Genomic DNA, 56,907 nt, shown 5'->3' with positions numbered 1-56,907 from the left:
ACAATAGCGTTATCTCTAGCTCTGACTCTAAAGGGATTGATGCTTGGGAAGCTGGCGCATTCTATGAAAATAGCGGTATCTTCTTCGGCGGTGCTTACCAGTATCGTGACCAAGGTAAAGGTTCTACCGAGTTGATGGGTGGCTCTACTGGTTACAAGAACGACACCTTCAAAGTTGGCTTGGGTTACGAACACGAATCCAGTGCCGATAGCTACTACAACCTGGCTGGTGAATACTACCTCGGTAACAACACTTTCCGCGCTGGCTTCGGCTATGACGATGGCAAAGGTAAGAACGATTGGTATGAATATGCCCTTGGTTACCAATACAACCTCAGCCCGCGTACCTACACTTGGGTTGAAGGTTCTTACTATGATCCGCGTCAAAAAGGTAAAGACGATAACTACGAAGTTGTTGTTGGCGTTCGCCACGACTTCTAATCGGTATCCTCTACCGCAAAAAGCGAACCTTCGGGTTCGCTTTTTTATTGCCCATAGAACGCTTCCGTTTTGTGCATCAAGAACACAGAGTCATCACGCCTGGCAGCGGCGTTTCCGTTACACACGCAAAACAGTGGCATGGGCAGATTTTGTTTATAATGCGAACCCCACGATTTAACACAGATTTTTGCGAGTATGATGAAAAAAATGCTTTCTCTTGCATTTGCCGCTTTGTTGTTGCAAGGCTGTGGCATGATGCTTGTTGGCGGTGCAGCAACGACAGCCGGCATGGTGCATGATCGGCGCTCGGCAGGTACCATCATTGACGATAATGCCTTGGAATTAAAAGTGCTGAACACCATCCGCCAGGCAAAGACACTTGCCGATAACAGCCACGTCAGCGCCACCGGCTATAACGGTATGATCCTGCTCACCGGCGAGGCTTATAACGAAAACATTCGTCAACATATCACTGTTGCGGTGGAGCAGGTTCCTGGCGTCAGACAAGTGCGTAACCAGCTGGTTATCGGGCGTCGCAGTACTTTCATGGAGCGCGCCTACGATTCCAAGCAGACGGCAAAAGTTAAATCAGCACTGCTGGACGTAAAAATCGCCGGATTCGACCCGACCCGCGTCAAAGTCGTCACCGAGCATGGTTACACCTATTTACTCGGCATTGTCAGCGAAGAAGAAGCGCAGGCTGCGGTAGATATTGCGCGCCGCGTCTCCGGCGTGAAAGAAATCGTCAGCATGTTTGAAATCGTCAACAATCCGGCGGCAACTACCCTCGGTGGCAATATCTAACTCCACTCTTCCATAAAGTCGACCGCCTGCGGTCGGCTTTATTGTTTCTATTCCCAGCAAAAAACAGGCAACCATCATGACAAAGGCAATCCCTCTCCGTTCCCAAACCTCCACCGCCGGACGCAACATGGCCGGTGCCCGCGCTCTGTGGCGTGCTACCGGCATGAAAGATGAAGACTTCCACAAACCCATCATCGCCGTAGTCAACAGCTTCACCCAGTTCGTCCCCGGCCATGTGCACCTCAAAGACATGGGGCAACTGGTCGCGCGCGAAATCGAAGCGGCGGGGGCGGTCGCCAAAGAATTTAATACCATCGCCGTGGATGACGGCATCGCCATGGGGCATGACGGTATGCTCTATTCGCTGCCAAGCCGCGACATCATTGCCGATTCCGTCGAATACATGGTGAACGCGCACTGCGCTGATGCCATGATCTGCATCTCCAACTGCGACAAAATTACCCCTGGCATGCTAATGGCGGCGATGCGCCTCAATATTCCCGCCGTTTTCGTCTCCGGCGGACCGATGGAAGCGGGCAAAACCGCACTTGCCAAGCACAAACTCGACCTGGTTGATGCCATCGTCTATGCCGTTGACCCGCAAATCGATGATGCGACCGTTGATGATTACGAAAAAAACGCCTGCCCGACCTGTGGTTCCTGCTCCGGTATGTACACCGCCAATTCCATGAACTGCCTGACCGAAGCGCTGGGTCTGTCGCTGCCCGGTAACGGCACCACCCTCGCTACCCATGCTGACCGCAAACAGCTCTTCCTGAATGCTGCGCGCACCATTGTCGCCATCACCGAGCGTTACTACCACGAGGGCGACAGCAGCGTCCTGCCGCGTTCTATTGCTAACTTCGATGCCTTCCAGAACGCCATGACCCTCGACATCGCCATGGGCGGCTCGACCAACACCATCTTGCACCTGCTCGCCACCGCGCAAGAAGCGCAGGTCCCCTATACCATGAAAGACATTGATGCCCTGTCGCGTCGCATCCCGCAGCTGTGCAAAGTCGCGCCGAACGAGCCCAAATACCACATCGAAGACGTGCACCGCGCCGGCGGCATCATGAACATCCTCGCCGAACTCGCGCGCGCAGGCCTCATCCGTACCGACATGCCGACCGTGCACAGCGCGACCCTGCAAGAGGCCATTGACCGCTATGACCTGACCCGCGACCCTGCCCCGGAAATCCGCGAATTCTACCAAGCAGGCCCGGCCGGACTGCGCAGCCAGACCGCCTTCTCGCAAAACTGTCGTTACGACAGCGTGGATGATGATCGCGCGGGCGGCTGCATCCGCGATCTTGCCCACGCCTACTCGCAAGACGGCGGCCTTGCTGTCCTCTACGGCAACATTGCCGAAGATGGCTGCGTCGTCAAAACCGCCGGGGTGGATGCAAGCATTCACACATTCAGCGGCAAAGCTATCGTTTACGAAAGCCAGGACGCCGCCGTGAACGGTATTCTCAAACGCGAAGTCAAAGCGGGCGATGTTGTCGTCATCCGCTACGAAGGGCCGAAAGGCGGGCCGGGTATGCAGGAAATGCTCTATCCGACCAGCTACCTCAAATCCATGGGACTTGGCGCCCAATGCGCGCTGCTCACCGATGGCCGCTTCTCCGGCGGCACCTCCGGTCTTTCCATCGGTCATGCCTCGCCGGAAGCAGCATCAGGCGGCGCCATCGGTCTCGTGCGCGATGGCGACATCATCCACATCGACATTCCCGCGCGCCGTATCCACCTCGACATCAGCGATGAAGAAATGACACGCCGCCGTGCCGAACAGGACGCAAAAGGCTGGAAACCCGCCGAACCACGCGCGCGCCAAGTCTCCGCCGCGCTGAAAGCCTACGCGCTGCTCGCCACCAGCGCCGACAAAGGGGCGGTGCGCGATCTCAGCAAGCTGGATTGAACTTTCTCGCATAAAAAAACGGGCCGCAAGGCCCGTTTTTTTATCGCTGTCCGCTTGAAAGGGCAGGGCAACTCAAACCCCCGGACCCGTCTGCGGCAGTGTGGCGTTCAACTTCGCTTCCAGCGCAGCGATGCGCGCTTCTGCCTGCGCCAGCAGATATTCCTGCGCCTCAAATTCACTGCGTGGCACCCAGTCGAATTTTGCCAACCGCTCATCCATCATCGCGCGGGCGGCAGCGCGAATTTCCGCCGGCATCGGGCGCAGCGAGCCGGGCAATTTCTGTTCCAGTTGATCCAGGAAAAAGGAAAAAGGGTTGTTTTTCATTGCAAACTCCACGGCATGACATAATGGCGGTGCAGTGTAACACAGAGGGCATTATGAAAAATTCCATCATTATTATGGTTGTATGCTTCGCCGCTCACGTCGCTATCGGTGCTGAAAGCGGTGATGCGGCACGTGGCAAGGCGTTGAGCGGCGCCTGCGTCGGCTGCCACCAGGAGGACGGCAATGGTCGTGACAATGCCAATGGGGAAGCCTGGCCGCGTCTGGCCGGACTTAATGCCGAGTACCTCGCCGCCCAGCTCGCTGCCTATAAAAGCGGCGAACGCAAGTCTGCCTCGATGAAGACGTTTTCCAGGATGATGGACGAGCAGAAAATGGCGGATATCGCCGCTTATTACGCGACGCTGCCGCCCGCACCCGTTACTGCTGCCGCAGCGCCTCCTGAGGAAGCGCTACTTGCGCGCGGCAAGGTATTGGCGGAGCAGGGCGATTCAGAACGTAACATCCAGCCTTGCACGCAGTGTCACGGGGCGGGCAATCGCGGCGACGGCAAAATCCCCGCCATTACCGCCCAGCCTGCGTCGTATCTGCGCGCGCAAATCATCGCCTGGCAACGTGGCGACCGCCCCAATGACAGCGCCGACGATAAGGGAATGTTCCCGAACGCGAGTCACTTGAATAAAGAAGATAGCGCCGCTGTCGCCGCCTGGCTCTCGACGCAGGAGCCGTGACGGCGAGCATGGATGCCGCTTGGCGGGCGTGGGATGGGCTTTAGCCCATCAAGCAGACGCAGCCTGCTTCTTGCGTTCCGGACAAATGCAACCGCCAAGTGGGGAAACTGCCCATTTTTGATTCTGATACGTTGCAGGCAACGTCTCTACGAAACCCAGTAACCACGCCGCCTGGCGGGCCCAGTGTTTATGCCGCTTGGCGGCATTTGGGATGGCACGGTAGCGCGACGGCAGAAGGAGCAATGTAGAGACGTTGCTTGCAACGTCTCTACGAAATCCAGCAACTACGCCGCTTGGTAGGCCCAGTATTTACGCCGCTTGGCAGCATTTGGGATGGCACGGTAGCGCTACGGCAGAAGGAGCAATGTCGAGACGTTGCCTGCAACGTCTCCAGCAAAACCCCTCGCCAACCGACGCAAACCCAGTAATCGCAACGCTTGGTACCATCCGGCATCCTTCTCCGCGTGCCGCAGGTACAATGCCGCTTTCCCGCTTTAATCCAGGAACACCCTCATGAACACCGTCGTCGTTATTCCCGCCCGCTTTGCCTCCACCCGCCTGCCCGGCAAGCCGCTGCGTCTGATTGCCGGGCTGCCGATGGTGGTGCGCACGGCGCGGCAGGCGGTGCAGGGCGGATTCCCGGTATGGGTTGCGCATGATGACGCGCGCATTGCCGCCGCGCTTGCCGGTGAACCGGTGCAGGTGGTGGCGACGCGCAGCGATCATGCCAATGGCACGGAGCGGCTGTGCGAGGTTGCCGATAAGGAAGGCTGGGCGGATGACACCATCGTCGTCAATGTGCAGGGCGACGAGCCGCTGTTGCCGCCGGTGCTGATTCGCGAGGTGGCAGCGACACTGGCCGCGCATCCGGAGGCGGCGGTGGCGACGCTGGCTACGCCGTTTTCCGCTGCGGATGACCCGACAGCGGCGACGGCGGTGAAGGTGGTGCGCGATCAACAGGGGCTGGCGCTGTATTTCAGCCGCGCGCTGATCCCGTTTGTGCGTGATGCAGGCGGGTTTGATGCGGCGTTTCCGTATCTGCGCCATATCGGCATTTATGCCTATCGCGTCGCGGCGCTGAAGCGCTATCCGCTGTTGGCGGCAACACCGCTGGAAGAGGCGGAGAAACTGGAGCAGCTGCGCTTTTTGGAACACGGGCTGCGCGTCGCGGTCGGCGTGGTGAGCGAGGCGCCACCGCCAGGGGTGGACTGCGAGGAAGATGTGCGGCGCGTTGAGGCGGTGTTGGGCGGGTTATGAACATAGGGGCCCCTGTCTCTCAGTCATGGAAAATTCTTTTCGAGACAAGGGACAATCCCCCCTCCTGCTTGCGGGAGGAGGGCAGGAAATGGCCATCTGCCCACTGGGTGTGGTTCGTCCTGCGGACGAGTGCCCCCACCCCTGCCCCTTTCTCGCTACGCGAACTGTTCCAGTCCCGCAAGCGGGCGAGGGGGGATTCCCTTCTTCCCTGTGTGTATTGAGGTATAGGTACCTATGGCTATGAGCGAGGCCAGCCAGCGCCGCTTCGACCCGAAGACGTTCCTCAGCCATGTCGCCACCCTGCCTGGTGTCTACCAGATGCGCGACAGCGACGGCACGGTACTCTATGTCGGCAAGGCGAAGAATCTGCGCAGCCGCTTATCAAGCTATTTCCGCGAGAGTGGCATGAGCGTGAAGACGCGGGCGCTGATGCGGCAGGTGGTGGATATTGATACGACGATTACGCACAGCGAGACCGAGGCGCTGATTCTTGAGAATAATCTGATCAAGACGCACCTGCCGAAGTACAACATTCTGCTGCGCGACGACAAGAGCTATCCCTATATCCACCTCAGCGCGCACGCCTTCCCTCGCCTGGCGCTGCATCGCGGCGCACGCAAGGGCGGCGAGTATTTCGGGCCGTATCCGAATGTGCAGGCGGCGCGTTATGCGCTGGAAATCCTTGCCAAGGTGTTCCGCGTGCGCCAGTGTGAGGACAGCTATTTCGCCAGCCGCAGCCGTCCCTGTTTGCAGTATCAGATTGAGCGCTGCTACGCGCCCTGCGTTGACTATATCGACCGCGCCGCCTATGCGGAAACCGTCGCGCATACCCGCGATTTTCTGAACGGCAAGAGCGACATGCTGTTGCAGGAACTCACCACCAAGATGGAAGCGGCGGCAGAAAATCGCGCTTACGAGCAGGCAGCGCTGCTGCGTGACCAGCTGATTCAGTTGCGCAAGACCACCGAGAAGCAGCACATGGTGGCGGGCGAGGCCGATGCAGACGTACTGGCGGTGGCGACCGCTTACGGCGAGGCCTGCGTACAGGTGTTGTTTTACCGCGACGGGCACAACGTCACCTCGCAGGCCTATTACCCGAAGCTGCCGGAAGAGACGCCGGAAGCGGACATCCTCGCCGCCTTCATCACCCAGTATTACCACGAGCGCCACGCACCGCCGCAGTTGATTCTGAACCATGAACTGGCCGATGCCGGCACCATCTCCGCCTGGCTCAGCGAGAAAAACGGGCGCAAGACCATGCTGAACAGCCACCCGCGCGACATGCGGCGCAAATGGCTGGAACTCGCCGAAGAGAACGCGAAACTCAGCCTCAGCCTGCGCCTGACCGGCAAACTCACCATGCAGCAGCGTTTTGCCGCGCTCGCCGAAGCCTTCGCCTGGCCGGACATCCCTGAACGCCTCGAATGCATTGACATCAGCCATACCCAGGGCGAGGCAACCGTCGCTTCCTGCGTCGTCTTCGACCATCGCGGCGCATTGAAAAGCGATTACCGCCGCTACAACATCCGAGATGTGGCGGCAGGTGACGACTACGCCGCCATCCGCCAGACCGTCAGCCGCCGCTTCGAGCGTATCCGGAAAGAAGACGGCGTCCTGCCGGATGTGCTCTTCATTGACGGCGGCAAAGGACAGTTGCGTCAGGCGGTGGAAGTATTCAACGAACTCGGCATCAGCGGCGTGCATCTCGTCGGCGTCGCCAAAGGGCAGGGGCGCAAGGCCGGACTCGAACAATTCTGGTTCCCGCACGAAGAAACCGCGCGCTACCTGCCACCGGACAGCCAGGCGATGCAGCTCATCGTGCAAATCCGCGACGAAGCACACCGCTTCGCCATCACCGGCCACCGCGCCGGACGCGCCAAAAACAGCAAGCGATCTGTGCTCGAACAAATCCCCGGCGTAGGTGCCAAACGTCGGCAAGCGCTGCTAAAATATTTTGGCGGACTGGCACAAATCCGGCTTGCCGGCGTCGAAGAACTCGCACGCGTTCCCGGCGTTAGCGAAACCCTGGCCAAAGAAATCTACGCCACCCTTCATGAACAAGGCTGACCCATGACACCAACACCCCCCAAACACTTCCTCAGCGGCTGGGCGATGAAACTCACCATCCTGCGCATGGTGCTCATTCCCCTCTTCATCCTCACCTACTACTGCCATCCGCACAGTTGGGGCCAGTGGCTCTCGCTCGGCGTCTATACCATCGCCTGCCTCAGCGACTTCTTCGACGGCTGGCTGGCGCGCCACCTCAAAGAAGAAAGCGCCTTCGGCGCCTTCCTTGATCCCGTTGCCGACAAACTCATGGTCGCCGCCGTCCTCATCGTCCTCATCAAAGAAAACCCCAGCATCTGGCTCATGCTCTGCGCCCTTATCATCATCGGCCGGGAAATCTGGATCTCGGCGTTGCGCGAATGGATGAGCGGCATCGGCCATCGCGGCGTCGTCGCCGTCGCCAAAATCGGCAAATGGAAAACCACCGTGCAAATGTTCTCGATGGGCTTCCTCATCTACCGCGAAGACTGGCTGGGCCTGCCCATCTGGCGCATCGGCCAGGTGCTCATCCTCATCGCCTCCGTCCTCACTATCCTCTCCATGTGGCAATACACCGCTGCCGCCTACAACTACTTCCGCGCTGCCATGCAAGAAAAAACCTGAGCCGCGCCATTGGAACCACACATGCCCCAAACCCTCATCAGCCAGCGCTTTCGCGGCTTCCTGCCGGTCGTCATTGACGTCGAAACCGGCGGCTTTGACGCGAAAAAAGACGCGTTGCTTGAAGTGGCCGCAGTGCTCGTCAACTTCGACGACGACAACCACCTCACCCGCAGCCACACCATCCACTACCACATCCACCCCTTCGCTGGCGCCAACATTGACCCCGAAGCCCTGAAAATCACCGGTATTGACCCTTTTCACCCGCTGCGTCCCGCCTATCACGAAGACAAAGCGGCCGAACGCTTCTTTGACGAAATCCGCGCCTACCAAAAACAACAAGAATGCAGCCGCAGCATCCTCGTCGGGCACAACGCCACCTTCGACCTCGGTTTCATCAACGCCTTTGCCGAACGTACCGGCTACAAACGCAACCCCTTTCACCCCTTCAGCGTCCTTGATACCGTCACTCTCGGTGCACTCGCCTACGGACAAACCGTGCTGGCGCGGGTCGCCAAACAGGGCGGCTTCGACTACGACAGCCAAAAAGCCCACGGTGCCAAATACGACGCCGAACTCACCGCCGATATCTTCTGCCACATCATCAACACCTGGGCCGATAAAATCGGCTATAACTGGCCGACAGCCGAGGAAACCCCATGACCGACATCGCCACCCTAACCCCGCCCAAAGGCTGGAAAGTCCTGAACCGCACCGAACAGCAGACCTTCATCCGCGAACACCTCGGCGACACCAGCGACATCATCGCCATCGCCCTGCCAAACGGCGGCGATGGCAGCGTCTTTGCCCAGCTGAGCTACAACCCGGTCGGCTATGTGGACGACAACATCCCGATAGACCCGGCCCGCGTCCGCCAGGGCATCAGCGAAGACCTTGACATCCTGAACCAGGAAAGCGGCCTCTCCGGCAAAGACGCCGTGCGCTGGAAAACCTTCGCCCCCGCGCCTAAATACGACCCCGCGAGCCGCTGCGTCGAATACGGCGTCGAACTGAGCGTCAGCGGCGACCCGGCGCTGAACCTCTACAAAATGTGCCTGGTACGCAATGGTGCTCTCATCCTGACCCTCGTCGGCACCCCGGAAGACGGCCTCGAACTCAGCCACTGGCACATCAAAGTCCAGGACAGCCTGTGCTACGAACGCTTCGACCCGAAAAGCGATCGGCGCGCCGAGGGCAACCTTATCAACCTGCTGTTGATGAATCGCTTTATCTGAGCGAGCAAAATCACGCAAAAAACGGCGGGCATGACCCGCCGTTTTTTATAACCGTTTCCTGCATACACGACAAAAACACCCCCAACGGATTGCTTAGTGGACCCAGTAATGACGTAGCTTGACGAGCCCGGTATTGACGCCACTCGGCACGAAAAGCCCTTCCCCCGTGGGGAATGTATGGACCGGAGACATGGGTAATACATGTGCGAAGAGATGGGTAACACTTACCCCGTCCCAACCGACGGAGGACCCCATGCCTTGGAGAACCCAAACCGTGAAAGAACAACGCATAGAACTCGTTACCCTCGCCCGCAAGCCCGGCGCCAACATCAGCGAGCTTGCCCGCCGCTTCGGCGTCAGCCGTAAAACCATCTACAAATGGCTCAACCGCGACGATATGGACGACCGATCCCGCCGTCCGAAGAACAGCCCCAAGCGCACTCCGCAGGCCCAGGAAGCCCGTATCCTCGCCACGCGCGATGACCATCCCGCCTGGGGCGCGCGCAAAATTGCCCACGTCCTCTCGCGCGACAGCGGCATCGTCCTTGCGTCCAGCACGGTCAACAGCATCCTGCGCCGCAATGGCCGCATCAGCCCTGAGGCCAGCTGTGCCGCGACTCCGTGGCAGCGTTTCGAGCATCCGTTTCCTAACGACCTGTGGCAGATGGATTTCAAAGGCTACTTCAGCACAAGCCACGAGGGGCGCTGCCACCCGCTGACCATCCTTGACGACCATTCACGCTACAACCTCTGCCTTGACGCGCAGGGCAACGAACGCCACGAGAGCGTGCAGGTGGCGCTCTTACGGGTGTTCGGGCGCTATGGCCTGCCGAAGTGCATCAACACTGATAACGGCTCGCCCTGGGGCAACGGTGGGCAAGGCCCGCTAACCAAGCTTGGCGTGTGGCTCATCCGCCTGGGTATTCACGTTAGCCATAGCCGTCCTCACCATCCGCAGACGAACGGCAAGGACGAGCGTTTCCACCGCACACTCAAGGCAGAACTGATTGATCGCTATGACTTTATTGATTTACTTGATGTGCAAAGACGTTTTGATTCCTGGCGGCACATCTACAACCACGAACGTCCGCATCAAGCGCTGGGCATGGCGACTCCGTCGGAGTGCTACCAGCCCAGCACACGTAGCCTGCCGACGCAATTGCCGCCGGTGGAGTATCCGGGAGATGACTTTGTGCGCAAGGTGCAACAGGGCGGCTGGGTGAGTTTTCAGGGTAAGGCCCTACGCACCAGCAAGGCATTGGCAGGCCAGCCGGTAGCCCTGCGTCCGGTCGTTGGAGAGGATGGTGTTTTTGCCCTGTATTTTTGTCATCAATTTGTGGAGGAGTTTGATTTGAGAAACGCCTGATAGACTATCCCCGGACTGTTACCTATGTCCTCGCACGTTGTTACCTATGTATCCGGTCTATACAGGGGAAGGGTTGGGATGGGGGCAGCAAAACTAATCGTAAAGCAGCGAACCCGGCAACCACTCCGCTTGGTGGAGCATCGGTACTCGCTGCGGTGGTAAGTGGCGGTTTTTGTCGTGTGCAGCGGTTTCCATAAAAAACGGCGGACTGTTGTCCGCCGTAAATGATGGGTAAAGGGGTTTATAGATTGACTTTGGCAGCGGCTTTTTCTGCCTCTGTTTTGGGAGCGTTTTTTTGTGCTGCGTTGATAGCGGTTTCGTCTATAAGCATACGGATAATGGTGGCTTTACTTCCTTTAATATCAAGCCCAATAAGGAGCGCCTTTTCTTTAGCGTCCAATTCACTCTTGTTGGATCCTGAACTGCGTGTTTTACACCCTCCCCAACACAACGCATGTTGAACTGTCTCGCCTGCTTGACCATTCAGCATGATGGTTACATTGTCTGCTTCCAATATGGGCTTGCCATATTTCTGTATGGCCTTCTCTTGTACAGCGAGTTGCCAGTTTTTAATAAAATCTTTGTCGTTAATATTATCTAAATTAATTTCCTGCTCTGTGCCAACTAATACTGTATTTGAATCTAGTGAAAAAGCAGCAAAATCATTTAAGCTACATATAGAAGCATTAAAATTTATTTCATTTAGAGGCATAGGGAGTTCTTCATATTTTCCATCTTTTTCCTTCTCACAATACGCTTTCACAATAGCTGCGGATTCTTTTTCATTCATCCCTAATTTAATCCCTTCAATATCTACTGAAGCGATATCAAGGGCGGCGAAAGCGGGGAGGGCAGTAGCCGCAAGCAGGGTAAGGCAGTTTTTTTCATGGGTTTTCTCCGTGGGTTGTGGTGTTTTTGCCGCCGCTGATGGTAGCACGGCGGTGGTTGGGGGCGGTTATTCCCCCGCCGTTGCGCGGTTTTCGGGGTTCTTTGTCTGTAAAGTCTCTTTCTAACAGTATGTTAGGGAAAGTTGATTTCCGCTACTGTCTTTTCCCGCTCTTTTAACGGCCTGATTTGCCAATTACTTACAAGCGCTTATCAAATCGCATGGCACTATATATTGCGTTATGTATATGTCAGACATACTATATCTTGCGTTTACACCCCGTAAAGAACAGGAGAACCTTCAACCATGCTGCGCTATGTGCACGAAGACATCGTATGGCAGGAAGTGCCGGGCGAAGTCTCGCTGGCCTACACCATCGCCGGCTGTCCGTTGCGCTGCCCCGGCTGCCACAGCACCTACACCTGGAATGCCGACCAGGGCGACGAGCTCACCCCCGCCCGTCTGCAACGCCGCATTGAGGATTACGCCGGAATGCTGTCCTGCGTCCTCTTCTTTGGCGGCGAATGGCAGGGCGAAGCGCTGCTGGCTTGCCTGCGCACGGCGCGCGCCGCCGGGTTGAAAACCTGTCTTTACACCGGACTCGATGACGTTCCCCCCGCTATCCGGGCGGAACTCACCTTTTTGAAAACCGGCGCCTGGCGGCGTGAGCGGGGTGGTCTGGACGACCCCGCCACCAACCAGCGCTTTATCCGTACCGCCGACGGCGCGGTGCTCAATCAACTCTTTTGGAGGAACTGACATGCTGCGGCTGACCCCCGAACAGATTCAATTGAAACTGGACTTTATGGATGATTATGTGCGCGCGCACAACGCTGCCGACGGCTCGAAACTCGACGCCAATGCCAACGTCACCCAGAAAAACATCGCCACGCTGGAAAGCGAGCTGATGAAAGATCTGATGGTGCAGGTGAACCGCGCGCAGGTCAGCCGCAAAATCCGCGAAATCTTTGGTGACGCGGATGCCGCCGAATATATCCGTCAGATTGAGGCGCACGAAATCTACATCCACGACGAAACCAGCCTCAAACCCTACTGCGTTTCCATTTCCATGTACCCCTTCCTGCGCGACGGCCTGAGCAAACTCGGCGGAGAATCGAAAGCGCCGCAGCATCTCGCTTCCTTCTGCGGCTCGTTCATCAACCTCGTCTTTGCCATCAGCTCGCAGTTTGCCGGCGCGGTGGCGACCGTCGAATTCCTCACCTACTTTGACCACTTCGCGCGCAAAGACTTCGGCGACGACTACCTGACGACGCACGAGCGCGACATCGCCAACTGCCTGCAACAAGTGGTGTACAGCATCAACCAGCCCGCTGCCGCGCGCGGCTACCAGAGCGCCTTTTGGAACATCTCCATCTACGACCAGTACTACTTTGATGCCATGTTCGGCGACTTCGTTTTCCCCGACTTCAGCAAACCCAACTGGGAAAGCGTCGCCAAATTGCAAAACTACTTCCTGCAATGGTTCAACGCCGAGCGCAAACGCGCCATCCTCACCTTCCCGGTTGTGACTGTCGCCATGCTCACCGAAAACCGCCGCTGCAAAGACCAGGCGTTTGCCGACCACATCGCCGCCGAACTTGCCGCCGGTAACGCCTTCTTCGTGTACCAGTCCGACAACCCCGACTCGCTGGCCTCCTGCTGCCGCCTGCGCAACGCCATTGAAGACCGCACCTTCAGCTATACCCTCGGTGCAGGCGGCGTGGCGACCGGCTCCATCAACGTCATCACCATCAACATGAACCGCCTCGTGCAGGATGGGCGCGACCTCCTGAGCGAAGTCGAAAAAATCCACCGCTACCAGTACGCCTACCGCAAACTGATGGAAGAATACCTCGCCGCCGGCATGCTCACCGTCTATGACGCGGGCTTCATCACCCTCGACAAACAATACCTCACCATCGGCATCAACGGCATGGCGGAAGCGGCCGAATCCCAGGGCATCACCGTCGGCAACAACCCCGCCTACATCGCTTTCGTGCAGGAAAAATTGAAAACCATCTACCACGCCAACCAACGCGCGAACAAAGCCTATGGCGTCCGCTACAACACCGAGTTTGTGCCGGCGGAAAACCTCGGCGTGAAAAACGCTACCTGGGACAAACGCGACGGCTACAAAGTGGCGCGCGACTGCTACAACTCCTACTTCTATCTCGTCGAAGACAACCACAAAACGAACGCGCTGGACAAATTCATCCTGCACGGCCGCGAGCTGATCGACTGGCTGGACGGCGGTTCGGCGCTGCACCTCAACCTCGACGAAGCCCTCACCCAAGCAGGCTACCGCAAACTGCTCGACATCGCTGCGCACACCGGCTGCAACTACTTCTGCGTCAACGTGCGTATCACCATCTGCAACGACTGCAACCACATCGACAAACGCACCCTGACCACGTGCAGCGCCTGCGGTTCGCATGACATTGATTACGGTACGCGCGTCATCGGCTACCTGAAACGCGTCTCCGCCTTCAGTGCGGGACGCCGCGCCGAACACGCCCTGCGCCACTACCACCGCGAGCGCCAGGAACAGGAACAGCAGGAAGTGGCAGAGAACGCCGCCTGACGATTTATATAAAAGGGAAAGAGCGGGGCCATGCCCCGCTTTTTGCTGGGGAGCCCAGTGTTTATCCCGCTTGGTGGGGCCAGTGTTTACGCCGCTTGGCGGGGCCAGTAATGACGCCGCTTGGCGGGGCCAGCCATGCCGCCGCTTCTTTCAGTCCTGTTTGAAACGACTATCATGGCGACCCTGTACGCTTAACCTCCGGAACCGTTTATGACCCCCGCCGACTACCTCGCTCCCTACCTGCCGCCCCGTCTTGAACCCGTCGAAGCCGCCACTGCCTATGCGCCCGCTAATATCGCGCTCGCCAAATACTGGGGCAAGAGTGACCGCGTGCTGAATTTGCCGGCGAATGGCAGCCTATCCATCTCGCTTGGCAGCCACGGCAGCCGTACCACCATTCGTGCGGCAGATGCCGACAGCATCACCCTGAACGGCGTCCTTGCTGGCGAAGACAGTCCCCTGCACCGCCGCACCTTCGTCTTCATCGAACACATCCGCCGGGGCGCACCGCAGCCGCTGGCTATCACCAGCGAAAACACCATTCCCACCGCTGCCGGTCTCGCTTCCAGCGCTTCCGGTTTTGCCGCACTCACCCGCGCGCTCAATGCGTACTGGCAGCTTGACTTGCCTGATGCCGTCCTCTCCGCCCTGGCCCGTATCGGTAGCGGCAGCGCGGCGCGCTCGCTCTGGCACGGTTTCGTCAAATGGGACAAAGGTGAACAGGTGGACGGCAGCGACAGCATCGCTGCGCCCATCGTCAGTGACTGGCAGGATTTGCGCATTGCTCTCCTGCCCATCGACAGCGGCGCAAAGAAAACCACGAGCGGCGATGGTATGAACCACACCACCGCTACCAGTCCGCTCTATGCCGCCTGGCCGGCGACCGCCGCCCGCGATCTCGCCACGATTGAGACAGCGATTCATACCCACGATTTCACCACGCTTGGCGCGACGGCGGAGGCGAACGCCCTCGCCATGCACGCCACCATGCTCGCCGCCCGTCCCGCCTTGTGTTACTTGCACGGCGCGAGCCTTGATGCCCTGCACCGCCTCTGGCAGCAGCGTGCCGACGGTCTTGAAATTTACGCCACCATCGATGCCGGGCCGAACATCAAAATCCTCTATCAGCGGTGCGATGAAGCGGCGGTGCGCGCCGCTTACCCGCAGGCAGTGTTCATCAACCCTTTTGTTCTTGCCGGTTAGCGCCCCCGCAGCCGCACGACCAGCGCCGCGATCTGCGCGTTGCTGTCTTCCACGCCGTGAAAGAGGCGGTCAAGGATGTCGGGGTCCTGATATTCCAGCAGGGAGGCGAAAGCTTGCTGTTCGGCAGGCGGCGCATCTGCGTAGTCATCCTGCAAATAACTTTGCAGCACAATATCCAGTTCCTTGATACCGCGACGCGACAGCCAGGCCAGTCTTGGATTCATAATGTTTCCTTATCGACATAAAGAGAGTTTTTAAGTATATCGCCCGGGGCTATAATACAGTGACAAAAACGCCACAAAAAACCACAGGAAAAACACCATGATTGACGATTCCCTCATTTTGAAAGTGCACGGCATCTCGGCGGGGAGCTTCCTGCAAGAACAACTGAATGGCGATCTGGATGCCTTGGCGCAAGGGCACTGGACATACGCCACCTGCTGTAATGAAGAAGGAAAAGTGCTGGCTTTTCTTTGGGTTTTCCCGTGGGCGGACGGCATCTTGCTGCGTCTGCCGCGTTCAACCGTCCCCACCTTCCTCGCCCATATCGAGCGACGTATTGATAACCGCGACGTTCACTTCACCGCCACCGCCCTGCATTTTGGCGCCTTGGTCAACGACAGCTCCGGTGCCGACCCCGTCCTTTACACCACCGAGGCCAACATCACCCTGGTCAGTGGTGTTCCCGGCGTCATCCCCTGCATCAGTGAATACCCCGTCGCAGAAGTGCTTAGCACAGAAGCCTGGTATGCTGCGCGTATCCGGGCAGGGATTCCCGAAATCTACGCCGATACCGCCAATCGCTTCTTGCCGCAAATGCTCAATTCCGGCCTCATGCACCGGCACTATAGCCATGGCGATCACCACCTCAGCAAATGCGCGCAGCACCGCCACCTCGCTTACGCCATCGTTTCCACCTACAAGACCGGGTGTCGCGCCCTCTACCACAAACACTCGCCGGCAGGCACCATTCTTGATTACGGCCGCGATGACCATACCAGCATCGTCCAGGCCGTCGTGGAAGATCGCTTCATCGGCAAAAAGCTCACCACACGCGACTGCGATCAAACCCTGATCTTTCAGCGGGTTGCTGCCAATTAAACTTTTTATTCATAGGAGCACACATGACCCCATCTGTCCTCGTTGCCGCCGCGCTCGGCTTTTTCATCGGCGCCGTTCTCGTTTGGATCATCAAAAGCACCAACCAGAGCAACGAACAGCACGCGGCAGAAGAAACCGAAAACCTGCGCAAAGAACGCGATGCCCTGAAACAATCCTATGCCCGCTTCCGCAGCAGCGTGAACGATCACTTTGCACGCACCGCCGACGCTGTGGATCAGCTGACCGACAGCTACAAAAACGTCTTCAACCAACTGAGCAGCGGCGCGCAAGACCTGATGGATAAAGACGCGCTGAAGCAACAACTGGAAAAACGGCGCGGCAAGACCGTCACCCTCTCTTATCTCGCACAAGAACACGAAGAGTCGCCCAACGCGGTCAAATCTGCCGACAACAATCCTGCTCCTGTATCAGCGGCCAAACCAGCTATTGCAGCACCTGCACCGACAGAAGCTGTCACGAACGACAGAAACGAGACCCCGCAGGAAGCCGTAAAACGCCACATTCACAACAACCGGGAGAAAACCCTATGAAAAGCAAAAAAATCCTCCTCGCCTGTGTCCCCCTCTTGCTCGGCGCCTGCCAGGGCGGAGGCATGGATAGCTACGACCCGACCGTCGATACCAGTGGCGGCATGCAAGGGCAGTGGGTGCTCGAATCAGGACAAGCCGACGGCAAAGCGCTTAATACTGCCGCCGGCAAAATTACCCTGAATACAGCAAATAAAGACGCCTTCACCGGCACTGCGGCCATCAACCAATACAATGCCCCGGTGAAAATACGCGGCAACACCATTGAACACACTGGTGAAACCACCACCACCCTGATGGCGGGTGATATGGAGGTAATGCGTCTCGAAAGCGACTACATCAAAGCGCTGAATGCGACCAAAACCATTCGTCGCGACGGCGATACCCTCACCCTGAGCGGCGATGGGATAGAGCTGCGCTACCGCCCCGGTCCCTAAACCTACCGCCAATGGACGCCGCGTCAGCGGCGTTTTTTAACCCCGAACCCCATGACGATCAGCGAAAAATACCAGCGCAGCTTGCACGCCCACATCAGTCTCGGCACTACCTCGGACGACCGCTTCATGCCCACCGGCTACGTACGCAGCTTTGCGCAAAAGCCCGCACTCGTTCTTACTGAAAAACTCGACGGTCAAAACAACTGCTTTAACCGCTACGGCGTCTTCGCTCGCTCACACGCTGCACCCAGCCAGCACCCGTGGGACAAACCCTTGCGCGAACGCTGGCAGCATATCCACCACGACCTCGGTGACCTCGAACTCTTCGGCGAAAACCTCTACGGCATCCATTCCATCGCTTACCACGCTCTCGAATCCTATTACTACCTCTTTGCCGTGCGCGAAGGCGGGCGCTGGCTTGGTTGGGAAGAAGTGCAGTATTACGCCGCTCTCTTCGACTTCCCGACCGTCCCTGAAATTCCCATCACCACACCGCTTTCCGCCCTCTACAACGACAAACGCGACGAAAACCGCATCCTTGCTGACTGGCTCACCGCCAACCTCGGTATGCCGTGGACAGACGCCGTCGGAACCGCTGGCGCGCTTGGCGGCTACGACCCGGCAAGCGGTGCTCCCTGCTGCGAAGGTTTTGTCATCCGCAACCGCGACGGCTACCTCACCAACAACGGCGACCTGCCCGTTGCCGTGAACGAATTCGACAACCTGTGCAAACTCGTGCGCGCCAAACACGTCAAAACCGACACCCACTGGAGCAAAACCTGGCAGCCCGCCCGCCTCATGGACTATCAGAAATACGGCTGGGACGCCTACGCTTACCGGAGTAACTGAACATGTGGACCTTCCCGCACTACCACCCCGGCCACGACCCCGACTGGTCGAACCTCACCGTCGCCTACTTGTGGCTGGCAGACATGGCCGACGTGCCGCAAGACCCCGAATGGCACGGCGAAGGCGATGTCCTCACCCATACCAAAATGGCTGTCGCCGCGTTGCTTGAGCAAGCGGACAGCGGACTACCAGGCGCTGGACGAAGAAGCGCAGCATATCCTCTTTGCCGCTGCACTCATGCACGACATCGAAAAACGCAGCACGACGACCCGCGAAACCATCAATGGCAAAACCCGCATCACCTCGCCGCGCCATGCCAAAAAAGGAGAATACAGTGCGCGCCGCATTTTCTACACCGATATTCCCACGCCCTTTACCGTGCGCGAAAGTATCGCCAAACTCGTGCGCTGGCACGGCCTGCCGCTGTGGGCCATTGACAAAACCCACCCCGCGCACCGCGTTATCGCCGCCAGCCTGCAAGTAAACACCCACTGGCTGACACTGCTTGCCCGTGCCGATATCCAAGGCCGCATCTGCCAGGATGCCGACACCCTGCTCACCTGCATAGACCTTTTCGCCGAACTCTGCCGCGAAAACGGCTGCTATGGCCAGCCGCGCCCTTTCGCGAGCGCACTTGCCCGCTACCACTACCTCAACCACCCGACAGTTATCCAGACTACATTCCCTACGACGACCTGAAAAGCGACATGTATATCTTGAGTGCCCTGCCGGGCAGCGGCAAAGACGCCCATATCCGCATGCATTACCGCAATTTGCCCATCCTCTCGCTTGATGATATCCGTCGTGCCGCCGGTATTGATCCTACCGCTTCGTACACGACAAAAAAACCTTCATCCCACATCCTCCTTGACCGCCAGTAAATCTATCACCTCACCGCCTAATACCTCCAATAGCCTCATCCCCCTGAATAACACAGAAACCAGTCGGTCCAACCCCGCCCGGAATAAACTTTGCGCAGGCCTGCCATGCTTCTTCACCTTGACCGGTCGCCGTTTATCTTCTGCTTCCCCCGCGCGGCAGGACAGCACAAAGCCTGTCGCCAGCACTGACATCAACCTGTCTATCTTCGCCGGTGCGGTCATATGTGTGTCTTCCAGATTGAACCCTTTGCTTTTCAGGCTGCCAAACAGCGTCTCTATAGTCGAATCGCTAATAAAGAGTAACGAGAGTAAAGAACCAAAACAATAGGGCATTCACATCAGCCAACCGCCATTGCTTCCTCAACCGTTTGATCCATGCCCATGTCTTCTCTCTCGGGTTGAAATCCGGGCTATAGGGCGGAAGCCACAGCACCGTATGTCCCTCAGTCTGTAACGCATCCAGCGTGTCCTGCCGTTTGTGGAAGGAGGCGTTGTCCATCACGATCACGCTGCACGCGGGCAGTTCCAGCAGCAGTATTTCTGTCGCCCATGTATGAAAAACATCACTGTCTATGCTGCAATCAAAGGCAGTGAAAGCAAATGGCACAGTGCCGCACAGGGCGCCGATAACGTTGGTTTGAGCCTTGCTCCACCCGGATACGCCTGCGCATTTTTGCCCGCGTAGTGCATAACCGTAAGGACGGGAAATGTCTTTTCTGAAGCCGCTTTCATCGATATAAACGAATGGATGCAGGCGTGCTTCATAGACACTTTTTACTTCGAGGAATTCACGGCGTTTTTCTTCGTCTGCCTTGCGGTGGCGGAAGTCTTTTTTTAACGGTGAAGCGATAGCGTTTGAGCGCCTTGCAGATGCCGTTTTGTGAGCAGCCCAAACGTGCAGCCCTTTCCCATTGATAGTCATCAGGGTGCTCGGCCATGTCTTGCCGGATGACTTCGATTCTGTGAGAAGGCGAGGCGTAGAACGGCGGCTACCTTTGGGTTGTGGCTGTTTCTTCCAGGTAGCAAGGGTGTTGGGGCTGATGCGGTGTCTGGCTGCTACTTCGCGATAGGTGCTATCTTCGAGTTCTGCAAGGATTTTTTTACGGATATGGGCTGGATAGGTCATAATTTTGATGGTTACTGTTTTTTTTTTGCTATTTAACAGTGCTACCCGTCAGCGTCAGCGTCAGCGCCCGCAACTCGCGTGCCGCCTCACTTTTTGGCTTTTTGCTCAGGTAGCGGACGATGATCTTGATCTGGTGAAACTGGCACATCTGCACCAAAATGCCGGGGAAGGCTTGCAGCAGCCCGCTGCGTCCGTCGTAGATGATGCTTTGTATCACAACGTCTCTTTCTTGCAGCGCTGCGACCTCTTGTCGGTAGCGCTCAATCGTCTCGTTCTTGACTTCGAGCACTGATAGCGCCCGCTTGCTGATCGCGTCATACAGCACCATGACGCCCCATTTCCGCCCGAAGTAGGTAGTTATCCACAATGAGGTTAACTGCCGCCTGCGGGGTCACGCAGGGCGCTTTCGTGACTGCTTTGGCAAGATAGCGGCGGATAGTTTTGAAGCTGCATCCATGCTGCTCTGCAAGCTGTGCGGCGCTCTGCTTGCCGTCACTGTAAAGCTGCCAGAGGGTGTCAGGGTCAAGTCTGTTGCCGCCGCTGAAACGCTTGTTGCAGGCGGTGCATTTGTAGCGCTGTTGCCATCACGGGTACCGTTCTTCTTGACCTGTTTTGAGCCGCAGAAAAGGCATTTTTTGTGTTCAAAGGCTTTCAACTCCCGAAAGCCTTACAGCGTAAGGGTTGCGGCGTTTTTTAGCACCCGTTTTGTCCATTACGCCAAAATTTCCTTTGTTTTCACTGTTGGGAAAGTCTGTCAAATCTGCTCGAATTCTAAGCAGCATACATTTCAAGCCACCACCTATACCTGAATCTTCGTTACCCACCCGCGCTGGCTGGGAGCAGAAAACAGCCACCAAGCGGGGTAGACACTGAGTTTGCCGATGACAAAATTAGCATATTCTCCATGTCAGCAACTGCTTCTTGCATATAGTCTGTTTTCCCAGAATTGGAAATTTAAGAGACCAAGAAAAGGAGAAGCCTATTGATGAGTTTATCTCATATTTATACTGAATTGTCGCATCAATACGTAAAAGCAAGCATCATAATGTACTGATTTCTCAAAAAATGAATTAATAAACAATAAGATACTACTGTTTCAAATAACTTATAATAGAAAAACCGGTTGCCTTTATTTATAGTCTAAAATTTCCATTCCCATAAGCATCGTTATAATTCGATTTGTAATATCCGGAAGACAGGATATTACTTGAATATCCTAAGTTCTCCTTTAATAAAGAGGTAATCAAGTTATGAAAAAAATAATCGCTTATATGATTTTCGCCATGAGCATAACAAATCATGCACAAGCTCAAGATGCTATGGCAGAGAATACTATGGCCAAAGATGAAATGAAGCATCATGATTCCATGAAAAAAGACAAAATGATGGATGACAAGATGGCTAAAGATGACATGAAAGACCATGACACCATGAAAAAAGACAGAATGATGGATGACAAGATGGCTAAAGATGACATGAAAGACCATGACGCCATGAAAAAAGACAGAATGATGGATGACAAGATGGTCAAAGATGACATGAAAGACCATGACGCCATGAAAAAAGACAAAATGATGAATGATAAGATGGCCAAAGATGATATGAAACACCATGATTTTATGGTAGAAGACAAAAAACATGAACACATGAAAAAAGGACACAAAGACAAGAAGTAAAAGATTAGATTTATTTAATTTAGAGAATATTAAGCAGAACAGATATTTCTATCTGCTCTACTGTCCCATTGTTTTGGACTAAGTAAGTATGAAAAAAAATATAATTTCTTTTATGTTAATAACAGCGGCTATGTCCGCTTATGGCGGGAATATGGATGCCAGCCTGTGGACTGCACAAGATAGCACTATTACTTTCTTAAGCAGTAAGATCAATAAGCAGTTAAACAGTATTACTGAGCAATCCAGTTTCACTGCCAACAAATCACAATTGGATGCAGAAGGAAATTTCACTATGAATATTGATCTTTCCAGTGTGAAAACCAATATTGACTTACGCGATCAACGGCTGAAAGACTGGGTATTTGAGACTGGACAATTTGCCAATGCAGAAATCTCTGGCAAAGTAGAAATGTCTGCCATTAACAAATTGCAGGAAGGTGAAACTATATCGTTGCAGCAACCGCTACTAATCAATATTCATGGCAAAAAGATCAATTTTAATGCTGATCTGTCCATTCAACGTAATATGAATAACAAGATTACTGTTTCAACCCGCGCTCCCGTCATTCTTGATATCAAACAAATGGGCATGACGGAAGGCGTTGCCCGTATGGTAGAAGTTATGGGACTATCTTCTATCGTTGAACAAGTTCCTGTTTCTTTCAATGGAATATTTACCCGAAATTCTTAACATTTTTCTCGCTATAGTCAAGACCGCCCGCTTGGGCGGTTTTGTTCTTTCATGTTGCACGTAAATACCCATATATTTCCATTTTATTCCAACAGCTATGCAGCCTCTTTTATAGTTGTTTTAAATGGGAGTGAGACAAAATGGCGAACCAACACCGTATCAGTTCTATTTGAAAAACTATATCTCTAGGGTCTGTTGACAAGTGTTCTCCAAGCCATATCATATGATTATGAAAGAAAGATTATGAAAGAAAGATTGATACTAACCGATGCCCAATGGGCAAAAATTGAGCCCCTGTGTACAGGTAGGGCTAATGATCGCGGACCAACCGCCGATAACCGCATGTTTATAGAAGCCGTGCTGTAGATAGCCCGCACCGGCAGCCCGTGGCGGGATTTGCTCAAGGGATTTGGCAAATGGAACAGCGTGTTCCAGCGTTACCGCCGCTGGGGCAAAGTAGGGCACTTTACCAGAATCTTTGAGGAAATCAGCGGTGAGGCGGATATGGAATATGCCGTGATTGATGGCAGCATCGTCAAAGTTCACCGCCACGGTCAGGGGGGCAAAAGGGGGACCCTGAATCAGGCTATAGGTAAATCCAAAGGCGGCATAACCACCAAAATACTGACTCTGGTGGATGCCTTGGGAAATCTGGTGGGATTCCGCCTGCTACCCGGGCAACGTCATGACATTTGCGGGGTTGAACCTTTGATTAGGGACAGGGAATTTGGGGCACTGCTGGCGGATAAGGCGTTTGATGCGGATTGGTGGGTTAAGGATTTGACAGAATGGGGCAGTAAAGTGGTTATCCCGCCGCGCAGTAACCGTAAGGCGACGCGTGAGTATGACAAGGAGATGTATAAGTGGCGGCATCTGGTTGAAAATTTCTTCTGTAGATTGAGAGAGTTCAAGAAGGTTGCCATGCGGGCAGAGAAGACGGATACATCCTTTTCCGCCAACATTTATCTGGCTGCTACCGTTATCGCCTTGCGATAATGTCAACAGCCCCTAGTCTTCTTTCCATAATCAACTAAATATATAGTTAAATAGCAAAAAAACAGTAACCATCAAAATCATGACCTATCCAGCCCATATCCGTAAAAAAATCCTTGCAGAACTCGAAGATAGCACCTATCGCGAAGTGGCAGCCGGACACCGCATCAGCCCCAACACCCTTGCTACCTGGAAGAAACAGCCACAACCCAAAGGCAGCCGCCGTTCTACGCCCCGCCTTCTCACAGAAGAAGTCATCCGGCAAGACGTGGCCGATCACCCTGATGACTATACAATGGGAAAGGGCTGCACGTCTGGGCTGCTCGCAAAACGGCATCTGCAAAGCGCTCAAGCGCTATCGCTTCACCGTTAAAAACAAAGACTTCCGCCACCGCAAGGCAGACGAAGAAAAACGCCGTGAATTCCTCGAAGTAAAAAGTGTCTACGAAGAACGCCTGCATCCATTTGTTTATATCGATGAAAGCGGCTTCAGAAAAGACATCTCCCGTCCTTACGGTTATGCACCACGCGGGCAAAAATGCGCAGGCGTATCCGGATGGAGCAAGGCTCAAACCAACGTTATAGGCGCCCTGTGCGGCACCGTGCCATTTGCTTTCACTGCCTTTGATTGCAGCATAGACAGCGATGTTTTTCATACATGGGCGACAGAAATACTGCTGCCGGAACTGCCCGCCTGCAGCGTGATCGTGATGGACAACGCCTCCTTCCACAAACGGCAGGACACGCCGGATGCGTTACAGGCTGAGGGACATACGGTGCTGTGGCTTCCGCCCTATAGCCCGGATTTCAACCCGATAGAGAAGACGTGGGCATGGATCAAACGGTTGAGGAAACAATGGCGGTTGGCTGATGTGAATGCCCTGCTGTTTTGGTTCTTTACTCTCGTTACTCTTTATTAGCGATTCGACTATATGGCCAGCCGCGCCCTTTCGCGAGCGCACTTGCCCGCTACCACTACCTCAACCACCCGGACAGTTATCCAGACTACATTCCCTACGACGACCTGAAAAGCGACATGTATATCTTGAGTGCCCTGCCGGGCAGCGGCAAAGACGCCCATATCCGTATGCATTACCGCAATTTGCCCATCCTCTCACTTGATGACATCCGTCGTGCCGCCGGTATTGATCCTACCGACAAGAAAAAGGTAACGGTCGCGTCATCCAGCAGGCGAAAGAACAGGCGCGTATAGTTAAACATCTAAAAAATCGTAACGGCGTTGCGCCGCCTTGCCGTACTATCTGTACTGTCTACGGCGGCGCGCCTTGTTACGCTTTTTTATCTATTCAACTATAGCTACCTGCGCGCCGGCCAGCCCTTCATTTTCAATGCCACCAACATCAGCCGCGATATCCGCGACAAATGGACGGGGCTTTTCGCCGATTACCACGCCCGTATTCACCTGCACTACCTCGAAGTACCCTACACACAACTGCTGCAACAAAACCGCAACCGCGAACATCCTGTGCCGGAAACGGTTATCAGCCACCTGCTCGACAAACTGGACATCCCCGAGTACAGCGAAGCGCACGACGTGCAGCATCTCGTTGACGGTAACTGATACCCATCCCTTCACGCGTACTGCCTAGCAGGCCCAATAACTACGCCGCTTGAAGAGCCCAATATTTACGCTGCTTAACGGGCTCAGTATTTATGCCGCTTGACGTCACCCCCGTAACCACGCCGCTTGAACACGACTCAGCAATTACGCCCCACTTTTCGTCATAATGTTTTCAGGCATTTGCGAATAACGTGCACAAAAAAATCCGCGACTTTTTGAGTCGCGGATGCATATAAAGTGGCGGAGAGAGGGGGATTCGAACCCCCGATACGCTATTAACGTATACACACTTTCCAGGCGTGCGCATTCGACCGCTCTGCCATCTCTCCGGGGGTTGTATGGGTGAAAACGGGCGCGGATTATAGCGAATTTTTTGCCTCTTTGATAGAAAGTCGTACACGCCCCTGCCGGTCAATTTCTAGCAGTTTGACTTTGACTTCTTGGCCGACGCTCAATTCGTCTTCAACGTTGGTTACGCGATAATCAGCGATTTGCGAGACATGCACCAAGCCTTCTTTACCGGGCAGGAAGGCAACAAAGGCACCGAAATCGGTAATTTTCACGACTTTGGCGTCGTAAACGCGGCCGATTTCCGGCTCGGCGGTGATTTCTTCGATGATGCGGCGGGCGTCATCGGCAGCAGTTTTGTCCACAGCGGCAATTTTGATGGTGCCGTCGTCTTCGATTTCGATGGTGGTGCCGGTGCTTTCGGTGATGCTGCGGATGGTTGCGCCACCTTTGCCGATAACGTCTTTGATTTTTTCGACATCGATGCGCAGTGTGGTGAAGCGCGGCGCGAATTCGGAGATTTCCGCACGCGGTGCAGCAATGGCCTGGTTCATGACTTCCAGGATGTGCAGGCGTCCTGCTTTGGCCTGGGTCAGAGCTTGCTCCATGATTTCACGGGTGATGCCGTCAATTTTGATGTCCATTTGCAACGCGGTGACGCCGTTTACAGAACCGGCAACTTTGAAGTCCATATCGCCGAGGTGATCTTCGTCCCCCAGGATATCGGTGAGGACGGTGAAGCGGTCGCCTTCTTTGACGAGTCCCATCGCGATGCCTGCCACCGGCGTTTTGACCGGTACGCCGGCATCCATCAGGGCAAGGCTGGTGCCGCAGACGGAAGCCATTGAGCTGGAACCGTTGGATTCGGTGATTTCCGAGACGACGCGGATGGTGTAAGGGAAGTCGTTTTCTTTAGGCAGGATGGCGGTAACACCACGGCGTGCCAAACGACCATGCCCGATTTCGCGACGTTTAGGTGAGCCAACCCGGCCAACCTCACCGACGCTGAATGGCGGGAAGTTGTAATGCAGCATGAAGATGTCGCGGTATTCTCCGGTAAGTGCGTCAATGATTTGTGCGTCGCGGCTGGTGCCGAGGGTGGTCACAACCAGTGCCTGGGTTTCGCCACGAGTGAATAGGGCGGAACCATGCACGCGCGGCAAAACACCGGTGCGGATGGTAATAGGGCGGACGGTAACGGTGTCACGACCGTCAATGCGGGGCTCTTTGGCAAGGATGCGGTCACGTACTACGCGGTATTCGAGTTCATGTACGGCGTTGCCAACTGCAGAAACGGTCCAGCCATTTTCGCTAACCAGGGCCGTTTGTGCTTCTTCGTGAATGGTGGCAACGGTGTTTTGGCGTTCGAGTTTGTCGGCGATTTGGTAGGCGGCGATGAGTTTGTCGCGGGCCAGTTCGCGGACTCTGTCGTGTAGGGCCTCGTCTTGGGGTTCTGCCTGCCAGTCCCAAGCAGGTTTGCCCGCTTTGGCAGCCAGTTCGCGGATGGCGTTGATGGCCGTTTGCATTTGCTCGTGTCCGAACATGACGGCACCAAGCATGATTTCTTCGGATAATTCGTTCGCTTGTGATTCGACCATCAACACGGCGCTTTCAGTTCCAGCGACGACGAGGTCAAGGTCGGAATCCAATAATTCTTTGTCGGACGGGTTAAGCAGGTAGTTGCCATTTTTGTAGCCGACACGCGCGGCTCCAATAGGACCATTGAACGGCACGCCGGATAGGGCGAGTGCGGCGGATGCACCAATCATGGACGGGATGTCAGGGTTTACATCGGGATTGACCGACATCACGCTGGCGATGACCTGTACTTCGTTGAAGAAGCCTTCCGGGAAGAGCGGGCGCAGTGGGCGGTCAATCAGGCGGGAAACGAGGGTTTCGTTCTCGCTTGGCCGGCCTTCGCGACGAAAGTAGCCGCCGGGGATACGACCGGCGGCATAGGATTTTTCTTGGTAATCAACGGTCAGCGGAAAGAAATCTTGTCCTTCAGCGACGGTTTTTTTCGCAACGGCAGTCACGAGAACGACGGTACCGTTCATGTTAACGATGACAGCACCGTCGGCCTGACGGGCAATTTCGCCGCTTTCCAGGATTACTTGATGGTTCCCGTAGGTAAAGGTAATGCTCTCTTTCACGCTGGCAGTCTCTTTTAAGGATTAGCGGCGCAGACCGAGGTCAGCGATGAGTTTGCGGTAGCCGTCATAGTTGACGCGTTTGAAGTAGTCAAGCAGGCGGCGACGCTGGCTAACCATTTTCAGCAGACCGCGACGGGAGTGGTGGTCTTTTTTGTGGGTTTCGAAATGCTGTTGCAAGTCAAGGATACGTGCAGTCAGAAGGGCAACTTGCACTTCAGTAGAGCCACTGTCCCCTTCTTTGCGTTGATATTTTTTGATGATTTCGCTTTTTTGTTCAGCGGTAAGCATATTGATAGTCTCCGATTAAGTTTCACTTTGCCGATGGCGTTGGGCCTGTGAAAAGAGCGCGGATTTTACGGTGCCGGTTACGTAAAAGCAAGGAATGCGCGGGGATGTGGATAATTGATGCTGCTTTTGCTAAATATCTATGATGATGTGAAAAATTTAGTATTTTCCGCTTCCTTTCATCACTTGCGCTGCTTTATATTAAGCGCGGGCAATAATTTTGAGAGGAACCCGTTATGTCTGTTAATTCTCCCGTCACTTCCAACGAGATTAAGGGCTTTTTTCCCCCCGGTATTGTGACCGGCTTGGGCATCATTGCCGCTGCTTTCGTTGTTGCATGGTTGTCGTACCAGTATCTGCCTTATAACAATGAGGCCAACAAAGGGTTGGCGCTGCTGATTTTTGTCGCCATCCTCTGGTTCACGGAAGCAGTTCACATCAGTTTGACTGCCATTATGATTCCTATCGGCGCCTTGCTACTGCATATGCCGGAAAAGATGAATCCTGACGGCACTTTTGAGAAAGCGATGACGATGAAAGCGGCGCTTGCCGGCTTCGCTGATCCGATTATCTATCTCTTCCTTGGCGGCTTCGCCTTGGCAACCGCCTTGCAGGTACAGAAGATCGATAAGAAGATAGCTAGCATCATTATTCAGGCGGCGGGATCGAGTATGTTGTGGTCTACCATCGGTCTCTGCTTCATCACCGCTTTTTTGTCGATGTGGATTTCCAACACGGCGACGGCAGCGATGATTCTGCCGCTAGCGATTGGTCTCTTGTCTTCGGTAGATAAAAATGATCGCGGCACACGCGTCTTCGTCCTGCTGTCCGTCGCCTATTCCGCCAGTATCGGCGGTATGGGAATGTTGCAAGGTTCACCGCCGAACGCCATTGCCGCCAAAGCGCTGGATATGGATTTTGTCGCCTGGATGAAAGTTGGCCTGCCCATTACGCTTATCCTGATGCCTGCAATGTTCATCACGCTTTATATCGTTTGCAAGCCGAACTTTAAGCAGAAAATTCAGCAAAGCAACGCAGAATCTATCCCGTGGACCAAGCAGCGCGTACTGACGCTTGTTGTTTTCGTCGCTGCCGCTGCTGCCTGGATTTGTGGCAACCAGATTAAAGCCGCGCTCAATATTACCTCGCCGGACACCTTCGTTGCCCTCTGTGCCATCATCGCCGTCGTGGTGTTAGGGCTCGCTAGCTGGAAAGAGGTGACTGACAATGCGGACTGGGGCGTACTGCTCCTCTTCGGCGGTGGTATTACCCTGAGCAACGTCCTCGGCGCATCTGGTGCTTCGCTAGAAATTGGGCAAATGCTCGCGGCCAAACTTGGTGGTGTTTCGCCACTCATCATCATCTTTATCGTGGCTGCTTTCATCATCTTCCTCACCGAATTTACCAGTAATACCGCTTCTGCTGCACTGCTGGTGCCGGTCTTCGCGGCGGTCGCCGAAAAAATGGGGATGCCGAAAGAAGTGCTGGTGCTGGTGATCGGTATCGGCGCGTCATGCGCCTTCATGCTGCCGGTGGCGACCCCGCCAAACGCGCTGGTCATGGGCACGGGCGAAATCAAATCACGCGACATGTTCGTTGCTGGTCTCGTGCTGAACTTCGTCAGTATCGCTGTGGTGGCGCTTTTCGCCTACTACGTCATTCTCGAATGATCCCACCCAGCTTATATTAAGGCCCGCTTCGGCGGGCTTTTTTATCGCCTATGGGCATTCTGCAAAACAGAATGGCATGACGCGTGTTGTACCAACAGCGACACCTTGCCAACAAAAAATGTCAAAACCGTCGGGAAAGGTTGCTGGCGGGAAAGAAAGCGTCAGACGGTGGCAAAAATTTGTCGCTTTACCACCCGTAATGCCAGTCGAAAATATGCGGTAAAAAGGGTAAAAACGGAGAAACAAACGTAGATTATTTCTATAACATATTGAATATAAATAAAAAACACAACATGGCATATCGCTGGCATATGAGTTTCCAACAGCAAACGCTGTTACTAACCGCAGCGAAAGCTGTTATTCAAACCTGAAATCTTAAATGGAGTAACCCATGAAAAAAATGCAAAAAGGCTTCACCCTTATCGAACTGATGATCGTCATCGCTATTATCGGTATCTTGGCTGCTATCGCTCTACCGGCTTACCAAGACTATATTGCTCGTTCACAAATGTCTGAAGCATTCAATCTTGCTGGTGGTCAAAAAGGTGCTGTTGTTGAAACCAAATCTAACAAAGGCGATTGGCCGAGCAATAACACCGCTGCTGGTGTCGCTGCCGCTGCCGATATTACTGGGAAATACGTTGCCAATGTTAATATTAGTGGTGCTGGTATTATTACTGCTACCATGAAAACCTCTAACGTTTCTGAAAAAATTCGTGGTAAAAAACTGACTCTGACCCCGACCGAGAACAGTGGTTCTTATGTTTGGGCTTGTGCGTCTGACGCTAGTGCCAAATACCTTCCGGCCTCTTGCCGTTAATAGTTAAACGGTTGGCTTTACTGGAAACGGATATAGCTGAAAACCTCGAAGCCACACCTTGGTGTGGCTTCTTTTTTGTTCGAACAAGGTCATTTTATGAAACACTTACAACAAAAGGGCTTTACCCTGATTGAACTTATGATAGTCATCGCGATTATCGGTATTCTTGCAGCCATCGCCCTGCCGGCGTATCAGAACTACTTGGCACGCTCACAAATGAGCGAAGCCATGCTGCTTGCCAGTGGACAAAAAAGCGCCGTTACTGAGACCAAGGCCAACAAAGGCAGCTGGCCAGCGTCCAATACTGATGCTGGCATTACAGCCCCTACGGAGATCACGGGTAAATACGTTGCACGAGTTGAAATTACCACGAGTGGAGTCATTACCGCTACCATGAAAAATGCGAGCGGGGTTTCCGAAAAAATCCGTGGTAAAACCTTGACTCTGACTCCTAGTGAAAATAACGGTTCCTACACTTGGGAGTGTACCTCGAATGCAGGGATACAATATCTACCGGCAGTGTGTCGTCACTAGGATGTTCGCAATGAAAAAAACATGGATACGGCAAAGAGGCTTTACGCTGATTGAGCTGATGATCGTCATTGCTATTGTCAGTATCCTCGCTGTGATCGCTTTGGCTTCTTATCAGACCTATATTGTTAAAGCGCAAATAGCGGAAGCGATGGAGCTTTTAGGAGGCATCAAACTCACAGTTGGCGAATTTCATAGCAGCAAGGGACATTGGCCACCGGATAACGGTGCAGCCGGTATCGCAATTAATGCAGTGGATATCCACGGTAAATACGTGCAGCAGGTGGAAGTGGGCAAGGACCTGGATGGGGGGGTCTTGCCAGGGGCTATCACCGCGACCATGCGCAGCACGGGTGTAGCCGCTGTCTTGCGGGGCAAGAAAGTAACTTTACGGCCTACTCCTCCGACTGGAGCGTCCTATGTGTGGTCCTGTGTTTCCGATGTAGAGGCAAAATATCTGCCATCGGTATGCAGACCCTAATCTAATATTGTTTTGGTGATATTGCGTGAGTAATATCACTATTTTTATGTGTTAAAGAGTAAAATATGCGGCATTTAAAATTGTGGGCAGTAATAGCTGTTCTGATGTACGTCAGTACGTTTATAGGGAAAATGTTTTTACTGCAGGAAGTAAATATTGGTTTTCCCATCCCTATTTCCCAGTCTATCGAAATTGCCTTTGTTAATCTGGGTATTTATTTCGGTATTTCTGGCAGTGTGTTATGGCTGGGTAAATTAATGCCCGTTCGCAACAGAATCATGGTATTCGCCCTGGTCGTCGGCTATCTGACTTTCTGGCTGCAATATGCTTTGGATGCAGCGGATTATCATGCGGGCCTGATTTTGCCTATCATGCTGTGGGCAATAGGTATCGCGGCATTTTTTACGTTCCTTTATAACTGTCCCGGGATAGCGAGACTGTTCGGGCATGTACCCGATGCGGCGGCGCAACGATATGTCAGCCATTATTTCTATCTAACCATAATTATACTAATGCTGGGTCAGGCTACAACTGATGCTCTGGATTTTACCCAGATTATTCTGCCGCAAACTATAGATGCCGATCTCTATAAAATAGATGCAGCCTTTTGGGGATTTGCCGATAATTTATATGCCACCTTTATTCAGTATCAGCAGCCGCTATGGCAAAGTATCATTATCTCCGTTTATTCTTTGCTCGCCATAGTACTGACCTTGCTGTTTATTCCGGTACTTAGAGAAAGGAGGGAGGGGCAACTGAATGTGTTGCGGGTGCTGATAGTGCCATTTATCTGCGCTTACATGTTCTATTGTTTTACGCCAGTTGCCGGACCACTCTATGTGTTTGAGGATGACTATCCGGCGAATATGGGAGCTATATTGGCGCAGGCCAAAGGCACCATTTTTGTGCCGCCAACTTTTCGCAACGGCATGCCCTCCATGCACTTTGCTGGTGCCATGCTGATGGTACTGGTCGCTGCCTGTTTGACCCGCAAGGTGTATTTCTATGCAGCAGCCGCCTTTGCCGCGATTACTTTTATTGCCACCATGGCCATGGGTGAGCATTACCTGATGGACCTGATCGTGGCGGCGCCGCTCTGTATCGCTCTCGGCACGGCGCTTATCAATCCTCCCGGCTGGCATTTCTACAAGCGCCGCATCTGGTGGGTATGTATGCTGCTATTTGCTGCTTGGGAAATCATGCTTCATGCCGATACCACCCGCTTTTTTCTGGCGGATCACCTCTGGTTTGTGCGCCTTTTCTCAGCGGTCAGCGTTATCGCTGCTGTGTACGGTTTCGCTGCCTATCTGCGCGCCGTCTGGTATCTGCCCGCACCCAGTGAAGCGCAATATCAGGCCTATTCTTGGCAGGAAAAAGCGGCCGTTGCGCAGGCGCGTCCGCAAATTTCTGTGCGCTGGGTATTTGGCCTCTTTGTTTGCTCCGGTTTTGCCGGGCTGCTCTATGAAGTCGTCTTTGCCAAGCATCTCGGCGTCATCTTCGGTGGCACTTCTCTTGCCGCTTATACGGTGATGGCGACCTATATGGGTGGCATGGCGCTCGGCGCCTGGTTGGGTGGTTTGCTCGCCGACCGGGTACGCAATCCGCTCAAATGGTATGCCCTTTTTGAGGCAGTTATCGGGGTTTATGCACTGGCAACTCCTGCTCTTTTTAAGCTGATCGCCCATATTTATGTCGCATTCGCTGCCGATGTACGCCCGGATTCTCCCGTCCTTACCCTGTGGCGGGTGTTGCTCGGTGTGATTGTCCTTGGCATTCCGACCATCCTCATGGGGACGACCCTTCCCATCATGTTCAAATTCCTGCGCGGCTATTTACCGGGGCGCGGCAATATCATCGCTCATCTCTATACCGCCAATATCATGGGCGCGGCGCTGGGAGCTCTGATCGGTGCCTATGTTGTCTTGCCAAGTCTCGGACTCACGGGGGCCACCCGTCTCGCAGCACTCTTCAGTCTAATGATTGCGCTATATGCCATTGATCGCCTGAAAAAGTTGCCGGATTCGGCACAAGTAGTTGTCGCCGTGGAGGTAGAGGGCATTGCGGACGTCGGCGCGGGACATGTCATGCTACCGTCGCAAAATGCTTGGCAGCGGCGCCGTCTCGGTATTGCCGCGCTGTGGGTCGTCAGTCTTGGCGGGGTTGTCACCTTGGCCCTGGAAATCGTCAATATGCATATGCTAGCGGTTATCGCGGGCAACAGCGTATATGCCTTTGGTCTGATGCTGGCGACTTTTCTCTGCGGGTTGGGTCTAGGCTCTACTCTGTATGACAAATTGCGACGTTGGCTGACCGACCCTGTTATCGCGACTATCGCGCAGCTTGGTATCTTTTTCGCCATCATCATCTCTGCCTTCCAGTGGGACGGATTGGTGGACTATTTCGCCAGCTTCGGCCCGATGGGGGCATATCACCACTTCGGCTTTGCTGCGCGTGAGCTGATTCGTGCTGCCGTCTGCGCCATCATCATGATGCCGCCTGCTTTCTTTATCGGCCTCGGTTATCCGGCAACGATGGCGCTGGCCTCCGACTGGTTAAAAAACCGTGGTGAGGCGGCAGGGCTCGGTATTGCAAGTTTGTGCAACACGCTGGGCAATATTGCCGGTGTCTTGCTGGCAGGGTTTGTCTTCCTCAATTGGCTCGGCTCCAATCGTTTGCTCTTCGTTCTCGCCATTCTCTCGCTCGCTCTTGCGCTGTATATGGCGTATATCGGCCGCACCGCCTGGCCGCAGGCTTTCCGCTATAACAGTAGCGCGCAACGGGCAACAGGTATCGTTGCGCTGATAGCAATCGTTTTTGCGCTGTGGAGCTATCCGGCACAATGGAACTTGACGCAGTTGACGGTAGGGGCGAATGTCTATTTCAGCGCGGATAACTATCGTGGCGAAGTTATTGATTCGCGTGAGAGTATCCAGGGAGGGTTGACCACCGTGAACTCGTTGACGATGAAACACAAAGAAACCGGCGAGCACAAAACTATGCTGACCTTGCTGACCAATGGTAAATTCCAGGGTAATAATGCAGGCGAGGTTCAAGCACAGCGTGGCGTAGCCTTAACTCCGCTGCTTCATGTGCAAGAACGCGGTGATGTGCTGGTTATTGGCTATGGCACGGGCAATTCTGCGCATGTATTGCATGAGCAGGGGTTCGCCCAGATGGATATTGCTGAACTGGCCGCCGACATGGTGGACATCGCCGATATTCATTTCGGTGAAATCAATAAGCTGGTTTCGCAGCAAGACAATGTACGGATGTATTACACCGACGGACGTAACCTGCTTCTGACACAAAACAAGCGCTACGACCTCATCAGCATGGAAATTTCCAGCATCTGGTTCGCGGGTGCAGCTAATCTCTATAATCGTGAGTTCTATCAATTAGTCAAAGCACGTCTAAAAGAAAATGGCGTGTTGCAGCAATGGGTGCAATTGCATCACATGCAGCCGATGGATCTCCTCTACATCTTGAATACTCTGCATCAGGAATTCCGCTATGTCTGGCTCTATGTTTCCGGTGGCCAGGGGGTATTGGTTGCCAGTAATACGGAAGAGTCCGCACGCCTCCACCATCTGGACGGGCGTATTGCGGTCAGCACTGAGGACTTAGATGCAGAAGAAAAAGCCCTGCATGAAGATCTGCTGCTGGAACCAGCAGATATGGATTATCTTGCGCAGAAACTGCGTAAGCCTCAATTCTTCGTCTCCACCGACAACAATCTTTATTTGGAATACTCCACACCGAAAGGCAATGCGCTGGCCTACGACGCCTTCACATATAACATCAATATGCTGGAAAAGATGAAACAGGATCGCTTGCATAAACAAAATGGACAAACATCTAGTACCAGAGAATAACTGCTGGGGCGGGCCTAAATGGCCGCCCCCGTTTCTCGCCATTACATGACGTTAGGAGACCTCATGTCTTTCAGAATCCGTTGTTTCGTGAGCCACTTGTTTTGTTCCATCATCATCGGCTGCCTCACGGCGGCGACCGTCTATTGGTACTGGTATCCTGGCGTGCTTGCCAAAGCAGTGGGGGTGTCGCATATCTTTCTGCTGCTGCTCTCTATCGACGTCATCATGGGACCGCTCTTGACCCTCTTTCTCGCCAAGCAGGGCAAGAAAGGGCTGTGGTTCGATTTTGTCGCCGTCATCATCATGCAGATAGCAGCGCTGCTTTACGGCATTTGGCATATCGCCGAGGGGCGGCCGGCCTGGCAGGTTATCAATATCTACCGGGTGGAAATCGTCAAGGCTATTGACGTGGATTACAGCAATGCTAAGCCACCTTTTGATCGTACCTCTTGGCTTGCACCGCAATGGGGTATGGTACGCCCCGTCAAGGACAAGCAAGAGCAATCAGACTGGCTGTGGCTGGAGCTGGAAAAAGGCAAATCTCCTGTGCAAAGAGCCGAGCTTTATCAACCAATAGCAGGGCATTGGCAGGATTTCGCCAAAGAGGTTCTGCCGCTCAGCGACTTGGGCAAGAACAACTCGCAGGCTGCGGTGGACGAGATCTTGCGTCAATATCCACAGGCCGACGGCTTCCTGCCGATGATGGGTGGCGATTGGGATATGACGGTGCTGGTCTCAAACAAAGAGCAGAAAATCCTGGCGACCGTGGATTTGCGGCCATGGTAAGCGCCTTTTCCATGACGAGCCCTGTGCGACAGTACAGGGCTTTTTTGTGGGCAAGTGACAATATGGTCGCTTCAAAGAGGACTGAGACAAGGCGGCGGGCCGAAAACAGTACAGATAGTACAGCGAGGCTCGCCAACATCGTATCAGTTCTATTTGAAACGACTATAAAACCTTGTCAAGCCGTTAAAAAACATCATGGATAGCCGCAGGATGCGCGCGCAATGCATCCCGCTTTTGACCGCTCAGGCGGCAAAAGCAACACACTCACATAAATAGGAGCAATACGATGAAAAAAGGCCTCGCTTCTCTGACTATCTTGTTGGTCATCACTGCCGATGCGCAAAAATCGCCGTCGCAGCCCGAAGAAGCCGTCAAACCCAAAGTCGTTCCACATATGCAGCACGGTGACAAATAACAACCAGACAAAGGCATGCCGCACAAGCATACGGGCAAGCGCAACCCCCGCAGCACGATGATGGCAAGCACGGGCAGAGTAAAACCCCGCCGCCTCCACCGCAGCAAGGCTGAGCAACACAAGCAGCGTTTGAACGTGTCACGAAACGGAATGGCCCCGCCATTCCATTTTTGTGTCCGCCCTTCCCCGTAAATCTTGACGAACCCAGTATTTCTGCCGCTTGGTGGGCACAGCATTGATGCCGCTTGGCGAAATTCTGTCGTGTTCGAAGATATCCGCCATCCACGCGAAGTCCGGCATAGCTTTCAGGGGAAGCCCGCTATACCATGGCGCTCTGCTCTTATCGTCCACCGCCCACATGCCTCCCGTTATCTGCATCCTCGGCCCGACCGCGTCCGGCAAGACCGATCTTGCCTTTGCCCTTGCTGACCGTCAGCCCGTGTACCTTATCAGCGTCGATTCCGCGCAAATCTATCGCGGCATGGATATTGGCACCGCCAAACCTGACGCTGCAACCCTCGTCCGTTACCCGCACGCCCTCATCGACATTCTCGATCCGGAAGAAACCTATTCCGCTGCCCGTTTTGCCGCCGATGCCACGCATGAAATCCAGGCGGCTCACCAAGCGGGACAAATTCCCGTCCTCGTTGGCGGCACCATGCTCTATTACTACACCCTCTATGCCGGCATGGATGGTCTGCCTGCCGCCGACCCGCATAATCGTGCCGCTATCGAAGCGCGCCTGGACAGTGAAGGTGCCACCGCCCTGCACGCCGAACTCGCCCGCCTCGATCCGGCTAGCGCGGCGCGCATCATGCCGAACGACCGCCAACGCCTCATCCGCGCCCTCGAACTTATCATGACCAGCGGCAAAACTCCGAGCGCGTACTATGCCGCACAGCAGCGTGCCGCGCCGCCGTGGCAGACACTCGCCATCGCCTTGAATCCGCCGCGTGCCGAACTGCATCGTCGCATCGCCACCCGCTTTCAGCACATGATAGAGGCGGGCTTCATCGACGAAGTGGCCGTACTCAAAGCCCGCCCACACCTTAGTGCCGATAGCCCCGCCATGCGCAGCGTCGGCTACCGGCAAATCTGGCAATACCTGGATGGTGCGACCGACCGCACCACTGCCATCGGGCAGGGCATCATCGCCAGCCGCCAGTTGGCCAAGCGGCAAATTACCTGGATGAACAACCGCCTCGCCGATGTTCTCGATCTGCACCGCTATGATCCGCTGCAAGGTCTGGATGTTGCGCTTGGCACCATCACTGCCTTCATAAACGAAAAGCCCCTGCCGTAGCAGGGGCTTCTTCATACCAGCAGGCGGACATCAGCCCGGCTTGCCATCAATACGCGGCGAGAACCAAATTCGCGTGTAGCCGTGCAGCAGCAAACAGAAGGCGATAACCCACAGCACCTGCGCCAGCGCAATCCACAGCATTATCTGCGCGGGAGCGACAAGCGGCAGCACGACACGGCAGATAAATGCCAGCGACAGCAGCCATAACCCGATCACCAGCAGACGCGGCGGCTCGTGAATATTGCGCCCGGAATGGCCGAGGCTGACCCGCCCCATCATCGAGAGTGTCAGCAGGCCGACGCCGGAGAGCGTTAGCGCGTGCATCGCCAGCGAATCGCTGATAGGCCAAAAAAGCCGGCAGAAGAAGAGGAAGAAGCCAAAAATCATCCCGGCGAAGGACAAAAACATCGACCACAACAGTGGTCGCCGCCAGATACCGAAGGTGTACCAGCCGACGAGGCGCCAGCCGTTAGTAAGTGCGGTTGCCAGGGCGAAGACGGATGCCGCCGCTTGCCACGGCGTAAATACCTTCAACGCAAAAAAAACGGTGAATGACACCAGGCAGAGGCGATCCAGCAGGATGCTGTTTTTCGGCGTGAAGGGATAGCCGACGCCGCGTTCCGTGAAAAAAGGTGTGACCCGCCGTCCTATAGTCAGCACGATGGCGAGGATGGTGAACACGCCGAGATACAGACTCCAATGCAGTCCGCGCGCAAAGCCAAGCAGCCCGGTAATAAAAAACAACTGACCGATGACCAGCAGTCCCAGTTTTGATACCAGCCCCATCTGCCGCCACTGCTTGACCGCAAACACCGGCTTGGCGACGCCATACAGGCTGCCGAGGGCAAAAACCGCATCAAAACAGGCGGCAGCAAGCTGCCAAGCGGGGGCAAAAGCAAAGAGTAAACGGGCGACGAACCACGGCAACCAATAACAAAACAGCAGCCAGCCATGCGGCAGCGGCAGCCCCGTCCAGTTCTGCACGGCGGTGAAGAGGAAACCGGTGACGACGGCGGCGGCATAGCCATACACCATCTCGTGTCCGTGCCAATACGGGGGCGGCAGCGCGCCGCTGAACGCTGTTACCTGAAACTGATACACCGCCAGCCAGGCGAGCATGGTGAGCACGGCAAAAGCGGACGCGGTGAAGAAAAACAGGCGGAAACCGAGATTGAGAATGGCGGGATAGCGGTGCATAAAACCTCCGGAAAAACGGCGCGCAGGATAGCACCGCCACGTGTCTGCGCCGATGATGGAAATCAACGTAAGGTAGCGGAAGCGAGAAAAGCTACGTCCCCGCCGCTTGTCGCTGATACCGGTCCGTCAAGTGGCATCAATACCGTACCTGCCAAGCGGCGTGGTTGCGGGTCTTGTTGCGGTGCAGGCCGGATGAGGGACTGGTTTGTTGTGCATGAAGCTATACACAAAAATTCCCATCTTGTCCATGACAATCCACAGGCTATAAAGTGAATATCACGACAAAAAGCACGGCAGGGATGGTAGAAGACCGCGCAAGCGGTTCTGTATAGGACCTTATCCGTCTGAATACCAATGATAAATTCGGGCGATACGTGCGCTGTGGTTATGTGGATTCAGGCTTTATCGCCTGCGGTATCTGTACTACAATTTGCGGCGAAGATTAACGGATTCACATCTTCCCGCAAGGCGAGAATCCCGCTGGCTTCAGCACCGTGCGGCAAGAATCCGCCCCAAAGCGCATCATCTGTGCGTTTTGCCGCGTGTTCTCCGCCGCATGGTTGTTCTTTTAGCTTTTATCGGAGCGCATCATGTCCATAATGTTTTATGTGCAGTTTGCCATTGTGCTGCTGTGTATTTTGTTGGGTGCCCGCGTCGGTGGTATCGGTCTCGGTGTCTTCGGTGGCCTGGGTCTCGCCATCCTGACCTTTGGTTTTGGCTTGCAACCGACCAGCCCGCCGATTGACGTCATGCTGATGATCATGGCGGTCGTTTCTGCGGCGGCGGCAATGGAGGCCTCTGGCGGTCTCGACCTGATGATTCGCGTTGCCACCCGCATTCTGCGCAAGAATCCGAAGTACATCACCTTCATGGCACCTGCTGTGACGTATATCTTCACCATTTTCGCCGGCACCGGCCACGTCGCTTATTCCGTACTGCCGGTCATCGCCGAAGTCTCACGCCGCAGCGGTGTCCGCCCGGAACGCCCGCTTTCCATGGCAGTCATCGCCTCGCAGTTCTCCATCGTCGCCAGCCCGATTGCGGCAGCGGTCACGTCTGCAGTTTCCTACCTCACGCCGTATCACATCAGCATGCCGCAAATCCTGATGGTGACGATTCCTTCCACCACGTTAGGCATCGCCATCGCCTGTGTCTTCGTCAACAAGATGGGTAAAGAACTCAAAGACGATCCGGAATATCAGCGCCGCTTGCAAGACCCTGTTTATCAGGAAATCTATGCCGCGCAGGAATCCTCTTCTGGCACAGAAACCGTCATCAACGAAAAAAGCGCTAGAACATCGCTCAAGATTTTTATCAGCGCCGCCATCCTGGTCGTTATCCTTGGCTCGTTGGATAAGCTGGCAAAATATCTACCAGCAGAACTGATGGCGCACCTGCGTCCGTCTTTTCCTGATGCCGAAGGCAATATGAAGCTGCTTAATATGCCGCACGTCATCGAAATCGTCATGCTTACTGCTGGCGCGCTCATCATCCTGCTCTGCAAGCCGGACGGCACCGCTATTACCCGTGGCTCCGTCTTCCATGCCGGGATGCGCGCGGTTATCGCTATTTTCGGTATCGCCTGGCTCGGTGACACGCTGATGCACGCCCATATGTCCGATCTGAAAAATGAAGTCGAATTTTTGGTTAAACAGGCGCCGTGGCTCTTTGCCGTCCTGCTCTTTGCCTTGTCAGTATTGGTCAACAGCCAGGGGGCGACGGTTGCCACCCTCTTCCCGCTTGGTGTTGGCCTCGGTATTCCGCCAGAAATTATGGTAGGTACTTTCGTCGCGGTGAACGGCTACTTCTTCATCCCGAACTATGGCCCGATCATTGCCTCCATTGACTTCGATACCACCGGCACGACCCGCATTGGCCGTTATATCCTCAACCACAGCTTTATGCTGCCCGGTCTGCTCAGTATGGCGTTCAGCCTCGTGTTCAGCCTTACGCTCGCCAAACTGCTCTTGACCTGATCCCGTTTGTCAGTGTTATGGCATCAGGGCGGCCAAACGGCTGCCCTTTTCTTTGAACCACGGCAATCCTCAAAACATGAGGGGGCTAACCGCAAGATGAACTGCTCTTTGACAAAGATTAACTTCTGGACTTAGTATTTGACCTTCGGGCGTACCGCATGCTGCCTGATTTCTTCCCGCAACTTTGAGAGAGGCCTTCATGGAACAACCTGTCTTTACTACGGTAACCGTCAACGGTTATTACACCCTGCTTATCGCCTGTATCGTGCTGCTTTTCGGGCGGCAGTTAGTAAAACGCATCCGTTTCCTGCGTGACTTCAATATCCCCGAACCTGTCGCGGGCGGTCTGGTCGCGGCGGCTATCATCTACTTCCTCTACGGGTTCGGCAGCTACATCTTCAAGTTTGATACCGGGCTGAAAAATGCCTTCATGCTCATTTTCTTCACCTCCATCGGGCTCAGTGCCGATTTCTCCCGCCTGAAAGCGGGCGGCAAACCGCTGGTTTATTTCACGATTATCGTCGGCGTGTTCATCATCGTGCAGGATGCCGTCGGCGTGCTGCTGGCGATAAAGCTGGGACAAGAACCGCTCATCGGCTTGGTGGCTGGTTCCATCACCATGACCGGCGGTCACGGTACGGCCGGTGGCTGGGGGCCGGAGCTGGAGAAACTCGGCCTGGCCGGGGCAACTGGTCTCGGCCTGGCCTGCGCCACTTACGGTCTGGTTGTCGGCGGCCTTATCGGCGGCCCGACGGCACGCCGTCTCATCAACAAAATGGGGCGCAAGCCGGAGGAAGTGGCGGATAGGGTCACCAGTGACGACCTCGACAAACCCGGCGACATCTTCGAACAGCCGCAGCGGATGCGCCTCATCACCGCCTCTTCGGCAGTGGATACGCTGGCGATGTTTGCCGTCTGTCTGGTCGTTTCTGAAATCATGAACTATGTGGATGCCCGTTACCTGAAAGACATCCTCGCCATCCTTGACCTGCCGCAATTCGTCTGGGGTCTGGCTTGTGGCGTCATCCTGCGCAATATCCTTACCGGTGCCTTCAAGTTCGATATGTTTGACCGCGCCATTGATGTCTTCGGCAATGCCTCGCTCTCCATTTTCCTCGCCATTGCCCTGCTTGACCTGAAACTGTGGGAGCTGACCGCGTTGGCGCTGCCTGTTACTGTCATCCTGCTGACGCAAACGGTGGTGATGTTCCTCTATGCCACTTATGTTACCTATGCCTTCATGGGACGTGACTATGATGCGGCGGTTCTTGCCGCCGGGCACTGCGGCTTCGGCCTCGGCGCAACACCAACGGCGGTCGCCAACATGCAGTCCGTGACCGAGCACTTCGGTCCATCGCACAAAGCCTTCCTCATCGTGCCGATGGTGGGCGCCTTCTTCGTTGACCTTATCAACAGCACCGTGTTGCAAACCTTCGTCAAGTATCTGTAACACCAACGAGACCACAAAAAACCACCGCCGCTGCGGTGGTTTTTTGTGGCTGCCGTCAGGCGGGCAGGGTAGGGCAGGATCGCAAACCCAGTGTTTATCCCGCTTGGCGGGCAGCAGTTATTGCCAGGGGTCGTCATCCATATGCTGCAAGAATTCCTGCATTTCTTTCGCAGCTTCGCGGATGAGGCGTTCGTCCTGACTGTTGAGGGCGGCAGTGAAGATGGCGATGCGCTGGCCGATGTATTGGCGGTCTTCACCGAGGCGCTGGGTGTAGAGGCGTTCGGCGCGCGCCAGCAGGGTGCGGTTTTCCGCCTGGTCGCGCGGGTGGATTTTCAGTTTCGCCAGTTTTTCGTGTGCTGCCTGCAAGGCTGCTGCATCAAGGCTGACGCCGCTGTTGTGGATAGTGAGTTGGTGGGTGCTGCCGTCGGCGGGCAGGTGTACGTCCACTTCGAGCAGGCCGCTCACGTCGTAGGTGAAGCGCACTTCGGCGGGCATTTGTTCGGGGTCGCGGTAATCCGGCAGCGGGATGCTGATTTCACCAAGGTAGATGTTGTCGCGCACGAGCCGCGCTTCGCCCTGGTAGATTTTGAAGAGCAGCGCTTCCTGGTTGTTCTGGATGGGATAGTAGGTTTCCATGCGGCTGACGGGGATGACGGTGTTGCGCTCGATGATGGGACTGAATATGCCGCCTTCGTAGTGCTGCTCGCTGGTCTGGATGCTGGTTTCGACACCGAGCGAGTAGGGGGCAACGTCGGTCATGACGACTTCTTCCAGTGCCTGGTCTTTCGCGACGAGTCCCGCCTGGATGGCGGCGCCGATGGCGATGGTTTCATCCGGGTTGAGGCCGGTGGTCGGGAAGCGGCCGAAGAGGCGCGCCATCGTTTTGCGCAGGATGCCCATCCGCGTCGCCCCGCCGACGAGGATGATGTCATCCAGACTGGCGGCGCGTATGCCGGCGTCGCGCAGGGTCTGTTCGATGGGGGCGCGGCAGCGTTCGAGCAGCGGTGCGCAGCGTTGTTCCCAGTCGGCGCCCGTGATGTGCCAGTTGAGTGTCTCACCGCCCACGGTGAGCTGCATGTCGGCGTCACCGCTGTTCAGCGCCTGTTTGGCGCGTTCGGCGGCAGCGTAGAGCTGTCCCTGCACGCTGGCAAGGTCGGCTTTGGGATGTGCGCCGCTAAAGCCCAGGATGAGCAGCTCGGTGAAGTCTTCGCCGCCGAGCATGTTGTCGCCCGCACTCGCCCGCACTTCCATGATGCCGCTGAACATATCAAGCAGGGTGACGTCGAAGGTGCCGCCGCCGAGGTCAAGAACGAGGAATTTGCGCGCGTCTTCGCCCTGGTGCAGGCCGTAGGCCATTGCGGCGGCGGTAGGTTCGTTCAGGAGGCGGCGCACGTTCAGTCCGGCCAGTTCGGCGGCATGGCGGGTGGCTTTGCGCTGGGTGTCGTTGAAGTAGGCGGGGACGGTGATGACGGCGTCCGTGGCGCGTGTGCCGAAGGCGGCTTCGGCATCGGCCTTGAGTGAACCGAGGACGAGTGCCGAGAGTTCTTCTGGCGAGAACTCGTGGCGGCGGCCAAGGCGGTAACGCTTGCTGCTGCCCATGTAGCGCTTGAAGGTGGCGGCAGTCGCCTGCGGGTGCGAGATGAGGCGCTCGCGTGCGGCGGCGCCGACGAGGATGCTGCCGTCATCATCAACGCTGACCACGGACGGTGTGAGGACGCTACCGAGGGCGTTTTTGACGAGTTGCGCCTTGCCGTCTTGCCAGCAGGCGACAAGGCTGTTGGTGGTGCCGAGGTCAATGCCGAGGATGGGGGTATCCATGTTTGTGTGCTCCAGGCGGGGAAAATGGCGCGGATTATACAGCGGCAGGGGCGCCGGCATGGCCGGCGGGAAGAGGCGGCGGTTTTCCGCTACCGTTGCGGCGGAGTAACATACGCGGCTGGTTTACGCCGCGCATGAGGTGTTGACCGGCTGTTCATGATTACAAAAGGAGTATGTGTGAATCTTTCCTGGAACCGGCAAATTGTGCTGCCGGCTTTTTCATCCCGCGCGCTAGGTTATGCCCTGGCTTTGGTTATCGCCCCCAATGTGGTTTTCCTGTTACTGGCGTGGCTGACCCATACGGCGCGGCCGCTGCTGAATCTGGATTATTTCATCGCGGTGCTGTTGCTGGCGGTGCCGTGTCGCTGGCTGCGTTGCTTGGGCATAGCGGCATTCTGGCTGGCGGTCTTGTTTGATGTGCTGATGTTTGTCATGCAGCTCTTTCCCTTCCTGAATTTGCAGGGGGCGCTGTATTTGCTGCCGTTTGTGCTAAAAGCGCCGTGGTCATACCGGCTGCTCTGCGTCCTGGCGTTGGCGTATGTCGTCGTCATGCCGTTCTGCCTGTGGCGTTTGGGAAAAAAGACCAATCTCTACCACGCGTTGTGGCTCTGTATCCCGCTGGCAGTAGCTTGCTATTTCACCGGCCACCTGCAATACCATGAACGCGGCCTGCAAACCAACCTGTTCGGGCGCAACAATTTCTTCTACGGCAAGAGCCAGTTCGATTTATACGACAGAAGTAAAGAGTTCGCCCGGATTACCGCCAACGACGTCAAACCGGTATTTTCCCCGCTGCAATTCGATCACGCTTCAAGATTATTGGCGCAACCGCCATCGGCGAAAATCCTGCTTATTGTCAATGAGTCTTGGGGGCAGCCCAAAAATCCCGCCTTGCAGGCGGCGGTGTTGGAGAAACTGGCGGCAGAACGTGACCGTTTCGACGAGTGGCAGGTGGGGCATTTCCCCTTTATCGGTGCCACGGTGCAAGGCGAAATCCGCGAATTGTGTGCTTTGCAGGTACAAGGGCTGGCATTACGCTACACTCCGGCAAGCCAGCTGGCAGACTGCCTGCCCAACCGCTTGCAGCAGCAGGGCTATATGACGATTGCCCAACATGGCGCCAGCAGTTTGCTCTATGACCGCTCCGACTGGTATCCGAAAGCGGGTTTCGCTCAGGTCATGGCGGCAGAGCAGATGATGGGTAAGCCAACCTGCCAGGCATTTAACGGCGTCTGTGACAGTGCCCTGTTTGCCGTGGTCAAGGATGCTTTCGCCAGCCATCCGCAACTGTTCTTTTATTGGATGACGCTGACCTCGCACACCGACTACCCCACTGAAGATTTGTTCAACCACCGCTTGGACTGTGCGGCCTACGGTCTGCCGGCGGACACGATGCTGTGCCGCAATTTCAGCTTGCAGGCGCAGTTCTTTGATCAGCTGGCGGAACTGGTCCGGCAGCCGGAAATGCGCGGTGTTGAGGTGATTGTGGTCGGCGATCACTCGCCGCCGGTGATTGATTTGGGCGAGGCGTTCAAGTATTTGACGGAACAGGGCGAAGTCGCCTGGGTGCATTTCAAGGTGAAGGAGTAGCAGAAGCAAAGGACGGGAAGTATCCCGCTCTTTGCTTTTTTACTCACCGGGCGGTGGGGGGGTACGCTGGATACGCAGGGCGTTGGTGGTTACCAGCAGTGAGCTGGTGCTCATGCCGAGCGCGGCGATCCACGGGGTGAGGTAGCCGCAGAGTGCGAGCGGCAGGATGAGCAGATTGTAGGCGGCTGCCCAGGCAAGGTTCTGGCGGATGATGCGTTGGGTGCGCGCGGCAAGGTCGAACAGGTAGGGCAGGGCATCGGGGCCGTCTTTCATGAGGACGATGTCGGCATGGGTCTGCGAAAGCGGGTTGGCGCGGCCAACGGCGACGGAGACGGCGGCGCGGGCGAGGACGGGCGCGTCGTTGATGCCGTCGCCGATCATCAGGGTGTGCGCAGGGTTGTGGGCTTCGAGCAGGGCGAGTTTGTCGGCAGGAAGCAGGTCGCCGTGGTGGTCGGCAATGTGATAGCGCGCGGCGAGGCGGGCGACGTTGGCACTGCGATCGCCACTGGCGATAGCGAGGTGGTAGCGGGCGGCGAGTGCGGTCAGGGTTGCGGCGAGGCCGGGGCGTTCAGGGTCGCTCAGGCGGTAGTGCGCGCGCAGGGTGGTGTTTTCGGCGAGGTAAACGTGGGTGGTGTTGGCGTCGTCTGTGCCGGTGTTGTCGTCGGGCAGGGCGACGCCGTTGTCGTGCATGCAGGCGGCGCTGCCGATATGCCAGCGGCTGCCCTGCCAGTCGCCGCTGACGCCTTTGCCACTGTGCTGGGTGATGTTCGTCATAGGCAGGGTAGCGGTTTCCTGGCGGCTGAAGTACCAAGCGACGGGGTGGGTGCTGTTGGTTTCGAGGGTTTTGGCGATGGCGAGCAGGGTGTGCGGGTCGGCGTCGCTATAGGTTTCGCCTGCGCGCAGTTGGTATTTGCCGGCGGTCAGGGTGCCGGTTTTGTCGAAGAGGATGCGCTTGATGCGGGTGAGGCGGTCAAGGGTGTCGCTGTTTTTGATGAGGATGGCGTGTTTGTGCGCGTGGTTGAGCGCGGCGGTGAGCACGGTCGGCGTCGCCAGCGACAGCGCACAGGGGCAGGTGGCGACGAGTACGGCGAGGGCGATGTCGAAGGCGCGCGCGGGCGCTATCCACTGCCAGATGAGGTAACCGGCGGCGGCGAGGATGAGTACGGCGAGGATGGTGTGGCGGGCGAGTGTTTCGTTGCGGTCAATCTGCGGCGAGCGGTGCTGTTCGGCGCGGGCACTGATGCGGCGGATGGCGGCGAGGGTGGTCTGTTGTCCGGTTTGGGTGACGCGGATGTCGAGCGGGCTTTCCAGGTTGGTGCTGCCGGCAAGGACAGCGTCGCCCGCCTGTTTGTACTGCGGGGTGCTTTCGCCGCTGAGCATGCTTTCGTCCACGCGGCTGGTCCCCGTCTCTATCTGCCCGTCCACGGGGATGGTGTGCGTCGGCAGGACGCGGATGTGGTCATCCACGCGGATGGCGGGTAGTGGCACGAGGCGGTATTCGCCGTCGGTTGCGCGTTGGTACACGGCGTCAGGCAGGAGGCGGGCAAAGTGGTGCTGGTTGTGGCGGGCGCGGCGGCGGGTGTGCGCTTCGAGGGTGCGGCTGATGGTGATGAAGAAGATGAACATGGTGACGCCGTCGTAGTAGATTTCGCCGTAGCCGAGGATGGTGTGGTAGAGGCTGGCAAGCCATGCGCCTGCGCAGGCGATGGCGATGGGTACGTCCATGTTGAGGCGGCGCTGTTTGAGGGCGAGCCAGGTGTTTTTCAGGAAGGGGTAGCCGGCGTAGAGCATGACCGGGGCGCTCAGGATGGCACTGATCCAGCGCAGCAGTTGTTCGTATTCGCGCTCGATGCCGAGCCAGGCGCCAGTGTAGAGGCCGGTCGCGAACATCATCACCTGCATCATGCCGAGTCCGGCAACGATGAGGCGCAGCAGGTCGTGGTTGCGGCGGCGGTGGTCGCGGCGTTCTTCCTGGTCGGGCGTGGTGAGGTTCGGGGTGTAGCCGAGATCGGCGATGGTGGCAAGGATGGCCGAGAGCGGGATTTCACGCCAGCGGACTTCGGCGCGGCCTGTCGTCAGGTTGATGCGGGTGTGCGTGATGCCGTGCGCGCGCTCAAGGGCGCGGCTGATAAGCCAGGTGCAGGCGGCGCAGTGCAGGCCGTCAATGTAGAGGTGGATTTCGTTATCTTCGCCGTCGCGATAGGTGTACTGGGCGGCGATGTCGGGCAGGTCGTAGGCCTGCCAGTGGCTGTGGTCGTAAGCGGTTTCAGGCCGCGGCGCGGGGCGGTCGCGCACGGTGTAGTACTGGTCGAGGTGGTGCGCGCTGATGATGGCGGCGACGGCGCGGCAGGCGGTGCAGCAGTAAGCGTGGCCGGCGTCGTCATGGATGCCGGTGCCGGCAAGGATGGGCTGGTGGCAGTGGTAGCAGGTCATGGGTGTGTGGGGTTTATGGTCGTTTCTTTCGGACGCGACAAGATTTCGTCAAGCGGCGTAAATACAGGGTTTTGTAGAGACGTCGCCTGCAACGTCTCAATACAAAAACCGCGTAGCTACTCCGCCTGGCAGCCGCATTTGCCCAGAACGCAACAAGCAGGCTGTACCTGCTCAGTGGGCTGAAGCCTGCCCTACGGTTCTGGGCCCGCCAAGCGGCGTAGTTACTGGGTTCTCCAAGCGGCATAAATACTGGGCCCGTCAAGCGGGTTAAACGCTGGGTTTCCGCTTGGCACATTTGTAAGAAAACACCCTAACGGATGGGGCGGTGTAGTTCAGATGCGTTTCGCGAGTGCCTCAGCTTTGCCGGTGTAGTCGGCAGGCGTCAGGGCGAGCAGGCGGGCCCTGGCGTCAGCCGGCAGGTCGAGGCCGTTGATGAAGGCGTGAATTTCTTCACGGCTGATGTGTTCTTTGCCGCGTGTCAGTGCTTTGAGTTTTTCGTAGGGCTGCTCGATGCCGTAGCGGCGCATCACGGTCTGGATGGGTTCGGCAAGCAGTACCCAGGTGGCGTCCAGGTCGGCAGCAAGGGCTGCCGGGTTGGCTTCGAGTTTGTCGAGGCCGCGCAGGTGTGCCGTCCAGCCGAGCAGGGTGTAACCGCAGGCCACGCCCATGTTGCGCAGCACGGTGCTGTCGGTGAGGTCGCGCTGCCAACGCGAGACGGGCAGTTTTTCCGCGAGGTGGTTCAGGATGGCGTTTGCCATGCCGAGGTTGCCTTCGGAGTTTTCGAAGTCGATGGGGTTCACTTTGTGCGGCATGGTGGAGGAGCCGACTTCGCCCGCTTTGATTTTCTGGCGGTAGTAACCCAGCGAGATGTAGCCCCAGATGTCGCGGTTGGCATCGATGAGGATGGTGTTGATGCGTGCGAGGGTGTGGAAGTATTCGGCCATGTAGTCGTGTGGCTCGATCTGGATGGTGTAGGGGTTGTAGCTGAGGCCGAGCGCGGTTTCGACGAAGTTGCGGCAGTGGCTTTCCCAGTCTTTGTCGGGGTAGGCAACGAGGTGCGCGTTGTAGTTGCCGACGGCGCCGTTGATTTTGCCGAGCAGCGCCTGGGCGCGCAGTTGGGCGGTTTGTCTTGCGAGGCGCTGGTGGATGTTGGCGATTTCTTTGCCGAGGGTGGTCGGGGTGGCCGGTTGGCCGTGGGTGCGGCTCATCATGGGCACGGCGGCGTGGGTGTGCGCCATGTCGCGCAGTTTGGCGGTGATGCGGTCGAGGGCGGGCAGGAGGACGTTGTCGCGCGCGTCGCGCAGCATCAGGGCGTGGGCAAGGTTGTTGATGTCTTCGCTGGTGCAGGCGAAGTGGATGTATTCGCTGGCGGCAGCGATTTCGGTGTTATCCGCGAAGTGTTGTTTGAGCCAGTATTCGACGGCTTTGACGTCGTGGTTGGTGGTTGCCTCAATCTGCTTGATGGCAGCGGCGTCTTCGTGGCTGAAGGTTGTGATGGTGTGCTCGATGGCGGCAAGGGTTTTGGCGCTAAATGGCGGGACTTCGCCGATATCCGGCGCGGCAGCAAGGCTTTTCAGCCATTCGAGTTCGACGGTGACGCGCGCTTTCATCAGGCCGTATTCGGAATGGATGGGGCGCAGGGCAGCGACGGTTTTGGCGTAGCGGCCATCAAGCGGGGAGAGGGCGTAGAGGGGGTCAAGCATGGGGAATCCTTGGGTTGGAGGTTGGGGGAAGGCGGAAGAGGTTATCTCGCTTGGCGGCACTTCGGGCTGCTAGGGATGGCAGGCTTCGTAGAGCGGTTGCAGGTCGCGGATGGTTGCCGCTATCCAGGTCGCGCTGTCTTCGCGTCCGAGCTGGTCGCGCTCGATGTGTTTGCCGATGTTGTAATAGTCGTCGGCGTTGCGCAGGCGGATGTTCGCTGTTTGAGCGACGGTCGGGTAGTCGGCGTATTCGTCTTCGTCGCCGTGCCAGAGGTCGTAAGCGGCGTAGTGTTCGCGGTCAAGCGCGTCCAGCCAGTGGTTGTAGTGAGCCAGGGTGGTGGTGGAGATGCCGGCTTTGTAGCAGTGCCAGTCAAGGCTGACGGTGAGGCGGCGCTGGTTGAGCAGGACGGAGAGGATGGCGGCGGTGTCCTGCCAGTCGCGGTATTTGTAGTAGGCGAAGAAGTGGGCGCGCACTTGCCAGCCGTTGCACCAGCGCTCGATATGCGGCGCGGCAAAGGGTTCGCCGAGGCGTTCGCTCACGCGATTGATAACGGCGCGCCAGTTTTCCCAAGCGGTTTTGTAGTCGGCCTTGATTTGCGGGATGGCTTCGGGGGCGTATTTTTTCAGTTGTGCGAACTGGTAGCAGGGCAGGTCGAACAGGTCGCAACTGGCGGGGCTGAGGTTGGGGGTCATGGGGTTTCCGTGGTTTCGCCTGGTGCGGGTCGCATGGTGGCGTAGGTTTGTTGTGCTTGGCTGATGGCGCAGGTGATTTTGATAAATAACAGGGCTGCTATAGTAACCAATAAGCAATTGATAATTCCTGTTATATAGCCTGATGGGCTAAACGGATCTTTTTGTATCCATGTGTAAGACATTCCATAAGTTGGAGTATTGAACAGGAAGCATATCCACCAAACAGAAATGATATTTCGTTTATAGCAGGTTTTATCATCTAAAACGGCAAAGCTCTTGAACCATAATTCAGAGATGATTTGGTAAGGAGCAATAAGGCTGATAATGGGGAGAATGCAGCACCATGCGGCTTGATATGGTTGGTAATGTACATTCGGTATGTTGAACGAATGAAGATTGGCAATACTGCGGTAAATCCATTTTAATGACAATATTGCGCAAATTATGAAGCTGATTATTTCAATATAACAAATTATTAAGTAAATATGGCCTAAGTTTTCTAGAAATTCTTTTGGGAAGAGGTTTTTATTGAATGCGTTATTATTTGTAGCTAAAAAATAGGTAAAAGCAAGGAACAATATTCTAAAGCAGCTGCAAAGCGTGAGTAGATACAGGATGTAATGCAGATAGCGGGTGAGCGATTGTAATTTATTGTATTTATAGTCTTTCATGGGGATTCCTCTATGGCTTTGGGGACTGTTCCTGGCGGACGATGCTTTGCTGCTGCTGGTAAACGGCGGCTTGTGCCTGGTTGATACGGTGGATGAGGATATTTAGGGTCTGCGCTGAAATCAGGGCAAAGGTGTGCATGGTAAGCAGAAAGAAGATACCCGTAATAACGGCGTTGGCGGTATGGCCAGCAATCATGCTGCTGCAGCCTATAGCCAGGAAGGTTATCCACCAGCGGAAGATGAGGTTTTCGTTGTCGTATTCAGGGTCGTGTGCGAGGGCAAGGCTGCCGCGCCATAGTTCCGCCATGATGCTGTATGGATAGTAGAGGTTCAGTATCGGGATGAACCACCAGAGGATAGTCCGTCCCGGGGTGTAACGGATTTTTGCGTGCTTGGGGCTGAGAGCATGCAGGTTTTCGTTGGCGCAAAAGAGCCAAGCGAAGGTCATGAGGCCGCTGATGATAAAGAAGAGGGCGGTAAAGACGGTGAGGATTTGGTAGGTGGTGTCAGCATGGCGCAGATAGGGCAGGTAGCGGAAGTAGTCGGCAGCAGTCTGGTTGCCGCGCCAAGCGAGGTAGCCGATGGTTAGCAGGGTGAGAATGGCCGCTGCGGTCGTATATTGGTAGGCGCGGATGAAGCGACGCAGCCAGCATTCTAGTCCGTGTAGAGCGCTGTATTCGTAGAGGGTGTCATCGGCGTAGGCATTCATGGCAAAAAAGGCAGCTTGCGCTGCCTGGGTTTGTGTTGGCTTTAATGGTGGTGATGGTGTCCGTGCGGACCGTGCACGTGGCCATGCGCGATTTCCTCAGCGGTCGCTTCGCGTAGGCTCTGCACTTTTGCCTTGAAGCGCAGGGTGAGGCCGGCAAGCGGGTGATTACCGTTCAGGGTGGCGTGGGTGTCGTCCATGTCGGTCACGCGGAAGTAGCGGATGTGGCCGTGACCGTCTTCGCCTTCCAGGATGTCGTCCACTTTGATTTCCGGCGGCAGGATATCGCGTGGTTCACGGCGGATGTGTTCTTGTTGCAGGTCGCCGAAGTGGTCGGCAGGGGCGAGGGTGAGGTCGATTTCATCGCCGGTGTTCTTGCCTTCCAGTGCCGCTTCGACTTTGGGGAAGGTGCCGTGGTAGCCGCCGTGCAGGTAGGTAAGCGGGGCACCGTCGTGGACGATTTGTTGTCCCTGGTCGTCATAGAGTTCGTAGGCGAGTTCGACGACGCTGTTTTTTTGGATAGGCATGGGAAATCCTTGGGTTGGGTTAGATAATGGCGGCGATAAGCCACAAGGGGATAAGGGCGTAGATGGCGGCAAGGACGTCGTCCAGCATGATGCCGAAACCGCCCGGGGTGCGGCGGTCGATTTGCCGGATGGGCGGCGGTTTGGCGATATCAAAAACGCGGAAGAGCAGGAAGGCGGCAAGGCAGCAGGGCAGTATTCCCCAGCGTTGCCATAGGGCGGGGGGCAGGTAGGCGAGCACGATCCACACGCCAACAAATTCGTCCCAGACGATTTCGCCGAAGTCATGTACGCCGAGGTCGTGCGAGGTCTTATCGCAAAGCCAGCAGCCAATGGCAAAGGTGGCAAGCAGGAAAATGGTGGTAGTGATGAACCCTGTCAGCAGGAATGAGAGCGGGTAGTAGAGGATGGTGGCGGCGAGGGTACCCCAAGTACCGGGAGCGGGGTGTATCAGGCCGCTACCAAGACCGAAGGCGAAGAAGTGGACGGGTTTTTTGACAAGGCTGGCGAAGGTATGCGGGCGGAAGCCTTTGGGGTTCTTGGCATTCATGGTCAGAGGACGCAGGTTTGCAGGGCGAAGCGCACCGGGGTTTCGACTTGTTTGGCGCGTTCTTCCGGGTTTTCCTGGGTCATGAACCGTACCGAGAAGCGGTGTTTGTCGCCACTGATGCGCGGGAAGACGCGGTGCTCGTCGTCGAGATGGATGCGGATCATCTGGTTACGGCGGTTGCTGTCGAGGGTTTTCAGGAAGATGCCGTCATCGGTGTATTCGTTGGTCAGTTCCGCTCCGGCACGCACCAACCGCAGTACTAGCGCTACAGCACGCGCGATGGGCAGGAACATTTCATAGCATTGTCGCAGGAAGGGGTTTTCGTGATTTTCGTTTTGCAGCAACCAGTATTGGTAAGCGGGGACTTCAAAGAGGCAGTTGCCGCTTTGATTGAAGTTGCGCTGACGCAGGCTGGTGAAGAGTTCGTTTTCCCGTAAGGCGCTGATGGGATTGAAGTTTAGCGCATAGGCCTCTTGCAGCGACATATCAATGCTTTCCAGTGTCGCCACCCGCTCGTCCAGTGTCCACGACAGGGCGAAATGTTCGCGGTCAATACCCGTTTTGTAGCCTTGCAATTCTTTGATGATTTCTGAGCGAATTTCGTAACGGTGCAAAAAATCCAATACGTCAAAAAGGGCATCAAGGAAGAGCTGGATGGAATAATATTCGTCGGCACGGTGGAAGTTTTTCATTTGGAAAAACATGGATTCCAGACGCATGAACAGGCGGATGCGTTCATTGAGCGGCTGTTCGTAAGTACTTAATTGGCATTGGGTTTCTGGGCTGATCGGCATGACGTGGAGCGCTAACGGTGCGAAGAGGGCGCATATCGTGGCACAAGCGCGCCGCAAGGCGCAAGCCCTGCCCGCCGCGTTGCGCGTAAGAGGGCTGATTTGGTATAGTTTCGTGCCGGATTCACGGCTACGGAAGCCGTCCGACACCTTAGATTTCATACGCTTATTATAAAGTCCGACAAAAGCACGATGCTTGATCGGGCATTGTTTTTTACTTAATGACAGCCGTGTGTCTCGGCATGCGGTTGCGGAGCCCGGATAATGAAAAGAATGCTTATAAACGCGACCCAGCAGGAAGAACTGCGTGTCGCGCTGGTTGATGGCCAGCAACTCTACGACCTTGATATTGAAACTCTTTATTCCGCACAGAAAAAAGCCAATATTTACAAAGGTAAAATCACCCGTATCGAACCCTCGCTGGAAGCGGCTTTCGTAGATTACGGTGCCCAGCGGCACGGATTCCTGCCCTTCAAGGAAATCGCCAAAGAATATCTGACCGGATCGACCACCACTCACGACGACCACCCCAGTTTCAAGGACATGATAGAAGTCGGGCAGGAAGTGCTGGTGCAAATCGACAAAGAAGAGCGCGGCAACAAGGGCGCAGCACTGACTACTTATATCAGCCTTGCCGGACGTTTCCTCGTCCTGATGCCGAACAATCCGCGCGCTGGTGGCGTCTCACGCCGCATCCAGGGTGATGACCGCAAAGAACTGCGCGAAACCCTTGACCTGCTTGACGTGCCGGACAACATGGGCATCATCGTGCGCACTGCCGGGGTTGGCCGCGCCCAGGAAGAACTGCAATGGGATCTTGATTTCCTGCTGCAACTGTGGGATGCCATCACCGAAGAATACCGCAAGGCCCCGCCGCAACGCCTCATCTATCAGGAAAGCAACATCATCGTCCGCGCCCTGCGCGACTATCTGCGTCCTGACATCGGGCAAATCCTCATTGATGACGAACGCGTTTATCAGCAGGCCAGTGACTTCATGACCCTGGTCATGCCGAACAACCTCAACAAACTCAAACTCTACCAGGACAACATCCCGCTCTTCACCCGCTACCAAATCGAAGGACAGATTGAGACTGCCTACCAGCGCAACGTACAACTGCCCTCCGGCGGTGAGCTGGTCATTGACTACACCGAAGCGCTCGTTTCCATCGACATCAACTCCTCGAAAGCGACCAAAGGCGGCGACATTGAAGAAACCGCTTACCAGACCAACCTCGAAGCAGCAGACGAAATTGCGCGCCAAATGCGCCTGCGCGACCTTGGCGGCCTCATCGTCATCGACTTCATTGACATGGGCGTCAGCCGCAACCGCAAAGACGTGGAAACCCGCCTCTATGATGCGACCAAAATTGACCGTGCCCGTGTACAAATCGGACGCATCTCGCGTTTCGGCCTGCTCGAACTGTCGCGGCAACGCCTGCGCCCGTCCATGGACGAATCCAGCCACCGCGTCTGCCCTCGCTGCAAAGGGCAGGGTTCAATCCGTGGCATCCAGTCCATGGCACTCTCGCTCCTGCGCCTTATCGAAGAAGAAGCGATGAAAGACCGTACCCAGCGCATCACAGGCGAACTGCCGGTGAGCATAGCCACCTACCTGCTCAACGAAAAACGTGCCGTCATCCGGCAAATCGAACAGCGCAACAGGGTTGAAGTCGTACTCGTGCCGAATGCTGACTTGCACACGCCGGACTACTACATTTCGCGCCAGCGCGACGACGAAATTGACGACGATACCGCGCCGATGCCAAGCTACCGCTTGCGCACCCGCCACGAAAGCCGCGAAGAAAACGACTCTGTCGTCCATCCGGGCGACATCACAACCGAGCAGGCCGCCGTGCAGGGTGTCGTACCGCGCGCGCCTGCCCCGCAAGTCAGTAACAGCAGCGAGTACAAGCGCGGCCTGGCGGCGCTTTTCTCCAAAGTTGTTGCCCTGTTCAAAGACAACAGCCGATCAGCGCAATTGCAGGAAACCGTCAAACCTGTCGCAGACAAACGTCGCGAGCGTACCGCACCGGCACGTAACCGCCGCGAACGGCACGAACAAGAACGGCCGCAACAAACCACAGCGCCGTGCAAACAGCCGGAAAAAAAACCTGTCGAAGCGCCATCACAAGAAACCCGCCGCCTGCGTGGCGACAGCCGCCAGGAAGAAGCCGCACGTCGCTACGAAGAAGCCTTGCAGCAAAACGTCCCGCGCGAAGAAACTGCAGCACCGCGCCGCGAATGCGAAAAACCCGCGCGCAGCGCCGTACCGAAAGACGACATCAACCCGAGCCTGGAAACCCTGCTCAACCCGCCGGAAGAAATCAATGGCCGCACCGTGCGTAAAGGCCGTCCGCGCGACATCCACGCCGTACGCGGCCAGGGCAAGGCAGACTACATCCCGCAGGCACCAACAGATAATGACGCCGCTCCCGGCCTAATCGAAGACCTCGCACTGAAAACAGAGGCCGAAACCGAAACTGCGCCACCAGTCAAAAAAGCGCCGTCCTTCGCCAAAATCAAGCCACTGCCGCCGTCGGATGCCGAAGCGCCGGGACTCGTCGCCCTGCTGGATGACACCCTGCCCAAACCTGCTGTCCCTGCCCTGCTGCCCGGCGATAAACTGCGCGAAGATGCCCACTACCCGCTACACGTCCCCGCTGCCAAAAGCGCCGCACAAAACCCGCTGCACCAACTGATGGCACTGGGACAAAGCGTCTGGTACGACAACATTGATCGCACCCTGCTCGACAGCGGCGAACTGGCACGCCTCATTGCCGAAGACGACCTGCGTGGCATCACCTCAAACCCCGCCATCTTCCAGAAAGCCTTCGCTGGCGATGCTTACGACAGCGCCCTGCAACACTGGCTGGAAGACAACACTGGCGGCGTACGTGACGCATTCTATGCCCTTGCCATAGAAGACATCCGCCGCGCCTGCGACC

General features: G+C 55.9%; 54 protein-coding genes, 1 tRNA gene and 3 pseudogenes (2 of these 58 cut by a window edge). 39 read left to right on the top strand and 19 right to left on the bottom strand.

What is annotated here, in order from left to right:
- The 3 genes from DY250_RS11540 to ilvD all read left to right on the top strand — a co-directional run.
- Positions 1 to 440: the 3' portion of a porin gene (locus DY250_RS11540; RefSeq protein ID WP_115612415.1), read on the top strand. 487 nt of this gene lie to the left of the window's left edge; the window shows 440 of its 927 coding nt (coding positions 488-927); its start codon lies off the left edge, out of view; its stop codon occupies positions 438 to 440.
- A 195-nt stretch (positions 441 to 635) separates the two neighbouring features.
- Complete coding sequence (locus DY250_RS11535; RefSeq protein WP_115612414.1) at positions 636 to 1,244, top strand: BON domain-containing protein; 609 nt, start codon at positions 636 to 638, stop codon at positions 1,242 to 1,244.
- A gap of 76 nt (positions 1,245 to 1,320) precedes the next feature.
- Positions 1,321 to 3,165 carry a dihydroxy-acid dehydratase gene (gene ilvD, locus DY250_RS11530; protein ID WP_218565588.1) on the top strand — a complete coding sequence of 615 codons (1,845 nt, stop codon included), beginning with the start codon at positions 1,321 to 1,323 and terminating at the stop codon, positions 3,163 to 3,165.
- Between the two features lie 72 nt (positions 3,166 to 3,237).
- On the opposite strand, the gene DY250_RS11525 is transcribed toward ilvD, so the two are convergent.
- Positions 3,238 to 3,489, bottom strand: a complete 252-nt coding sequence (locus DY250_RS11525; RefSeq protein WP_006986586.1) for an accessory factor UbiK family protein — start codon at positions 3,487 to 3,489, stop codon at positions 3,238 to 3,240.
- A 53-nt stretch (positions 3,490 to 3,542) separates the two neighbouring features.
- Here DY250_RS11525 and DY250_RS11520 point away from each other — a divergent pair, with 53 nt between their 5' ends.
- The 7 genes from DY250_RS11520 (at position 3,543) to DY250_RS11490 (ending at position 10,703) form a co-directional block, all read left to right on the top strand.
- The gene (locus DY250_RS11520; RefSeq protein WP_040389397.1) at positions 3,543 to 4,178 is read left to right on the top strand and encodes a c-type cytochrome; all 636 of its coding nucleotides are present in this window, start codon (positions 3,543 to 3,545) and stop codon (positions 4,176 to 4,178) included.
- Between the two features lie 513 nt (positions 4,179 to 4,691).
- Complete coding sequence (gene kdsB, locus DY250_RS11515; RefSeq protein WP_115612412.1) at positions 4,692 to 5,435, top strand: 3-deoxy-manno-octulosonate cytidylyltransferase; 744 nt, start codon at positions 4,692 to 4,694, stop codon at positions 5,433 to 5,435.
- 240 nt (positions 5,436 to 5,675) lie between these two features.
- Positions 5,676 to 7,502: an excinuclease ABC subunit UvrC gene (gene uvrC / locus DY250_RS11510; protein ID WP_115612411.1), complete on the top strand. Its 1,827-nt coding sequence runs from the start codon at positions 5,676 to 5,678 to the stop codon at positions 7,500 to 7,502.
- 3 nt (positions 7,503 to 7,505) lie between these two features.
- Entirely contained in the window at positions 7,506 to 8,105 is a 600-nt protein-coding gene (pgsA, locus tag DY250_RS11505) for a CDP-diacylglycerol--glycerol-3-phosphate 3-phosphatidyltransferase (RefSeq protein WP_115612410.1), read from the top strand.
- 21 nt (positions 8,106 to 8,126) lie between these two features.
- Positions 8,127 to 8,765 (top strand): ribonuclease T, encoded by a 639-nt coding sequence (gene rnt, locus DY250_RS11500; protein ID WP_115612409.1) that lies wholly within the window; start codon positions 8,127 to 8,129, stop codon positions 8,763 to 8,765.
- Complete coding sequence (locus tag DY250_RS11495; RefSeq protein WP_115612408.1) at positions 8,762 to 9,337, top strand: DUF2167 domain-containing protein; 576 nt, start codon at positions 8,762 to 8,764, stop codon at positions 9,335 to 9,337. The genes rnt and DY250_RS11495 overlap by 4 nt, the downstream gene beginning before the upstream one ends.
- A gap of 253 nt (positions 9,338 to 9,590) precedes the next feature.
- Complete coding sequence (locus DY250_RS11490; RefSeq protein WP_115612407.1) at positions 9,591 to 10,703, top strand: IS481 family transposase; 1,113 nt, start codon at positions 9,591 to 9,593, stop codon at positions 10,701 to 10,703.
- A 241-nt stretch (positions 10,704 to 10,944) separates the two neighbouring features.
- Here DY250_RS11490 and DY250_RS11485 read toward each other — a convergent pair whose 3' ends face one another.
- The gene (locus tag DY250_RS11485; RefSeq protein WP_115612406.1) at positions 10,945 to 11,640 is read right to left on the bottom strand and encodes a hypothetical protein; all 696 of its coding nucleotides are present in this window, start codon (positions 11,638 to 11,640) and stop codon (positions 10,945 to 10,947) included.
- 255 nt (positions 11,641 to 11,895) lie between these two features.
- On the opposite strand from DY250_RS11485, the gene nrdG reads away from it, so the two are divergent.
- The 3 genes from nrdG (at position 11,896) to mvaD (ending at position 15,373) form a co-directional block, all read left to right on the top strand.
- Complete coding sequence (nrdG, locus tag DY250_RS11480) at positions 11,896 to 12,348, top strand: anaerobic ribonucleoside-triphosphate reductase activating protein (protein ID WP_115612405.1); 453 nt, start codon at positions 11,896 to 11,898, stop codon at positions 12,346 to 12,348.
- 1 nt (position 12,349) lies between these two features.
- A complete protein-coding gene (gene nrdD, locus DY250_RS11475) occupies positions 12,350 to 14,170 on the top strand; it encodes an anaerobic ribonucleoside-triphosphate reductase (RefSeq protein ID WP_218565587.1) in 1,821 nt (606 codons plus the stop codon).
- A gap of 210 nt (positions 14,171 to 14,380) precedes the next feature.
- Entirely contained in the window at positions 14,381 to 15,373 is a 993-nt protein-coding gene (mvaD, locus tag DY250_RS11470) for a diphosphomevalonate decarboxylase (protein WP_115612404.1), read from the top strand.
- Here the strand turns inward: mvaD and DY250_RS11465 are convergent.
- Positions 15,370 to 15,597, bottom strand: a complete 228-nt coding sequence (locus tag DY250_RS11465) for an FAD assembly factor SdhE (RefSeq protein WP_115612403.1) — start codon at positions 15,595 to 15,597, stop codon at positions 15,370 to 15,372. The genes mvaD and DY250_RS11465 overlap by 4 nt on opposite strands.
- Before the next feature lie 97 nt (positions 15,598 to 15,694).
- Between DY250_RS11465 and DY250_RS11460 the strand changes: the two genes are divergently transcribed.
- From DY250_RS11460 to DY250_RS14365, 6 genes are all read left to right on the top strand, one after another.
- Positions 15,695 to 16,474 carry a YgfZ family protein gene (locus DY250_RS11460; RefSeq protein WP_115612402.1) on the top strand — a complete coding sequence of 260 codons (780 nt, stop codon included), beginning with the start codon at positions 15,695 to 15,697 and terminating at the stop codon, positions 16,472 to 16,474.
- Between the two features lie 23 nt (positions 16,475 to 16,497).
- Complete coding sequence (locus DY250_RS11455; RefSeq protein ID WP_006986574.1) at positions 16,498 to 17,025, top strand: Z-ring associated ZapG family protein; 528 nt, start codon at positions 16,498 to 16,500, stop codon at positions 17,023 to 17,025.
- Positions 17,022 to 17,459, top strand: coding sequence for an META domain-containing protein (locus DY250_RS11450; protein WP_115612401.1), 438 nt, complete (start codon positions 17,022 to 17,024; stop codon positions 17,457 to 17,459). Before DY250_RS11455 ends, DY250_RS11450 begins: the two co-directional genes overlap by 4 nt.
- Positions 17,460 to 17,510: 51 nt before the next feature.
- Positions 17,511 to 18,308 (top strand): RNA ligase family protein, encoded by a 798-nt coding sequence (locus DY250_RS11445; RefSeq protein ID WP_115612400.1) that lies wholly within the window; start codon positions 17,511 to 17,513, stop codon positions 18,306 to 18,308.
- 126 nt (positions 18,309 to 18,434) lie between these two features.
- A complete protein-coding gene (locus tag DY250_RS11440) occupies positions 18,435 to 19,007 on the top strand; it encodes an HD domain-containing protein (protein ID WP_218565586.1) in 573 nt (190 codons plus the stop codon).
- Positions 19,008 to 19,015: 8 nt separating this feature from the next.
- Complete coding sequence (locus tag DY250_RS14365) at positions 19,016 to 19,189, top strand: hypothetical protein (protein WP_218565585.1); 174 nt, start codon at positions 19,016 to 19,018, stop codon at positions 19,187 to 19,189.
- Positions 19,190 to 19,478: 289 nt separating this feature from the next.
- Here DY250_RS14365 and DY250_RS11430 read toward each other — a convergent pair whose 3' ends face one another.
- The 3 genes and pseudogenes from DY250_RS11430 to DY250_RS15160 form a co-directional block, all read right to left on the bottom strand.
- Positions 19,479 to 20,315, bottom strand: coding sequence for an IS630 family transposase (locus DY250_RS11430; protein ID WP_115612398.1), 837 nt, complete (start codon positions 20,313 to 20,315; stop codon positions 19,479 to 19,481).
- A 28-nt stretch (positions 20,316 to 20,343) separates the two neighbouring features.
- Positions 20,344 to 20,643 (bottom strand): hypothetical protein, encoded by a 300-nt coding sequence (locus tag DY250_RS11425; RefSeq protein ID WP_218565584.1) that lies wholly within the window; start codon positions 20,641 to 20,643, stop codon positions 20,344 to 20,346.
- Positions 20,630 to 20,788, bottom strand: a pseudogene (locus DY250_RS15160) (hypothetical protein); the annotation flags it as partial. The gene DY250_RS11425 and the pseudogene DY250_RS15160, both read right to left, overlap by 14 nt.
- Between DY250_RS15160 and DY250_RS13800 the strand changes: the two are divergent.
- From DY250_RS13800 to DY250_RS11400, 8 genes and pseudogenes are all read left to right on the top strand, one after another.
- Positions 20,771 to 21,124 carry a hypothetical protein gene (locus DY250_RS13800; protein ID WP_147293517.1) on the top strand — a complete coding sequence of 118 codons (354 nt, stop codon included), beginning with the start codon at positions 20,771 to 20,773 and terminating at the stop codon, positions 21,122 to 21,124. The pseudogene DY250_RS15160 and the gene DY250_RS13800 sit on opposite strands and share 18 nt — an antisense overlap.
- Before the next feature lie 441 nt (positions 21,125 to 21,565).
- Positions 21,566 to 21,991: a pentapeptide MXKDX repeat protein gene (locus tag DY250_RS11420; RefSeq protein ID WP_115612397.1), complete on the top strand. Its 426-nt coding sequence runs from the start codon at positions 21,566 to 21,568 to the stop codon at positions 21,989 to 21,991.
- Between the two features lie 88 nt (positions 21,992 to 22,079).
- Positions 22,080 to 22,682 carry a YceI family protein gene (locus tag DY250_RS11415; protein WP_115612396.1) on the top strand — a complete coding sequence of 201 codons (603 nt, stop codon included), beginning with the start codon at positions 22,080 to 22,082 and terminating at the stop codon, positions 22,680 to 22,682.
- Positions 22,683 to 22,922: 240 nt separating this feature from the next.
- A pseudogene (locus tag DY250_RS11410) lies at positions 22,923 to 23,678 on the top strand (IS5 family transposase).
- Between the two features lie 79 nt (positions 23,679 to 23,757).
- Positions 23,758 to 23,889: pseudogene (locus tag DY250_RS15155) on the top strand (transposase); the annotation flags it as partial.
- Positions 23,858 to 24,595 carry an IS630 family transposase gene (locus DY250_RS11405; RefSeq protein ID WP_174904605.1) on the top strand — a complete coding sequence of 246 codons (738 nt, stop codon included), beginning with the start codon at positions 23,858 to 23,860 and terminating at the stop codon, positions 24,593 to 24,595. The pseudogene DY250_RS15155 and the gene DY250_RS11405, both read left to right, overlap by 32 nt.
- Positions 24,596 to 24,711: 116 nt before the next feature.
- A complete protein-coding gene (locus DY250_RS14080; protein WP_172542353.1) occupies positions 24,712 to 24,888 on the top strand; it encodes a hypothetical protein in 177 nt (58 codons plus the stop codon).
- A gap of 27 nt (positions 24,889 to 24,915) precedes the next feature.
- Positions 24,916 to 25,257: an AAA family ATPase gene (locus DY250_RS11400; protein WP_218565583.1), complete on the top strand. Its 342-nt coding sequence runs from the start codon at positions 24,916 to 24,918 to the stop codon at positions 25,255 to 25,257.
- A 238-nt stretch (positions 25,258 to 25,495) separates the two neighbouring features.
- Here the strand turns inward: DY250_RS11400 and DY250_RS11395 are convergent.
- From DY250_RS11395 to rpsO, 3 genes are all read right to left on the bottom strand, one after another.
- Positions 25,496 to 25,586: transfer RNA gene (locus DY250_RS11395), tRNA-Ser, on the bottom strand.
- Positions 25,587 to 25,616: 30 nt separating this feature from the next.
- Entirely contained in the window at positions 25,617 to 27,698 is a 2,082-nt protein-coding gene (gene pnp, locus DY250_RS11390; protein WP_115612393.1) for a polyribonucleotide nucleotidyltransferase, read from the bottom strand.
- A 21-nt stretch (positions 27,699 to 27,719) separates the two neighbouring features.
- Complete coding sequence (rpsO, locus tag DY250_RS11385) at positions 27,720 to 27,986, bottom strand: 30S ribosomal protein S15 (RefSeq protein ID WP_006985646.1); 267 nt, start codon at positions 27,984 to 27,986, stop codon at positions 27,720 to 27,722.
- A gap of 233 nt (positions 27,987 to 28,219) precedes the next feature.
- On the opposite strand from rpsO, the gene DY250_RS11380 reads away from it, so the two are divergent.
- The 8 genes from DY250_RS11380 (at position 28,220) to miaA (ending at position 37,861) form a co-directional block, all read left to right on the top strand.
- Positions 28,220 to 29,653, top strand: coding sequence for an SLC13 family permease (locus DY250_RS11380; protein WP_115612392.1), 1,434 nt, complete (start codon positions 28,220 to 28,222; stop codon positions 29,651 to 29,653).
- Positions 29,654 to 30,044: 391 nt separating this feature from the next.
- Positions 30,045 to 30,473, top strand: coding sequence for a pilin (locus tag DY250_RS11375; RefSeq protein ID WP_115612391.1), 429 nt, complete (start codon positions 30,045 to 30,047; stop codon positions 30,471 to 30,473).
- A 96-nt stretch (positions 30,474 to 30,569) separates the two neighbouring features.
- Positions 30,570 to 31,007 carry a pilin gene (locus DY250_RS11370; protein WP_115612390.1) on the top strand — a complete coding sequence of 146 codons (438 nt, stop codon included), beginning with the start codon at positions 30,570 to 30,572 and terminating at the stop codon, positions 31,005 to 31,007.
- A 10-nt stretch (positions 31,008 to 31,017) separates the two neighbouring features.
- Positions 31,018 to 31,485 (top strand): pilin, encoded by a 468-nt coding sequence (locus tag DY250_RS11365; protein WP_115612837.1) that lies wholly within the window; start codon positions 31,018 to 31,020, stop codon positions 31,483 to 31,485.
- A 65-nt stretch (positions 31,486 to 31,550) separates the two neighbouring features.
- On the top strand, positions 31,551 to 35,357 hold the full coding sequence (locus tag DY250_RS11360) for a phosphatase PAP2 family protein (protein WP_115612389.1): 3,807 nt from the start codon (positions 31,551 to 31,553) through the stop codon (positions 35,355 to 35,357).
- 63 nt (positions 35,358 to 35,420) lie between these two features.
- Entirely contained in the window at positions 35,421 to 36,143 is a 723-nt protein-coding gene (tfpZ, locus tag DY250_RS11355) for a TfpX/TfpZ family type IV pilin accessory protein (RefSeq protein WP_115612388.1), read from the top strand.
- A 286-nt stretch (positions 36,144 to 36,429) separates the two neighbouring features.
- Entirely contained in the window at positions 36,430 to 36,558 is a 129-nt protein-coding gene (locus DY250_RS14785) for a hypothetical protein (protein ID WP_281270387.1), read from the top strand.
- Positions 36,559 to 36,916: 358 nt separating this feature from the next.
- Entirely contained in the window at positions 36,917 to 37,861 is a 945-nt protein-coding gene (gene miaA / locus DY250_RS11350; RefSeq protein ID WP_245951118.1) for a tRNA (adenosine(37)-N6)-dimethylallyltransferase MiaA, read from the top strand.
- 30 nt (positions 37,862 to 37,891) lie between these two features.
- Here the strand turns inward: miaA and DY250_RS11345 are convergent, their stop codons facing one another.
- On the bottom strand, positions 37,892 to 39,058 hold the full coding sequence (locus DY250_RS11345; protein WP_115612386.1) for an NnrS family protein: 1,167 nt from the start codon (positions 39,056 to 39,058) through the stop codon (positions 37,892 to 37,894).
- Positions 39,059 to 39,648: 590 nt separating this feature from the next.
- Between DY250_RS11345 and DY250_RS11340 the strand changes: the two genes are divergently transcribed.
- Together DY250_RS11340 and gltS are read left to right on the top strand one after the other, a co-directional pair.
- A complete protein-coding gene (locus DY250_RS11340; RefSeq protein WP_115612385.1) occupies positions 39,649 to 41,034 on the top strand; it encodes an anaerobic C4-dicarboxylate transporter family protein in 1,386 nt (461 codons plus the stop codon).
- Between the two features lie 199 nt (positions 41,035 to 41,233).
- Entirely contained in the window at positions 41,234 to 42,484 is a 1,251-nt protein-coding gene (gltS, locus tag DY250_RS11335) for a sodium/glutamate symporter (protein WP_115612384.1), read from the top strand.
- Positions 42,485 to 42,601: 117 nt separating this feature from the next.
- On the opposite strand, the gene DY250_RS11330 is transcribed toward gltS, so the two are convergent.
- Positions 42,602 to 44,302: a molecular chaperone HscC gene (locus DY250_RS11330; RefSeq protein WP_115612836.1), complete on the bottom strand. Its 1,701-nt coding sequence runs from the start codon at positions 44,300 to 44,302 to the stop codon at positions 42,602 to 42,604.
- 156 nt (positions 44,303 to 44,458) lie between these two features.
- On the opposite strand from DY250_RS11330, the gene DY250_RS11325 reads away from it, so the two are divergent.
- Positions 44,459 to 45,892: a sulfatase-like hydrolase/transferase gene (locus DY250_RS11325; protein WP_115612383.1), complete on the top strand. Its 1,434-nt coding sequence runs from the start codon at positions 44,459 to 44,461 to the stop codon at positions 45,890 to 45,892.
- A gap of 39 nt (positions 45,893 to 45,931) precedes the next feature.
- On the opposite strand, the gene DY250_RS11320 is transcribed toward DY250_RS11325, so the two are convergent.
- The 8 genes from DY250_RS11320 to DY250_RS11280 all read right to left on the bottom strand — a co-directional run bounded on the left by DY250_RS11320 (position 45,932) and on the right by DY250_RS11280 (position 53,963).
- A complete protein-coding gene (locus tag DY250_RS11320; protein WP_115612382.1) occupies positions 45,932 to 48,325 on the bottom strand; it encodes a heavy metal translocating P-type ATPase in 2,394 nt (797 codons plus the stop codon).
- Positions 48,326 to 48,657: 332 nt separating this feature from the next.
- Positions 48,658 to 50,028 carry an adenylosuccinate lyase gene (gene purB / locus DY250_RS11310; protein WP_115612380.1) on the bottom strand — a complete coding sequence of 457 codons (1,371 nt, stop codon included), beginning with the start codon at positions 50,026 to 50,028 and terminating at the stop codon, positions 48,658 to 48,660.
- A 69-nt stretch (positions 50,029 to 50,097) separates the two neighbouring features.
- Positions 50,098 to 50,718: an HI_0552 family protein gene (locus DY250_RS11305; RefSeq protein ID WP_115612379.1), complete on the bottom strand. Its 621-nt coding sequence runs from the start codon at positions 50,716 to 50,718 to the stop codon at positions 50,098 to 50,100.
- Positions 50,715 to 51,389, bottom strand: coding sequence for a DUF4328 domain-containing protein (locus tag DY250_RS11300; protein ID WP_115612378.1), 675 nt, complete (start codon positions 51,387 to 51,389; stop codon positions 50,715 to 50,717). Before DY250_RS11300 ends, DY250_RS11305 begins: the two co-directional genes overlap by 4 nt.
- A 10-nt stretch (positions 51,390 to 51,399) precedes the next feature.
- Positions 51,400 to 52,098, bottom strand: a complete 699-nt coding sequence (locus DY250_RS11295) for a DUF4328 domain-containing protein (protein WP_115612377.1) — start codon at positions 52,096 to 52,098, stop codon at positions 51,400 to 51,402.
- 41 nt (positions 52,099 to 52,139) lie between these two features.
- A complete protein-coding gene (locus DY250_RS11290) occupies positions 52,140 to 52,622 on the bottom strand; it encodes an FKBP-type peptidyl-prolyl cis-trans isomerase (RefSeq protein ID WP_115612376.1) in 483 nt (160 codons plus the stop codon).
- Positions 52,623 to 52,641: 19 nt separating this feature from the next.
- Positions 52,642 to 53,169: a phosphatidylglycerophosphatase A family protein gene (locus DY250_RS11285; RefSeq protein ID WP_115612375.1), complete on the bottom strand. Its 528-nt coding sequence runs from the start codon at positions 53,167 to 53,169 to the stop codon at positions 52,642 to 52,644.
- A 2-nt stretch (positions 53,170 to 53,171) separates the two neighbouring features.
- A complete protein-coding gene (locus DY250_RS11280; RefSeq protein ID WP_040389173.1) occupies positions 53,172 to 53,963 on the bottom strand; it encodes a cell division protein ZapD in 792 nt (263 codons plus the stop codon).
- Between the two features lie 261 nt (positions 53,964 to 54,224).
- On the opposite strand from DY250_RS11280, the gene tal reads away from it, so the two are divergent.
- Positions 54,225 to 56,907: the 5' portion of a transaldolase gene (tal, locus tag DY250_RS11275; RefSeq protein WP_115612373.1), read on the top strand. 1,154 nt of this gene lie beyond the right edge of the window; the window shows 2,683 of its 3,837 coding nt (coding positions 1-2,683); the start codon lies at positions 54,225 to 54,227; its stop codon lies beyond the right edge, outside the window.

This window comes from Cardiobacterium valvarum (assembly GCF_900460955.1).
GTDB classification, from domain to species: Bacteria; Pseudomonadota; Gammaproteobacteria; order Cardiobacteriales; family Cardiobacteriaceae; genus Cardiobacterium; species Cardiobacterium valvarum.
Note: the sequence above shows the minus strand (reverse complement) of the source record. Positions and strands in the feature narration are given on the sequence as shown.

Excerpts from the sequence above, each read along its gene's own strand:
- DY250_RS11535 (WP_115612414.1), top strand. The coding sequence starts at position 636 with ATGATGAAAAAAATGCTTTCTCTTGCATTTGCCGCTTTGTTGTTGCAA.
- ilvD (WP_218565588.1), top strand. The coding sequence starts at position 1,321 with ATGACAAAGGCAATCCCTCTCCGTTCCCAAACCTCCACCGCCGGACGC.
- DY250_RS11525 (WP_006986586.1), bottom strand. The coding sequence starts at position 3,489 with ATGAAAAACAACCCTTTTTCCTTTTTCCTGGATCAACTGGAACAGAAA.
- DY250_RS11520 (WP_040389397.1), top strand. The coding sequence starts at position 3,543 with ATGAAAAATTCCATCATTATTATGGTTGTATGCTTCGCCGCTCACGTC.
- kdsB (WP_115612412.1), top strand. The coding sequence starts at position 4,692 with ATGAACACCGTCGTCGTTATTCCCGCCCGCTTTGCCTCCACCCGCCTG.
- uvrC (WP_115612411.1), top strand. The coding sequence starts at position 5,676 with ATGAGCGAGGCCAGCCAGCGCCGCTTCGACCCGAAGACGTTCCTCAGC.
- pgsA (WP_115612410.1), top strand. The coding sequence starts at position 7,506 with ATGACACCAACACCCCCCAAACACTTCCTCAGCGGCTGGGCGATGAAA.
- rnt (WP_115612409.1), top strand. The coding sequence starts at position 8,127 with ATGCCCCAAACCCTCATCAGCCAGCGCTTTCGCGGCTTCCTGCCGGTC.
- DY250_RS11495 (WP_115612408.1), top strand. The coding sequence starts at position 8,762 with ATGACCGACATCGCCACCCTAACCCCGCCCAAAGGCTGGAAAGTCCTG.
- DY250_RS11490 (WP_115612407.1), top strand. The coding sequence starts at position 9,591 with ATGCCTTGGAGAACCCAAACCGTGAAAGAACAACGCATAGAACTCGTT.
- nrdG (WP_115612405.1), top strand. The coding sequence starts at position 11,896 with ATGCTGCGCTATGTGCACGAAGACATCGTATGGCAGGAAGTGCCGGGC.
- nrdD (WP_218565587.1), top strand. The coding sequence starts at position 12,350 with ATGCTGCGGCTGACCCCCGAACAGATTCAATTGAAACTGGACTTTATG.
- mvaD (WP_115612404.1), top strand. The coding sequence starts at position 14,381 with ATGACCCCCGCCGACTACCTCGCTCCCTACCTGCCGCCCCGTCTTGAA.
- DY250_RS11465 (WP_115612403.1), bottom strand. The coding sequence starts at position 15,597 with ATGAATCCAAGACTGGCCTGGCTGTCGCGTCGCGGTATCAAGGAACTG.
- DY250_RS11460 (WP_115612402.1), top strand. The coding sequence starts at position 15,695 with ATGATTGACGATTCCCTCATTTTGAAAGTGCACGGCATCTCGGCGGGG.
- DY250_RS11455 (WP_006986574.1), top strand. The coding sequence starts at position 16,498 with ATGACCCCATCTGTCCTCGTTGCCGCCGCGCTCGGCTTTTTCATCGGC.
- DY250_RS11450 (WP_115612401.1), top strand. The coding sequence starts at position 17,022 with ATGAAAAGCAAAAAAATCCTCCTCGCCTGTGTCCCCCTCTTGCTCGGC.
- DY250_RS11445 (WP_115612400.1), top strand. The coding sequence starts at position 17,511 with ATGACGATCAGCGAAAAATACCAGCGCAGCTTGCACGCCCACATCAGT.
- DY250_RS11440 (WP_218565586.1), top strand. The coding sequence starts at position 18,435 with ATGTCCTCACCCATACCAAAATGGCTGTCGCCGCGTTGCTTGAGCAAG.
- DY250_RS14365 (WP_218565585.1), top strand. The coding sequence starts at position 19,016 with ATGTATATCTTGAGTGCCCTGCCGGGCAGCGGCAAAGACGCCCATATC.
- DY250_RS11430 (WP_115612398.1), bottom strand. The coding sequence starts at position 20,315 with ATGACCTATCCAGCCCATATCCGTAAAAAAATCCTTGCAGAACTCGAA.
- DY250_RS11425 (WP_218565584.1), bottom strand. The coding sequence starts at position 20,643 with ATGGTGCTGTATGACGCGATCAGCAAGCGGGCGCTATCAGTGCTCGAA.
- DY250_RS13800 (WP_147293517.1), top strand. The coding sequence starts at position 20,771 with ATGCTGCTCTGCAAGCTGTGCGGCGCTCTGCTTGCCGTCACTGTAAAG.
- DY250_RS11420 (WP_115612397.1), top strand. The coding sequence starts at position 21,566 with ATGAAAAAAATAATCGCTTATATGATTTTCGCCATGAGCATAACAAAT.
- DY250_RS11415 (WP_115612396.1), top strand. The coding sequence starts at position 22,080 with ATGAAAAAAAATATAATTTCTTTTATGTTAATAACAGCGGCTATGTCC.
- DY250_RS14080 (WP_172542353.1), top strand. The coding sequence starts at position 24,712 with ATGTATATCTTGAGTGCCCTGCCGGGCAGCGGCAAAGACGCCCATATC.
- rpsO (WP_006985646.1), bottom strand. The coding sequence starts at position 27,986 with ATGCTTACCGCTGAACAAAAAAGCGAAATCATCAAAAAATATCAACGC.
- DY250_RS11380 (WP_115612392.1), top strand. The coding sequence starts at position 28,220 with ATGTCTGTTAATTCTCCCGTCACTTCCAACGAGATTAAGGGCTTTTTT.
- DY250_RS11375 (WP_115612391.1), top strand. The coding sequence starts at position 30,045 with ATGAAAAAAATGCAAAAAGGCTTCACCCTTATCGAACTGATGATCGTC.
- DY250_RS11370 (WP_115612390.1), top strand. The coding sequence starts at position 30,570 with ATGAAACACTTACAACAAAAGGGCTTTACCCTGATTGAACTTATGATA.
- DY250_RS11365 (WP_115612837.1), top strand. The coding sequence starts at position 31,018 with ATGAAAAAAACATGGATACGGCAAAGAGGCTTTACGCTGATTGAGCTG.
- DY250_RS11360 (WP_115612389.1), top strand. The coding sequence starts at position 31,551 with ATGCGGCATTTAAAATTGTGGGCAGTAATAGCTGTTCTGATGTACGTC.
- tfpZ (WP_115612388.1), top strand. The coding sequence starts at position 35,421 with ATGTCTTTCAGAATCCGTTGTTTCGTGAGCCACTTGTTTTGTTCCATC.
- DY250_RS14785 (WP_281270387.1), top strand. The coding sequence starts at position 36,430 with ATGAAAAAAGGCCTCGCTTCTCTGACTATCTTGTTGGTCATCACTGCC.
- miaA (WP_245951118.1), top strand. The coding sequence starts at position 36,917 with ATGCCTCCCGTTATCTGCATCCTCGGCCCGACCGCGTCCGGCAAGACC.
- DY250_RS11345 (WP_115612386.1), bottom strand. The coding sequence starts at position 39,058 with ATGCACCGCTATCCCGCCATTCTCAATCTCGGTTTCCGCCTGTTTTTC.
- DY250_RS11340 (WP_115612385.1), top strand. The coding sequence starts at position 39,649 with ATGTCCATAATGTTTTATGTGCAGTTTGCCATTGTGCTGCTGTGTATT.
- gltS (WP_115612384.1), top strand. The coding sequence starts at position 41,234 with ATGGAACAACCTGTCTTTACTACGGTAACCGTCAACGGTTATTACACC.
- DY250_RS11330 (WP_115612836.1), bottom strand. The coding sequence starts at position 44,302 with ATGGATACCCCCATCCTCGGCATTGACCTCGGCACCACCAACAGCCTT.
- DY250_RS11325 (WP_115612383.1), top strand. The coding sequence starts at position 44,459 with ATGATTACAAAAGGAGTATGTGTGAATCTTTCCTGGAACCGGCAAATT.
- DY250_RS11320 (WP_115612382.1), bottom strand. The coding sequence starts at position 48,325 with ATGACCTGCTACCACTGCCACCAGCCCATCCTTGCCGGCACCGGCATC.
- purB (WP_115612380.1), bottom strand. The coding sequence starts at position 50,028 with ATGCTTGACCCCCTCTACGCCCTCTCCCCGCTTGATGGCCGCTACGCC.
- DY250_RS11305 (WP_115612379.1), bottom strand. The coding sequence starts at position 50,718 with ATGACCCCCAACCTCAGCCCCGCCAGTTGCGACCTGTTCGACCTGCCC.
- DY250_RS11300 (WP_115612378.1), bottom strand. The coding sequence starts at position 51,389 with ATGAAAGACTATAAATACAATAAATTACAATCGCTCACCCGCTATCTG.
- DY250_RS11295 (WP_115612377.1), bottom strand. The coding sequence starts at position 52,098 with ATGAATGCCTACGCCGATGACACCCTCTACGAATACAGCGCTCTACAC.
- DY250_RS11290 (WP_115612376.1), bottom strand. The coding sequence starts at position 52,622 with ATGCCTATCCAAAAAAACAGCGTCGTCGAACTCGCCTACGAACTCTAT.
- DY250_RS11285 (WP_115612375.1), bottom strand. The coding sequence starts at position 53,169 with ATGAATGCCAAGAACCCCAAAGGCTTCCGCCCGCATACCTTCGCCAGC.
- DY250_RS11280 (WP_040389173.1), bottom strand. The coding sequence starts at position 53,963 with ATGCCGATCAGCCCAGAAACCCAATGCCAATTAAGTACTTACGAACAG.